The following is a 57,671-nucleotide window of genomic DNA, read 5'->3' as shown; positions in this document are numbered from 1 at the left end:
TGGACCAAAACGGTGTACGCATTTGGGATGATTGGCCTTTCGCAAAGTTCGAGAAGTCCGAGGAGTACAAAGGCGAATCCATCAAGGAGTTCGCTCAGCGCGTTGCCGAAGATGAGGCGTTTGCTGAAAAGTGGGGCGACCTTGGTCCCGTTTACGGCTACCAGTGGAGGTCATGGCCTGCGCCAAATGGCGAAACCATCGACCAATTGATGGGCGTAATCAACCAGATTAAGAACAATCCGGATAGTCGTCGCATCATCGTTTCAGCATGGAACCCAGGAATGATTCAAGACATGGCCCTCCCACCGTGCCACGCTTTCTTCCAATTCTATGTAGCTGATGGGAAACTAAGCTGCCAGCTGTACCAACGTAGTGCCGACATCTTCCTAGGTGTTCCGTTCAATATCGCAAGCTATGCGATGCTCACCCACATGATTGCGCAGGTGTGCAATCTAGAAGTAGGTGATTTTGTGCACACATTGGGTGATGCCCACATTTATACCAATCACATCGACCAGGTAAACGAGCAATTGAGCCGTGAGTTCAGAGCGCTTCCTAAACTGGTAGTGAATCCTGATGTAAAGGATATCCTCGACTTCAAGTTTGACGATTTTGCTATCGAAGGATACGATCCACATCCTCACATCAAAGCACAAGTGGCCGTATAATGTCTCGCATCGCTCTCATCGGTTTTTTGATTGCACTTTCCTGTTCGAGCTTCGGACAGGGTGGACACCGATTTACAACCGGATCTTCTCAAACTGTGTACTCCGGATATCCGATTATCAAGGGCTATTCAGATTCTGATACGATTACAGATTTCAGGTCTGCGCTGGATGAATACATTTACGACAGACTTCTCGAAGAAAACAAAGAGTCTGACGTAATCGTCAACGGCCAGTGCCGCTTCCTGATCACGTTTGACACGTCCATCGTGAAATCGGTAGAGATTATTGAATCTAATTCGGATGTCTTTTCGAGTCAGGTCGAAGGGATTCTCTACGCCTTGCCAATTGAGGAGTATACGCATGATATTCTGGCTGTATCCTATACGGTTGATCAGCCCTTGGGATGTTGTGTTCGAGGAAAGCTCAACGTTCGTCCACTGGAAGATTCTCACTCCGCTTCTAAAGCGTTGACGTCCTTCTTTCAAGAGCAGGCTCTCAATGTGCCTGACAGCCTGCGCTGGTTGATAAGAACGGATGAGAACGGCGAAATAAACTGCATCACCTTCTCGCCCAAGTCATACCGAGAGTGGAATGACTTACTTTTGAAGAATCTGGAAGTTATCGAAGCTGCATTGCCTGACGAATCAGGCCAATGGATTGTGAAGTACGACCCTCGCCTGCTTCAATACACACCGCTTCGCGCAGTTCTTCCAAAAGACGAATCGGAACAAAAGGTTCGAGCCAACAAATCAATGGATTGACGACATGATTCTAACCCTCATTGCAGCAATAGACGAACAGAATACGCTTGGAGCGGACAACGACCTCATCTGGAACCTTCCGGATGATATGAAACACTTCGTGCGCTCAACCAAGGGTCACGCTGTAATCATGGGGAGAAAGACCTTCGATTCCATCAACGCAAAACCGCTACCTAAGCGACATAACGTTGTTATTACTCGCAAGGAAGGCTATTCCGCAGAAGGAATTTCTGTTGTCCATTCCATGGAAGAAGCGATTGAGTTGGTCAAAGAAGACGACCAGCCATTCATCGTAGGAGGTGCTCAGATTTATAAGTTGGCGATGCCTTATGCATCCCGACTTGAAATCACGCACATTCACCACACGTTTGGTGGCGGCGATGCCTACTTCCCGGAAATCGATAGGAATGAATGGGAAGTTGTCAACGAGGAGTATCATGCGAAGGATGAGCGACATGCTCAAGACTTCACCATTACTCGATACGAGAGAAAGAAATAAGGGAAATTAGCTAGCTGCTTTGAGCTTTGCACCTCCGAGCTTTGCGTATTGCTTCTCGGCGTAAGCTCTATCCACAATCAACACCTGTCCACCTTCTTCGGTTTCACTTGGCAACTCGAACATTGCGTCGTTGAAGATGGTTTCGCAGATGCCTCTCAATCCACGTGCGCCGAGCTTAGATTCATTTGCCTTTTCCACGATGAAGTCGAGGGCAGAATCTTCAAGCTTCAGTTCAACATTATCAAGCTCAAACAACTTCTCATACTGTTTCATGAGAGCGTTCTTCGGCTCGGTGAGGATTTTGCGCATCGCGTCGGCGTCCAGCGGATTCAAATACGTAAGCACTGGCATACGACCAATAAGCTCTGGGATCAATCCAAAGGTCTTAAGGTCTTGAGGAATGATGTACTTGAGGTACTCATCTTCATTTACGTTCTTTCTATCGCTGCTTGCCTGGAAACCTACAGTAGAAGTGTTGAGGCGATTGGCGATGTGACGCTTGATTCCGTCAAATGCACCACCTGCGATAAATAGAATGTTCTTGGTATCGATCTCAATAAACTTCTGATCCGGGTGCTTGCGTCCACCTTGAGGCGGAACATTCACTTTAGAACCTTCAAGTAGTTTGAGAAGAGCTTGCTGAACCCCTTCACCGCTCACGTCGCGCGTGATAGAAGGATTGTCAGACTTACGAGCGATTTTATCTACTTCATCGATGAACACGATACCGCGCTCAGCAGCTTTCGTATCGTAATTCGCAGCTTGAAGTAGACGGGTAAGAATGCTTTCCACGTCTTCGCCAACGTAGCCCGCTTCGGTAAGAACGGTTGCGTCGACAATAGTAAATGGAACATTCAGCATTTTGGCGATGGTACGGGCAAGGAGAGTTTTCCCCGTGCCCGTTTCACCAACTAATACGATGTTAGATTTCTCGAGCTCTACGTCCTCCTTTTTGGCACCGTTTAGCAGGCGCTTGTAGTGGTTGTAGACAGCGACAGAAAGGACCTTTTTGGCGTCATCCTGTCCAATCACATAATCGTCGAGAAACTTCTTGATCTCTTTCGGCTTCACGAGCTTCAGACCTTCACCGAGATCTTCTGCTTCTTTCGTTTCGAGTTCTTCGGAAACTATGTTGTACGCTTGTAGGATACATTGATCACAGATATGACCATTGATACCAGCGATTAGGATGTTAGTATCCTTTTTATCGCGCCCACAAAACGAACAACTCAAGTTTTCTTTTTCCTTCATATACTCGATTTACGAATTTAGTGAAACCGTGGTATGACCAATTCGATATTATTTTGAAGCCTTCTTAGTAACGAGGACTTCATCAATCATTCCGTACTCTTTCGCCTCTTTGGCAGTCATCCAATAGTCGCGATCGCTATCGCGCTCAACTTCGTCCATTGGCTTACCTGAATGCTTGGAAATGATCTCGTAGAGCTCAGACTTGAGCTTGAGGATTTCCTTTAGGGTAATTTCCATATCGGAAGCTTGACCTTGTGCACCGCCCATAGGCTGGTGAATCATAACGCGAGAATGTGGAAGTGCAGTACGCTTTCCATCTGTTCCAGCGCAAAGGAGAACTGCGGCCATTGAGGCGGCCATACCTGTACAAATTGTAGCTACGTCTGGCGAAACAACCTGCATTGTGTCGTAGATACCAAGCCCAGCGTACACAGATCCACCTGGTGAATTCATGTAGATCTGAATGTCTTTCTTGGCATCAGCTGACTCCAAGAACAACAGCTGTGCTTGAACGATGTTGGCAATTTGGTCATTGATTCCCGTGCCTAGAAAGATGATGCGATCCATCATCAAGCGCGAGAAAACGTCCATTTGCGCAACGTTCAACTGACGTTCTTCAATGATATATGGGGTAAGCGACGCATCGACGTATTGGTCGACGTACATGCTTTGGATCCCCTGGTGCTTCGTAGCGTATTTCTTAAACTCTTTACCGAAATCCATGTGTTTGTTTTACTGATAACGAACGAGTGATTCTCACTTTTGTTCGTTCACCAATTTAACAAATTCATCATACGAAACGGCTTTCTCGTCAAGCTTCAAATTTTCTTTGAAGAAGGCGGTCATTTTTTGGTTGAGGATGCGGTCAGACATACCACGAGACTGCTCTTCATCTTGAATCAAGCTTTGAGCGATAGTTTTCACCTGCTCGTCTTCGATATTCTGCTGTCCGAATTGCGCCATTTGCTGACGCACGTATCCAGCTGCATAATCTTCAAGCTCCTCTTTGTGAACGTGTAGGTGGTTATCTTTCACCAACTTGTTCTCGATGAGCTGCCACTTGAGACCTTTAGAAGTGTTCTCCCATTGGTCTTCTACTTCTTGCTCAGAAAGCTCTTTCTCTCCCGCAGTACGCATCCACTTTTTAAGGAAGGCAACTGGAAGTTCGAAATCGACCTTATCCATAAGCATATCGCTCACAGAGTTGAGGAAGTAGTTGTCCGTTTCTTGAACGTACATCTTCGCCATCTCTTCGCTGAGTTTGGTACGAAGCTCTTCTTCTGAAGTCACAACACCTTCGCCGAACACCTTGTCGAACAACTCCTGGTTCATTTCAGCAGGCTCAATTCGGTAAATGTTTGAAAGGGTGAAACGCACACCATCCATTTTCTTAAGATCGTCAGCTGACACCTCAAGAATACCGGTTACGTTGAAGTCAGCTACGAAATCCTTTGATGGAACGATGTCCATAGAATCGCCGGCTGAAAGCTTCATGGCTTCACCTTGCTTCTTCTTAGTCTTGAGCTCTTTGAAAGCAAAACGTGCTTCTTTGTTGAAACCACCTTCTACGATGTTTCCATCAGCATCAACTTGAGCGAATGTACCGTAGGCGATGTCTTCGAGCTCAGCAGTTTCTGGCTCGCTCATCTTGCCGTAGCGACGAGTAAGTGCTTCAACTTCGTTGTCAACCGCCTTGTCGTCTACCTTAATAGCGTAGTACGGCACTTTTGACTTTTTGTTGATAGGAAGGTCGAACTGAGGAGTGATTCCCAATTCAAACTCAAATTCGATAGGCGCGTTAGCTTCCCAATCGATATCTGTTTTAGTTACAGGCAATGGATTGCCAAGGATGTCGAGTTCTTCTTTCTGAATGTACTCGAAGATGCTGTTCTGAAGAAGCTTGTTAACTTCGTCAATGGTCACAGCGCGACCGTACTGGCGCTTCACCATACCGGCAGGCACTTTACCTGGACGGAATCCTGGGATTTTAGCGTTGCGGCGGTAGTCCTCAAGGATCTGCTTCACTTTGTCCGCGTAATCTTCTGGAGCTACTTCAATAGTTACAACCGCATTTAGGTCGTCAATCTGTCGCTTCGTGATATTCATCTCTCTATTTCGCTTAGCAATTTGATTTTCAAGATAATTACCCTCCGAAAAGGTGCGCAAAGGTACAAATTATAGCCTGAAACTACATGCTCGATAAAAAATGAGCGAAAGGTCTGACATACAATTTCGTAGGACTTGACGCACAATTCCTTATTTTCGTTCGAAACGCACACCTATGAGGAAACAAATATTCGCTCTAATCATGCTGATGGGACTTGGAACTTCAGTAGCATGGGCGCAAAAAGGAGACTGGGCCGTCCACTCCTATATCTCCACCAATCTCATGTTTGGAGATACCGATTTCGACCACCCTACCAAGGGACTTAGTCCGGGTGTTGGCTTCGCGCTTCAATATGGATTGACTGACGATTTACGTCTCTATACGGATGCTTCGCTCGCCTCAATTAATGGGGGCGGCAACGAATACTACTTCGAGCATCAGAATTTAACCGGCATACTCGGGCTTCAGTACGACCTTCTCGGAGCATTCACCAATGAACCATCCAAATTTGCCGTCTTTATTGACGGTGCAATCGGTTGGAGCTACTTTCAATCCATTGCCTACAATACCAACACAAACGAAGTGATTGCGAAGGTGCCAGCTGATGGTGCCTATTCTGCCAGCCCTATGGGATCACTTGGTGGAAGCATAAGCTACGCTATCGCCAATCAAGTTGATGTCGTTCTGGGCTACAAGACCTTTATGATGATTGACAACGATTGGGGCGATGCCCAAAGCGGCGGCGCTGCTGAAAGCGATTACTTCGGTCAAATTTCAATTGGGGTTCGCTATTCCATCAATGGTCATGAGCCAATGGCCAAAGTGCCACAAGGTGACTATGACGATTTGGTGGCTGCGAAGAAAGCTGCAGAACAAGAAGCAGAAGAGGCGCGTCAGGAACTCGAAACAGCTCGTCGCAAGTACGACACCCAAATCGAGGATCTTTACAACATCCTATCGGTGATGAATAACAACATCGACAGTCTTGAGCAGAAGATTACAGTTCTTCGTTCTAAGCCTGAATCGAATAACGAGTACGTTGTTGAGTCACGCGGTGGTCAACCAGTTACCCCAGATGCAACCAACACTAAATGGCGCATTGTAATTGGTAGCTTCCCGAATGCTCAAATGGCTAATGAGTTTGCCGCACAGCGCGTTGTAGAAGGTGGTGAATACGAAGTTGTGTTTATTGCCGACTTGAACACTTACAGAGTTGTGTACAACAGCTACGGAACACTGAACGCTGCCAAGACCGACCTTGAGCGCGTGAAGAGTGTGATCACCAATGCTTGGATTATCCGATTCTAAAAGAGAAACAATTGCATAAAAAATCCCCCTCTTGCCCTGTGGCCTGAGGGGGATTTTTAGTTCGTGTCGATTCAGCTTAGAAAGGCAAATCGTCTTCTTGGTCGTCTGCAGGGAAATCAGCAGCTGTGTAGCTATCCATTGGCGGCTCCTCTTGCGAAGCACCACCACCTGGTTGATCAACATCAATCTTCCAGCCTTGTAGGCTCACGAAATACTTTATGTCTCCCTTAGGGCTTTGCCATTCGCGCCCACGGATGTTGATTGAAGCCGTTACACGCTGTCCTTCCTTGATTGGGTCAAGCAAGCTTGTATTGTCTTGCGTAAACTCAATCAAGATGGTTTGAGGGTAACGATCCTCTGTTGTGATGACCAACTCGCGCTTTTTGAAGCTCGCGCTAATTTGCTGCTCGTCGAATACCTTTTTGACTGTTCCTGTCAATTCCATTCTATGTCCTATTTAATTTGTCCACGAGAAGTGCTTTCCACGCCTTCTCAACTTTTCCTTCTTCCAAGAGCTCCTTTGCGTAATGATGGAGCAGTTCACGTCGCTCAAGTCCATCGGTTGTCTCAGACATGATAGACTGAATACGATGGTGTGTGGAGAACTCTTCAATCTCTGCATCGAGTGGAAGCCTCTCAACATTCCCAAGCTTTCCGAGATCATTCCCTGACAAGATGTAGCTGTCGCGAATTCTCTTAGGAATCTGATCCACACCAATACCCAATGTTGATAGCGGTTTCTCAACTTCGAAGAGTGCATCTCCTGAGGCTCGAACGTACCAATTCTTTCCAAGGCGACCAACCGTATCAATCTTATGTTGGTCAATCTTTCCATCCTCACCGAGAACGGCTTCGTTGATGTGCATTAAGAGCACCTCGCAGATCACCAAGTTTCCGGCTCCGCCATGGTCACCCAGGCTCACCACTTCGCGAACTTTGCACTCCAATTGCACTGGAGATTCAGCAACTCGCGGAGCACTAATCATCTCACTCGGCGCCTCGGTAAACCCAGCCTTAACGAACTCGTTTACTTCGGTTCCATACTCGGTTGACGACAGGCTGGTTTGCTGCACCATGTCGTAGCTCACGATATTGATAACCACTTCGCCCGTCTCCTTGACGTTGGCAAGGGTATCCTTTGTCGTATTGTCTCGCACCCTTCTTGCAGGCGAAAAAATCGCCACGGGAGGGTTTGCACTGAACACGTTGAAAAAGGAATACGGACTGAGATTTACGTTCCCATCTTTGTCAACCGTACTCGCAAGGGCAATTGGTCGAGGAGAAACTGCACTGAGCAAATGACCATGCAACACGCGGGTTTCCACCTCTTTAGGATCTATGCGAAGCATATTCTTGTGGTTTAAGACCCCAAAAATAACAAAGCTGTTGCTGGAAGTTTAAATTTTCATGCGCAAACAATAAGAAAGTATATATATTTGCACCCCCAACGCAATGCGGGCGTGGTGAAATTGGTAGACACGCTAGACTTAGGATCTAGTGCCGCAAGGTGTGAAGGTTCGAGTCCTTTCGCCCGCACAGAAGCCTCTAACAGAAATGTTGGAGGCTTTTTTTATTCCCTTTTTTGTAGCTCGATTCTTGGCTACCTTTCCGAAACGAAGCATCCCTCATGAAATCAGTCGCTGTCCTCTTCGCCTTACTGTTCTCCATACTCGTCCGTGCCGAGTACAATTCCACCATCTTCGAATTTGAACTGAACACAAAAGCTGGAGTGGTAAGCGCATATATCAACACAACAGCCGGAATACCGGAGGATAAGATGGATGAGCCGAGATGGTTGACTTATTACCTGGACCCACGCCCCAACCAGGAATACTTTCACTTTCACAAGGAGCTTGTCGAGTACACACACGTTCCCTGGATGGATACCCTCTATCTTCTCGTCGTTGAGGATTCCATACACATCGATTCAATACAGTCATTTTCAATAGCGAACACAATCGATTGGAGCTATCTGTGGGGCGATCAAATCTTATCGGAAGTGGATGCCGACGATTTGGATTGGTTGTATTCGCCCCCTACGCGAACTGCCACTCTATCTGCCGAACTCTGTGAATATTCCATTCAATCTCATGCAAGTAATGAGGGAATCGAGAATTTCTGGACTGAATTTGAAAAACTATCTGCTCTCTACGACTCCAAGTATGAGCGCTTACATCAAAAGATGGTTGAAGCCGATCATTCTCAAACCGATGCGATTAATCGAGAGATGCAGAGGTTGGAGGAACAGACTTCGGTTCACCTAGAGATCTTGTTGTCTGAATACATCGGACTCAAGATTGTGGTCATCACTTTCTGCTCTTGTTAAAAGAAAAAAGGCGCCTGACAGGGCGCCTTTTCCATCCCGCATAAGCGGGACTACAGAACGGTTGAAGACAATGCTACGAAGCTATGCGGAGGACGTAAGGGCAACGTTAACACAGTGTCAATAAAACCTGTATAATCGCTTCTCAATGTGAACTTTACAATTCGTCATTGTTAAGCGCCAGGAAGAGCACTAACCTCAACAGCCTGACTTTCGTTAACTTAGAGTCAACCTTCAACTCTAATCAACCTCAACATGAAAGTTCTAGTGCTTTTCATTTTTAGTTGTGCCGGAATTACACTCACGGCCCAGTCTGGCGGAATCTACATTAGTGACGCCGGCAACTTCAACAACCCTCCTTGGCAAATACTTCGGGTCGACGATGATGGTCAGAATCCCACCGTTTTTATCGACGAGTTTCTCAATTGGCCTCAGGACATCCTCTTTTTGGAAGACCGAAACCAAGTTCTCATTTCAAACTTAGGTAGCGGTTGCATAAATATTCACGATGCTTTGACGGGTGACTTCATTCAATCGTTTGCCTGCGGAATTAGCGGTCCGACAAGAACGAAGATTGGTCCAGATAGCCTACTCTATGTACTTCAATGGAGTGGTACAGGCAAGGTGAAACGCTACGACCTCAACGGGAATTTCGTCGACGACTTTACCCAAACTGGGGTGAACCAAAGTATTGGATTAGACTGGGATATACATGGAAACCTCTATGTGTCTTCCTACAATGGAGACAAGGTTGAGCAATTCGACACCGCCGGTGTGAGTCAGGGGAACTTCGTAAGCTCAAACCTCCAAGGTCCAACAAACATTTGGTTTGATACTAATGGAGACTTACTCGTGGTAGATTACGACGGCACGGCGGTGAAGCGATTTGATTCTACCGGTGCCTTTGTGGGAAATTTTATCACAGGAATTTTCCATGCAGAAGGGGTCGACTCGCTGCCTAATGGCAATATTCTGTTAGGAAATGGATCCACAAATGCGGTGAAGATGTACCAATCTGATGGCACCTTTATCAGCGACATAGTGCCTTCGGGAACGGCCAATCTCATCACGCCAAACGCAGTGGTGTTTAGGGATGAAACGAATATCTCATGGGCGGAGCCTGAAGTTAAATTCGGATTTGCGGTTGTTGTGCCACAGCCGGAGAGAAATCAAATTCGGCTACTCGGCGATATTCAACAGAAGGCTGACTCACTATCCATACATGACATGAACGGCCAAGTCATTCTAAAAATGGCGTATCCAGAGAGCACGAATATCGTTAAGTTCAATTCAGCTTCTAACGGAACCTACTTCATGACCTTCGAGCTTTCGAACGGAAACACGACAACCGAGTCCTTCACGTGGGTTGTTGAATAGTTGCGATTCAAAAAGGGTAATTCTACCTAGACAAATACGTAAAAATACCCTACCGCACTGTTTCACAGCTTCTTACATTACGGAATCTATTTGCCAACCTAAATTATTCCGTCATGATAGATAAGGTATTTCAATACTCGGTAGTCGCTCGAGATGAAGAGAATACTATCTCCGTCCTCATCCCTTGGCACTTTGGAGATATCAACGTCTTGTGGGGAGAAATATCACCCACTCCATTACCCCTCGATAACAAGACAGAATGGAAAGGCAACTTGGGAAGAGCTGAACACCTCAAGGGTAAGACACTAAAACTTCTTGTAGCCATCAAGGAGTTCGACAAAAAGGAAGCTAAGATCATCACAAAGTGGAATGATGAAGAAATCACTCCGGCACATCAGTCGAATAACTTCCCTATATCTGAGGCACAGACCATTACTGTAAAACTTGTAATTGACATCAAATGAAAAAGCTCTACCTAGTGCTTTTAATGACGATGTCAACCGTCATGGCACTCGCACAGTCAAATTCAAACGTCACACTACCTTCAAATCCAGGCATGTCGATTATTGGAGTGCAGACATCTGAATTCAGTGAACCAGGCAATTACGCTGGAATCTACGCAAACCTGATTTCACCCATCATTGCTAACAATGGAACAGTACCCTCCGATCTTGCTATTGAATTATCGCCCTACTACATTTCTAACCCTATCTATCAGATAGATGAAATTGACCACACGAACTTTTACCGCGATTTAAAAATATCAATAGCCTCAACACAAGTCACCAACGACAGTCTCGGAAACTTTTCAAGAATGGGTATTGGTTTTCAAACCTATTTATACGGAGGGTCTATTACGGAGAAATATCACAATGAGATTATTCCTGTAGGAGCTAAAAACAACCTAAAAGCGATGATTACAGATTTGGAGTCTATGCTAGACGCTGGAAAAGACAGCATCTCGAGTGAGTACCGCGCGATGGCCGAACAACAATACTATGGCAGTTTTCGCGAGGACATAAGAAGCGAGGTCCAAAAACTGATGGCCGGACCAACCTCTGACGCCTTAACTCGACTCAAAGAAATCCTTCCTGAAATTGAGGTTCCTACAACTCCAACCTCGCTGAACGCCGCACGAAGGAACGGCTCATTCCTTCAACTCGCAGGGGCGTTCAGTTTAGATTTCCCGGAGAATTCGTTTAGCTATTCAAACGTAGAGCGCTGGGGAATATGGCTAGATTATACGCATCAGTGGATTGACAAAAGTGAATCCAAATACGCTTTGTCCTTCATCACTAGGGTTTCGAATTACTCTTTTGACCCTACAGTGCTTCTCGCGAACAATCCATTGTTCTTTGACGCAGGCATTGGAATCTATTTTGATATTCCTTCACAGAGGCTTCTCATAAAAGGGGAATATGTGGGTAAGCTAGGGCTATCTGAAATTCAATTAAACGAAGACGGATCTGGCGGAACATTTTCGAGCTCGACTGAATCTAAATGGAGCTTCTCAATTGGATATAAGCTGCCCGACGATAACACGGTTCTTAGCTTTTCCCTTTCCGACGTGAACGCAAATGCCGATTACGTTCAGAATCAAGCTACCCAATTTCTACTCGGTCTTTCTACAGCTCTGGTCACCCAAAAACCTGAATAACCACACGAGCCCTTTCAAAATTTGGAAGGGCTCGTATTTTTATCATTAAGTTGCATCGGAATAGCTGATATTTCAAAGCCACACTTAATGTCCTCCTTCACCCAGAAGTTCGAACTCACTTTTCGCCGACTACTCCCCAGTCCGCTAGCCATAGCCTTTATACTTACCGCCGTGGCCTATGTGACTGCCTATTTTGTCACCAAACCAAGCGAAGCCACAACATTTACGTATTTGGGTGATCTAGCATTAATGTGGAAGGACGGCCTCTGGCAAAGCGGCCTTCTCGCCTTCACTATTCAAATGATGCTGATTTTGGTTCTAGGCCACATCCTCGCGCTTAGCCCAATCGCCACAAAGCTGATAAACTCCGTCGTTTCAAAAATTGCTAACGGTACTCAAGCCACTGTAGTTGTTGGAATTCTCACGATGATGGTTGGACTTTTCAACTGGGGTCTCGGACTCATCTTCGGCGCAATCCTAGCTCGGAAGGTCGCGGAATCTGCCCATCACAGAAAAATGCCTATCTCCTATCCTCTTATTGGGGCAGCGGGGTACGCAGGGATGATGGTGTGGCATGGTGGCATTTCTGGAAGTGCACCGCTTAAGGCCAATCAAGCTGGACATCTCGCCGAGCTGACCGGTCAATCGAATGTCCCCACGCAAGTACTCCTAGATCAAACAACCTTTAGCTCAATGAATGCCTTCGCATCTGTAGCCATTCTGCTTGCAGTGGGTATAACGCTTTGGGTATTGAGTAAATACGTCTCTAATTCGATCCCCCCATCATTTTCGCGAAATGTGACTATGGAGAATGAAGAACCTGAAACGATTGGTGCAGAGCATATTGACAAAAGCACTTGGGTGGGAACTGGCCTAGGAGTCCTTTTCCTTCTTCTTGCGATTTACAGCGCAGCAAGGTCCACAAACATCTTGGGCATTATCACTCCTGATTACATAAACTTCCTACTACTTGGATTAGCCTTTGCGGCGCATCGTTCGCTCAAAAGTTTCTCCAAAGCACTCGATGAAGCCATTAGCGGCTCTGCGGGAATCTTAATTCAATTTCCGCTCTATTTCGGGATATTGGGATTGGTGAGAGACTCTGGGCTAGTGAGCATCGTAGCGTCAAGTCTCATTAAGAATAGCACCGCCACAAGCTTCCCATTCACCACACTTTTGTCCTCTGGAATCATAAACATCTTTGTTCCAAGTGGAGGCGGACAATGGGCTATTCAAGGGCCGCTTTTGGTGGAGGCTTCACAGTCCTTAAATGTGCCCCTAGGAAAAAGCATCATGGCCATGGCATACGGCGATCAACTCACAAATATGCTTCAGCCTTTCTGGGCTCTACCTCTATTGGGAATCACAAAACTAAAAGCCAGAGACATTTTGCCATACACGCTCATTTTAATGGGTGTGGGCGTACTCGTTTACAGCGTAACACTAGCCGTTTTCTAATCTAGATTGAAAGAGACGTAGAATCCTGCTGGGGATACATTCATTGCCGCAACATTCTCTTCAAACCAGTCCGATCGATGATTGGCCTGAACGGCATAAAAGCTCACATCAAACACAAACAAGAAGGCACCTTGAAGAACAATAGAGCGACCAAAGCCCTTCCATCGTTCCGCATTCGCACTAGCAGTTTTTGATTTCTCAATCATCCAAGCGCCTCCCGCCATGTAGGCAACGTCGAGCCCAGCATTCAATAGGAGAATGGTTTCGATGGAATGCTGTTCATTAAGTGTCTCTACCAAGCTCAATCCAGCTGCATCGCCCAGCGCGCCGTAGTATCCCGCGCCGGCTATGCCGAGATTAACGATATTCCAATACACGTTCATCTGGTGGAAGTACTTGTCCTCCCCCGTTGTTCGGCCCGCAGCAATACCACTTACTGCCATGTTTCCAACTGCCCAAGATCCGAGAACAAGCATACCGTTTCGGGTCATTTGCATCCTGTCGGCATTAAACTCATCGAAATTGGCCGATTGCGCCAAGAGTTGTTGAGCGGTCAACATGAAAACCGCAAGCAGTAAGAGATGGATGTATTTGAACTTCATGATATTGCAACAAGTTACAACTCCTCTAGTTCTGTCCAATTTGGGATTTCCACATTCTGGGCCCTTTTCATTTGTAGGATGAACTCACTTCGAGAAATCAGCTCAGCACCAAAACGCTTCAAATGTTCGGTCTCCATTTGGCAGTCGATTAATTGAATGCCTTGAGTTTCCATCCAGTTCACACCCCTGATGAAAGCGTACTTCGAGGCGTTTGGCAGTTCAGCAAACATAGATTCTCCATAGAACATGGCTCCAATTCGGACCCCATAAAACCCACCCACAAGGCGTTCGCCTTTCCAAGCTTCGAAGCTGTGCACGAAGCCCAATTTGTGCCATGCTGTATACGCTTGCACAATCTCATCTATAATCCACGTGCCATCTTGATCTGGTCTTTCGACCTCAGCACACTTTCGGATGACCGCTTCAAAAACTGTATTCATGGAAACACGAAACTCCTTTTTATTCAATAAGGGGCGCATGCTTTTTTGAACTTTGAGCTTGGAGGGATACAACACCATTCGAGGGTCCGGACACCACCACATGACGGGCATGTCTTCGCTATACCACGGAAACACTCCCTTCGAATACGCCTCGTAAAGTCTAGAGGGGGTAAGCTCACCTCCTATGGCCAACATGCCTTCGTCATCTGCAGCTTCTACGGGAGGAAGTGGTTGCGATTCAGATTTAAGAATCACCCAATTCATGAGGCCCGAACGTCGAGTGCATCGCGTAGGGTGTTGCCCAAGGTCATAAAGCTGAGCACGAGTAGCATAATACAAAGGCCTGGCAAGAGCGAAAGATGCGCTTCTCCAGTGATGATATAGGCGTAGTGATCTCGGATAATCCCGCCCCACGACGGAATTGGAGGTTGTGCCCCAATACCTAGAAATGACAATCCGCTTTCCATGAGAATGGCCGAAGCAAAGTTTGCAGCACTGATAACAATCACAGGGGCGAGGGCATTTGGTAGAACGTGTTTAGCAATAATCCGGGTGGATGAATAACCCAAGACTTTCGCGGCTTCAACGTATTCCATTTGTCGGATTCCCATCACCTGCCCCCTTACCACACGTGCGACCTCCACCCACATGGTAAGTCCGACCGCAACAAACACTTGCCAAAAACCCTTGCCAAGAACAAAGGTGAGCGCAATTACCATGAGCAACGTGGGCACCGACCAAACGACATTTACGAGCCACATGACGGACTTGTCTATCCAGCCGCCATAATACCCAGCTAGTGCCCCGAGTGGAATGCCTATGAGGAGGGAAATTAAAACGGAAATAAAGCCTACCGCAATGGAAACACGTCCCCCAAGAATCAACCTTGAAAGTAAATCGCGACCATACTTGTCGGTTCCTAGCCAATATGTTCGATCGACAACCTCATACGTTTCGTTTTCTGCCAGCTGAATGGATTCCCAATCCTCTGAAATCACACCCACGCCAAGGTATTCTTTGTAGTCTATTTGCTTCTCTGATGGTCGAAGCTCCTCAATAAGATACTCTCTGGTTCTCGTAGGATCCCCGAAAAACCAGCGTTCGAAGAAGCCGGTGGAGACGTTCATGGTGGGATCGGTGATTCGCAGAACTTTCATCTCCGTCCCCATAGGAGCATTGGCTAAGGCCAGATGCATTGTGTTAGCGGAAGGGCTTGGGTCTGGAACGATGAGGTAGCCAAGGGTTGACACCAGCATGAACAAACCGATGAGCGCAATAGAAAAGCGCCCAAGGGGGTGTTTCCACACTCGGCTTAGGCGCTCATTTCTCATTGCATGTCGTGCATGACGTAGCTAGCTTCACGCAAATATAGATCGTGACTCAAACCACGGTACCATCTCTTGTATTCTTCTTCTTTGGCTGAATCGCTCTCAAACATCGTGAGATGACTCGGAAGAGGATAGATGTATAGGCTGTCTTCTACTCGGGTGAGTTTATCCCACTGTTTGGCCTCTTCATCTCTTCGCTCCTCATCAGCTTGATAGGTTTCCCAGTTCAAATTGAATACGGTTTCGTCTTGTTGGTCTTCAAGCCACTTGGCATACGCTTCAATTCGAGCAAACTTTGCGGATGTATCTACGCGCATTTTAGAATTCTCTCTTGCCGTATTCCATACCGATTCATCGTATTGCGGAACTCTTTCGTAACGGGTCGAAGCAATTTCATCTACTTCGAGTGCGGTAGGATACTCTTTCTCGCCCCAAGCGATGTATTTGTAAGCATACGGAAGAACCACATCAGGCTCCACGCCTTGAAGTTGAGTAGTATGTCCATTGATTCTATAGAACTTCTGAGTCGTAACCTTAATGGCACCTAGAGGCTTTTGATCAGCAAAACGACTTCCAACTACGCGATCGAGTTCGAATACATTCTGTACCGTTCCTTTTCCGTGGGTGCTTTGTGGTCCGATTACCACTCCCCTGCCGTAATCCTGAATCGCTGCAGCTACAATTTCACTGGCTGAAGCTGAACCTTCGTTCACCATCACAACGAGTGGACCGTCATATGTACTTCCACTGTTGTAATCCGAATAAGTTTGGGCTCCATCGCGGCGGTTCTTCACTTGAACGACTGGTCCGCGGTCGATGAACAAGCCAACGATATCTATGGCCGCTTGCAACGAGCCACCCCCGTTATTTCTGAGGTCGAAAATGATTCCATCGACATCCTGCGCCTTGAGTTTTTCGATTTCGGCTTTCACGTCATCAGCACAGTTGCGGTTCTCACTGTCATAGAAATTGACGTAGAACTTTGGCAAGCGGATATATCCGATTTTCTCTTCCTCGCCAATTACAACGCTTCTAGCGAAAGTCGCTTCGAGTTCAACGATATCTCGTTCGATGGCAATTTCCATTGTATTGCCGTCCTTCTTCTTCACGGTAAGAGTAACTACGGTCCCTTTCGGTCCGCGAACCATATCAACCACCTTATTGATACTCATCCCCACTACATCGATAGCTTCTTCGCCTTCTTGCGCAACTCTCATGATCTTGTCGCCCTCCTCAAGATCGCCTTGTCTCCATGAAGCACTACCTGTAACAATAGATTCTACGGTAACATACTCGCCACGCACACGCAATTGTGCGCCGATACCCTCAAGCTGACCAGTCATTTGAATTTCAAAATTCTCTTGCTGACGAGGGGGGTAGTACTCGGTGTGTGGGTCGAATTGAAGTGAAAATGCGTTCAAGTAGGCACCGAACCACTCCATGCGCTGCATGTCGTTTAGGTTGTTGAACCATTCGTTGTGCACCTCAAGCTCGCGTTCACGGGCCTTTGTCTCAGACGCGTCGAAATCAAACGGCTCTTCCTCTGTGGCATCCAGCTTATCGGTGTAAATCCTGCTGAGGATACGAAGCTTGAGCTGACGTCTCCAACGGTCTTTTAGTTCAGACTCATCAGCCGCCCAGTCATCTGCTTCGAAATCGGTGTCATATGTTTCATCAATTGTGAAATCGAAGGGACTAGCTAGGAGTTCCTTATAATACCCTTCAGCCTCCGCAAATCTCTTCTTCATAAGGGTATAAGCCTCGTCGAAGAAGGCCGAACTACCCGCTCTAAACTGATCGTCGAGTTCTGTTTTATGGGTAGCCAGTGATTCCACATCCGCTTCGATAAAAAAGCGTTTCCCAGCATCCACATTATCGAGGAATGAGATAAACACCTCTTCCGAAAGGTTGTCGTCGATATCTTTTGGTTCGAAATGCGAATTAACGAGCGCGTCGTTTACGATTTGCATCACGAGTTGGTCTTTCGTCTGACCCGAGCCCAACAGGCTAAAACCGAGGGCGGTAAGCAATACTGCTCCCCCTGCGATTGTAATACCCGTACGAATGGCTCCTTTCTTCATTGTTTCCAAATTCATAGTGCCGTGAAGGTAATATTTATATGCGCTACTACCGAAAAATAAAGGGTTCAGTGAGGTAAAAGCGCAATTTTTGGCAATTCGTAAAATAACGCAAGAACACAATCGTTTGTTGAGCGTTTATAGCCAATATCTGGTTAAAGTGATTGCTACTTACACTGACGCCGATTTATAACATTTTACTGCATCTTTGTGGTAAACAACAACCAACACAAAAATGAATCGACTAGCCAGCCTGTCGATTGCACTCTTTTCTAGCACATTAGCTTTTTCTCAAAGCGATGTTTCCGTCAGCGGAACCATTACCGATGCCACCACAGGTGAAAGCATCATCGGAGCCAGTGTGAGAGATCTCGACGGAGAAGGTGCAGCAGCTTCAAATCCCTATGGCTTTTATTCCCTCAAAATCGGCCCAGGTTCACACCGCATTGTGGTTTCATACCTCGGATTTAGAAATGACACGCTTCTAGTAAGAAGTGGTGATGTCGATATTCAACACAACTTCAGGCTGATTCCTTCAGCGAAGCAAATTGATGAAGTAGTGGTGACCGAAACGAGGGACAACGACAACATCACCAATACGGAGATGTCGGTAACCACCCTATCATCTAAGGAGATTCAGAAAATCCCTCAGCTACTTGGAGAAACTGATGTAATCCGTTCACTTACGCTTTTGCCGGGAGTTACAACGGTCGGCGAAGGTGCTAGCGGGTTTAACGTCCGCGGTGGTAACGTGGATCAAAACCTAATTCTCCTCGACGAGGCGCCTGTATTCAACAGCTCTCACCTCTTCGGATTCTTCAGTGTTTTCAACGCAGATGCCGTTAAAGATGTGAAGCTTTACAAAGGGGGCATACCATCGGTTTATGGTGGGCGGCTAAGCTCAGTTTTGGACGTTCGCCAGAAAGAAGGGAACAATCAAGAGTTCGCCGGAAACGGAGGCATTGGTCTTCTTTCAAGCCGGCTCACCCTCGAAGGTCCAATCATCAAGGATAAAATGTCCTTCATGGTAGCGGGACGAAGATCCTATCTGGACATCTTCCTTCCACTCTCGCCCAACGAAGACATCGCTAGCACGAAGCTGTACTTCTACGATCTAAACGCCAAGATCAACTACAAGATTAACGACCGCAACCGTGTTTTCCTTTCGGCCTATTACGGTCGCGATGTACTTGGCTTCAGCGAACTATTTGACTTTGGATGGGGTAATCTCACCACCACGGCGCGCTGGAATTATATCGTAAGCGACGACTTCTTCATGAATGTCACCGGTGTTTATTCGGATTACACGTACAACATCGGCACGCCAGAAGACCAGGCCACATCTTTTAACCTAGATAGCCGGATCCGAAACTACATCGGCAACATGAACTTTACATGGTATGCCAACAACAACCACACGGTTGACTTCGGCATCAACACCACCACGTATGTTTTCTACCCTGGTGAGATTACGGGAATCGTTGAAACGAGTCTCCAAAATGAACAAGCTTTTGAAGCAGCTGCCTTTATAGCCGATGAGTGGAAGATCAACGAATTTTTCACGATATCAGCCGGACTTCGATACTCGGGTATGGTTAACTACGGTCCGCGTACCGTACTCGACTATGAAGATGGCGCTCCCATCCTAAATGACAGCACGGTTGTAGGTTCTACTACGTACGACAACAATGAGGTTATCGCCTCATACTTTGACATTAACGGCTTTGAGCCGAGGTTAGCCGTGAATTACACGATTGATGAAACCCAATCGTTAAAGTTGAGCTACAACCGAACACGACAATACATCCATTTGATTTCGAATACCACCAGCCCTACTCCGGTAGATGTGTGGCGCCCTTCTGGAAAGTATATTGAGCCCGCTATGGCCGACCAGGTTGCGATTGGATACTTCAGAAACTTGATGGACAACAAAATCAAATTTAGCGTTGAGGCCTACTACAAGCAGTTCTACAACCTTGTAGATTATAAGGATGGCGCAGATTTGATCTTCCAAGACAACATTGAAAAGGAACTTCTATTTGGCGATGGCCGCGCATATGGTCTAGAGTTCATGATTGAAAAGAAGTCGGGTTGGTTAACCGGTTGGGTGAGTTACACCCTTGCGCGCACGGAGAGAAAGGTAGAAGGTGAGTTCCGCGCAACTAGAATTAATGGTGGCGACTGGTACCCGGCAAACTTTGATAAGCCGCACGACCTGTCCATCGTTCTGAATGCACAGCTATCCGACAAATGGGACATCGGTTTGAACTTCGCGTATCAAACAGGCCGACCAGTCACTTATCCAGATGCACTTAGCGAATACCAAGGAATATTCTATCCAGTATACAGCAACAGAAATGGCGCGCGTATTCCAGATTACCACCGTTTAGACTTGAGCGCCACCTACGTACTTGAAAGCACTAAGTATTGGGAACAGAGCCTTTCCTTCGGGATTTACAATGTGTACGGCAGAAACAACCCGTACAGTATCTTCTTTAGGCAAGATGTTGAAACGGCTCAACCGCAAGCCGTACAGCTCAGTATTTTTGCGGCCCCAATTCCATTCATCACTTACAACTTCAGCTTCTAATCATGAAAAAGGTACTCCTACTTATAGCAGTTGCATTCGGGCTGATTTCTTGTGAAGAAGTTATTCAGCTTGACATTCCAGATACTCCACCGAGGTTAATCGTAAACGGTCGAGTTACCGACACCCTCCCTGTAGAGGCCCAAGTTTTCGCAACGGCACCCTACTTCGCGGGTGAGGTTCCCGGGGTTTCTGACGTATCCATCATCTTGTTTGAGAATGGCACCCGTGTTGACTCTTTGATTGAATCTGACACCGCTGCCGGCTATTACTACGGAAGCCACGTGGGTAGCTTGGGAAGTGTGTACCATTTGAGCATAGAGGTATTCGACGGTAATGAATACTTTGACGCAGGCGAATGGGTTTCTCGAGATGAAGAGATCAAGCGATGTCCTCCGATAGACTCATTTTTCTCTGAATACCGAGAATCGGCGCCTTTCCAGGAAGAAGGATACTACGTAGCCGCTCACTTTACAGAACCGGCTGGTGTGGGTGATAACTACCGACTTCGCGCTTGGCGAAATGACTCGATTCAAAATACCCCATTCGATCTTCAATTTTTTGAGGATGAGTTTAGCGATGGACTTTCCTTCGGCACACCTCCGGTACCTGCTCTTACGGTAGATGGACCAAAACCGGTGGGCACCACTTACAAAATTGAGCTAGGAAGTATAACGAGAGATTACTTCGACTTCTTGGCAATTTTGCAGCAACAAACTGTGCAGGTAGGTAGTCCATTCGACCCTCCACCGGCAGCTGTGGTTGGAAACATTTTTAGAAAAGGTGACCCTGAAGACTTTGCGCTAGGCTTTTTCAATGCATCCACTTTACAATATGCGGAGGCGGTGATTGTCGAATAACCGTACATTTGTCGCATGGATTTAATGTGGTTACAAGAAGGCGATATTCTCGAGAAAATTGAGATCACGCATTGGGCCCACGAATGGCTTACAGGTCAGGGCTTAAACGATACGTGGGTACTTCTACTTACTCTACTGCTCGACCTTGCCGCTCTTGCGGTCATTAGTTTGATTGCGGACTACATAGCGCGTAGAATCCTACTTGCCATAGCGCATCGCATTGTAAAGAAAACCAAGGTTACTTGGGATGATTACCTGCTTGAAAATAAGGTTTTCCGGAACCTAGCACACATCATTCCGGGTGTTATCATTCTTCTGAGTATTCCGTACATCTTCCGCGACCTGGATTACATGATTGGTCCACTTGAAAGGATCGCTCAGATTTATGTAACCATCCTCTCGGCTGCAGCGCTCAACCGACTTTTCAAGGCGCTCATGCGCTACACGGAGGAGAATGAAACCTTCAAGGGTAAGCCGATCAAGACCATCCTTCAGGTCCTCCAAGTGATGAACATCTTCGTCGCTGTGATAGTGGCCTTCAGCATTATCATAGATGCTAAGGTTGGAAGCATTCTAGGCGCCTTCGCTGGTGCAACGGCGATCTTGATTCTCATCTTTCAGGACACCATCAATGGACTGCTGGCCAATTTCCAGATCACCATGTACGATCTTGTCGAAAAGGGAGATTGGATCACTTTTGAGAAGTTCGGTGTAGATGGAGACGTTGTAAGTATCGACCTCACTACCGTGAAGGTTCGCAACTGGGATAACACGATTAGTTCAATCCCCGCTAAGGCCTTTGTATCTGACTCCTTTGTGAATTGGAGAGGTATGAAGAACGCGAATATGCGCCGAATTAAGCGGAACATCCTCATCGACATCAACAGCATAGCCTTGTGTGATGAAGAAATGCTGAAACGCTATTCGAAAATCGCCTTTGTATCTGATTATGTTGAAAAGCGTCAGGGTGAGATTGACAAGTACAACGATGAGCATGGTTACGATAAGGGAGCGGCGAGCATCAATGGACGTCACCAAACGAACATTGGCGTGTATCGGGCGTACATCAAGAAATACCTTGAGAACCATCCGAAGATTGCCAAACGCGATGGAGCAATGGTCATGGTTCGTCAACTTCAACCCACAGCACAAGGAATTCCGCTAGAGGTTTATTGTTTCAGTGCTGATATCGTTTGGGAAAACTACGAGGGTATTCAGAGTGATATCTTCGACCATTTGTATGCGGCCACGGAATTCTTCGACTTGAGGTTGTTCCAATCTGTCACCGGAAGGGATATCGTCTACTCTTTGGCCGACCGAGATAAATAACGGCCTTTCCAAGAAAACTTGACGAACGGTGCAAGCACCGCAATGAGCGTGGTGTAGTACGGGTACAACAAAGCTTGAATGGAGATTGCCCAAAGGGGAATTTGTCGCTTATATCCACGGTTGTAGGTGGAAAGTAGAACAGTATCAATCGCGGCCTTACCCACCCATAAGATCAACCAACTCACGAGTGCATCAACCCAAAAAATAGTGAGAACACCCAGTATGGTTGTGATTAGTGAAAGTCCACCAATAAGCCATGTGACGAATATCGCATGCTTATCTGTGTAGCTTACTCCTTTCCCCGCCCAGCGAATTCTTTGCTGAAACAGCTTGTAAAAGCCTTTTTGAGGGAGCGTTTCTACTCCACCGTAGGCCAAATCTGAAGCTGGAACCACGCCACCGGGAAAAGCGTGCATCATTTCGTGCATTAGGAACACATCGTCACCACTCGGAATCTGTTTGTGCTTGGTATATCCTCCTACTCTTTCGAATGATGATTTACGAAAGGCGAGGTTTGCTCCATTACACATGACGGCCCAGCCTTGTGCAGTCAGGGCTCTGCCGCTGCCCACCAAACTCATGAAGTCGATGGCTTCCCAGAGTGTTGAGATGCTACTTTCAGTCTGCTTGATATGCACGTTTCCACAAACCATGTGGATATCTGGCTCTGTAAATGCTTGAAGCATTACCGCGGGCCAATGTGATTGGGGATAGACATCGGCATCAACGGTGAAAATAATGTCATTCTGGGCGGCGGCAATTCCAACTTCCAAAGCCGCCTTCTTTCCTTCTCCATCAGCTTGAAGAACGGTCACCCTTGCATCCTTCCCCGCCAATTCACGGGCCATAGTCAAACTCTCATCGGTGGATGAGTCGTCGACCATAACCAACTGATCGGTACTTCCCAGCGCATCTAAAATGGCCGAAGTACAGCTTGAAAGGACTTTCGCTTCATTTCGGAAAGGGAGAATGACTGAAATTGGAGAAAGAGGTGTTTCTGCGTCAACGGATATCTCCTTTCTAAACCCGTTTGCCAGAAATCGTGCGAATACCGCGTAACCTAATAGGGGGATGGCTGCTAAAAACACTCCGAAAAATAGGCAAAAAAGCCTAGGTTTGTTTCATGGCGAAGAGTGAGAAGATTATCCTTGGCATTGACCCTGGAACGACTGTGATGGGATACGGTGTCATCAAACAAGTTGGCAAGAACGCCGAATTACTCACCTTCGATGTGGTCAAGTTTAAAGTGAAGGACGACCATTACACGCGTTTGCGGCACATTTTTGAAAGCACGCAGAAGATTATCGAGGAGTACCTTCCAGATGAAATGGCGTTAGAAGCCCCCTTCTTTGGTAAGAACGTCCAATCTATGTTGAAACTTGGACGAGCGCAGGGTGTGGTAATGGCTGCAGGATTGGCAAGGCAAATTCCCGTTACAGAATACCCTCCCAAACGCGTAAAGCAAAGCATAACGGGCGATGGGAATGCCAGTAAGGAAAAGGTAGCGGGAATGTTGAAGAACATTTATGGCTTCAAGGAGATTCCAAAGTTGCTCGATGCGACCGATGGCTTGGCTGTGGCAACCTGCCATCATTACACCTCCTCATCACCTCTGGGCGGTGTTAAGTCTTATAGCGGATGGGAATCCTTCCTAAAAAACAATCCTGATCGGCAGCGCTAGCCTCTACAGCGCAGCCTTGATTTCATTGGCAATGCTCTCCCACTCTTCGTCCGTAAACTCTAGCCTTGGGTTTCCAAAGTTCAAATCCTTCTCGGAATCGATTGGGATGAGGTGCACATGAGCATGTGGAACTTCGAGGCCAAGAACTGCCACGCCGATGCGCTTACAATCGATAGCCTTTTCCATCGCCGCTCCTACTCTGTAAGCCAAGTCCATTACGCCATCGTAATCTGCCTTTGGAAGGTCGAAGAGCTTATCAACCTCTTCCTTGGGAACGACGAGGGTGTGTCCGCGTTTAAGGGGACGTATATCTAAAAAAGAAATGGCGAAATCCGTTTCTGCCACTTTGTGACAAGGAATTTCGCCATTTATAATCTTCGTAAAAATTGAAGCCATGTGGGTTTATCTTGAAATTTCGAGTACTTCGAATTTAAGATTTCCACTTGGAACTTGAATCTCTGCAACGTCACCTACGCTTTTGCCTAGGAGGCCTTTACCGATGGGTGAGGTAACTGAAATCTTTCCGGCTTTGAGGTCTGCTTCTTTCTCACTAACCAAGGTGTAGGTCATTTCCATTCCGTTGGTAGTATTCTTGATGCGGACTTTAGAAAGCACGAGTGCTTTAGATGTATCGAGTTGAGATTCGTCGATGATACGTGCATTGGAAAGTTCTTCCTCGAGCTTCGCGATTTTCATCTCGAGCAAGCCTTGAGCTTCCTTTGCCGCATCATACTCTGCGTTCTCCGACAAGTCACCTTTATCACGAGCTTCTGCGATTTGCTGAGAAATGCGCGGACGCTCAATCGACTTCATGTGATCGAGTTCTTCACGGAGCTTCTTAAGCCCCTCTGGAGTGTAATAAGATATCTGCGACATAGTGAGTGTATTCAAAAGAAAATGAGACCATTAATGGCCTCATTTCACTGCAAATATACAATTTCGGAATGTAACTGCGGAAAACTAAAACCGCAGTGGATTTTCTTAGTTCAAAGCGAACGTACCACCGATTGTATGAATACCACCGAAGTTTGTAGTCATACGGTAAGCGTAATCAAGCTTGAAGTTTGAAGAGCTTCCCAATGGAGCGTTTACGGTGAAGCCGAAAGCTGGACCTGTGATGGCAGATGAACGACGACCGTCTACACGGTTATCGTCGATTCTATACCCTGCACGAACTGCGAACCAGTTTCTCCATCCGTACTCGAGACCAAGAACGTAGTTGTCTTTCTCGAAGGAGTTAGAGATGAATGCGCCGTTAACTGTCAATCGGTGAACGTCTTCCACTAAGTGGATGTCGTAAGCAGCACCAATCGAAAGCTGGGTAGGCAATTCAAACTCGGCAGAACGAGACTGGAAGCTTTGCGTGTAACCACCTTGTGGAACAGGAAGAACGATATCTAGACCGTCACCGCTGTATCCGAAAGAAGGACCAACATTCTTCAAAGTAACACCAAACTTGTACTGGTCTTTGTCACCAGTTACGTACTGAACACCCGCGTCGATAGCAACACCTGTAGCGTTCAAGTTTGAGATGTTTGAGTTGAACACCTTGATGTTCACACCACCGTGGATTTCGGAGGTAAACATTTGAGCGTAACCCAATGCAAAAGTTAGTGCGGTCGGAGAAATTGTACCTGCGCCTCCGTCAGGAAGGTCTTCGGTCGTTACTTCCCACTCGCCATAATCAAATGATTGTACGGAGATACTCAATACACCAGTTTCGCTTACTCGCTGAGCAAGACCACCGCTGTTCACAGAGATATCTGAACCGATCAACCACTGCGTGTTGGCGAAACCAACTTCAGTACCCTCGGTAAATGCCAAGCCTGCGATGTTCATAAACGTCGCTTCAAGACCAGTGGCACTCGCGATGTTTGAGTTTGCAAAACCAGCGCTACCTGCCCATGGGTTGATAAGCAACTCATTGGCTCCAGCTGATCCTGCACGCTGAGGGTTGCCGGCAAAGGCCGCGGTGCTTGCCACCGCGACTGCCAACATTGTGCTATATACTGCTTTTCTCATAGTCTATTCTGAATACTTAGTACTTCCTTAGAATGCGTTCAAGTCAACCGGACGAAGTGCACCATACCATTTGATGATTGCCTCTCCGATATCACCCGCGTCAACGTGGATGATGTATACACCTGAAGCGATTGGCACACCGTAGTCATTCGTCAAGTCCCAAGCCAACCACGTAGATGAGTTGTTCTTGTTGATTTGGCGAATCATCGTGCCGTTTGTACTAAAGATGCTAATCGTACACTCTTGCGGAAGGTTTGTGAACTTCACTTGATTCTCTAGCTGAGAAGTCTCGTATGCACTTCTTGCGTAGTAAGGGTTAGGTACAACTCGAATGTTTTCAAGCTCTCTTGTTGCAATTGACCCTTGGTTCTTCGCAGTAGCAAAATCTGTAGTACTAAACTCATACAATGGGTTACCTGCGTTCTGCGGAGTAGTTCCAGCTGGCTGGTACTTCGCATACGGACGGTTCATTCTGATTCTAGTACGTACTTCACTTGGCATGTTCTCGTAGATATTCACGTCGTCGTAAACTGGGTTTACAAGTGGAATATTCACATACATACATCCCTAGAAGATTGCTCTCTTGTTAATCGCAGATCCAATGTTCTGGAACTCGTTGTACATCGGGTTTTGAGTTTCGTCACTGCCCTTGTACGAGATATCCGTTGGAGTAATACCGCGGATTACAGTTGGAGCCCAGACGTAGAGATAGTGCTGACCACCGAATCTGTATCCACCAGTAATGTTATCTCCAGGAGACACGACTACAGTAGAAGTTGGGTTCCAAAGCATGTCGTCACCACGATCAGCTGCCATCCATGAGTTCTCACCGAAGGCCATGTTCAGACGCTGACCTGTTTCAAGGTCAATCGCGTAACCTGGGAACCACGACCATCCTGGAGTAGATGGATCACGAACGAGTTCGCCGTTCACCAAGTCCCAACCATCGGCATTTCTCAAACTTAGCTTAGCCGCACCACCTTCAGTCAAGGCAGGGTCTTCACCCAATTCGAATACAGGTACGCGGGTCCACTTCGTGTGATCATCTGTGTACACGATGTCAACAGATCTGAGATTCTCTGGCTTGAGACGCGCTCCAATGTTACCTACAATAGAGTCAGATGGTCCCATACCAAATACTGGGCGACCTTGTGGTGAAGTACCACGGCCTAGGAAGCTTACGTAGTAGAAAGGACCCCAAGTTCCGTTAACCATGTCTTCGTAGAATCCTCTAGGGTCTCCACTGAAGTCAGGATAGAGTTCAGCTGGTTCTTCTGTCGGTACTGTATTCGTACCCGCCAAAATCCAGTTGAAAGGATTGTAGTTATCATCATCTGGCACACCAGACAACCAAGGGTTAGTCGGATCTGCGAAAACTTGCTCTGTTGTAATGATACCGTTGTTGAATACACCGTTTGTATCATTACCTGGCTTACGAACATTCTCAACAACAACTGAGATACCGAGCTCAGGAATGATTTGCTCATTCAAGAAGCCGATGTTACGACGAGACAAAATTGTGTCAGTGTCTGTGTAAAGCTCCCAGTTTGCATCGTTATTAGTACCGTCAAATCTCATGAGGAACTCACCTGCCGGTACGTTACGAGGATCTACAATCTTCACATCGATTGGACCACGACCTTGAGAGTAAGTAGCTCTAGGAGTCGAGAAGTTGCGAACGATTTCGTCTTCTGTTTCAGCTTTGAATGAAAGGTCGATACCTGAGTTACCCTCGCCTTCAATGCGAGTGATTTCGATACCGTCACCATAGTTCGCATTCAAGCCCATACCTCCATTTTCTGCTTCCGTTCTGTGCGGAATACCAGTGTAGGTAGAAATGTTGTTACGACCCGCCAAGAATGGCTTGCGCTGTCCATCAGGTGAGCTGAATGGATCGAACGGCTCGTATTCGTTGTATGCGTAAGCAATTACCGTAAAGTAATACTCTGTATGGTTCTTAAGTGTACGAGTAGTAGTCGCAAATGCATCTTCTTTAATGCTGAATGACATTTGGATACCCGCGTCACTAGTCTCAAGAGTCATATCCATTGGAACCAACTGGTTCATGTTCGGATCGAGCTCCCAGTTGATGAGCTGAGTAACTCCGTTTCTGATATCGCACTGAGCAACGAGACGGGCCTGAGCTGGATCGTAACGGTCAGCGATAGAAACGTTCTCATTCTCCAATTGGAATACCTGGAAACCTTCGAATACATAGTCGAAGTAGTTCGGGTTATCCGCCAATACTTCAGACTCAGTTTTACCCGGTGGAACTGGAATCAATGGATCGCGCTCGCGGTAATCTAGGTTCGCGTTATTCGCAGCAGAACCGTACTTAAGAGTCACAACCAATTCTTGATCCAACTCGATCAACTCTACATCTGGAGCATCTGGACCGTTCAACACCTGGAAGCAGTTGTCGAACAATTGCTGTGCTTTATCATCAGCAATAATTACCTCTTCTACCGAAGCAAATAGGTCCTGAGTTTGGAAGTTACGCTCCCAAACAACACCTGTTGTAATGAAGTTCAATGCACCTGGAGCCAAAGAGAATGGACCGGCATTGTGAAGACCACGCTTATCCTCCTGGTTTGAAGGAGACTCATACCAGTTTTGAGGCGCAGTCGGCGCGGTTACACCCGTAGTATCGAATGTGTTACCTGGGTAAGCGAACAATGTAGCTAGACCAGAACCGTCAGGCGTATAACCGTCACCGTTACCAGTGTTACCTGGACCGCTTGGGTTCTCTACTACAAGTGGGTTACCGTTTTTCCAACGTGAACGCATGTAGTTGTAGAATTCAGCAGCTGAATTCGGGTTACCTGAAGCAGGGTCACCTGTGTTGTTGTAGTACATGAAGCCAGACATGATGATACGCTCGTTGCGACCAACAGCTGGATCTTCAGCCACACAGTTTCCATCTTCGTCACGAACACCGTCCACACAACCGTCACGGTCGTTGTCGAGTCCGTCGAAGTAATCCGCAAATGGACCTTGGAAGAAGTCGAAACCTACAGCTGGTGGATATTCACCGTAACCGAAAGGACCTTCGTCTTCGAAGTCACTGTTGTAGCAGTAACCCAAACCACGTGGAATGTCACAACCAATGATATCATCCTGTGCAAATCCCAAATCTGGATCGAACCAAGTTGAGAAGTACGTATTCGTCAAGCGGAATGTCGACTTGTTGATGATACGATAGTTGTTAAATGTCATGTTGTTGATTTCGTCGTTCGTTGTGAACGCGAAAGCTTGAGCGCGGATTTCGAAACCGAGAGCACCTGCTTGTGTCTCAGAGTGAACGTTACCGCGGTCGTTGTATACCCACCAGATAGTCTGGTCACCATAAAGAAGGTCTACTTCCTTCAATTGGCAGTCGAATGCACGATCGATGTCGTACGCTGGGTAGTCAATAAATGGATCGTAGAGTTCGTCACCATCACGGTCGATAAACGGAGCCAAGCGATAAGGGAGCTCGTTATCGATACCATGTGCTGGCCAGTTGAGGATGATTTCAGGAATGTTTCCTTCGTATCCAGGGAACTCATCAGCAACGTCACAATCTGGATCGTCTTTACATTCCAACCAAGCTTTGTGGATGTCTACTTGCTCACGAAGGATAATCCAGTGACGGTCGTAACGGTCACACACTTCCTTCGTAACTGTAGCCAATCCATCGTCAGAAAGTGGGCCAGGCCAGTAGTCGTTACCACGCTGACGGTAGGTCATTGCGGCCAACTTTAGCTGGTTACCTTCATCAACACCACCGAGCCAAAGTGCGCCGGCGAACATTGAGTGACGGTTGGAACCTTTTGGAACTTCATATCGTGCTTGGTTCAAATCCCACCACATGTCACCACCACCTAGAATGGTAGCACGCACGTTGTTGATGTTAAGGTCGGACTGAGCCTGAGCCGGCTGGCAGAGTTCCTCTACCGATTTGTTCGACTCCATGTTCTTGCCGCTTCCTGACGGCAATCCAGGAATCTCGCGAGCCTCCACGGTAAATACCGCGAAGATGCTGAGAAGCCATGGTAAGATGCGGAGATCTCTTTTCATGATACTATCGCTTTTTAGTTCTTGCTGATTAGAAGTTATAACGTACACCTAGACGAATACGACGAGGTAACGTGTAGTTGAACGGTGAGTTCACAGCCACGTTGTAAAGGTCGGCGTAAGACTGAGCGTCCGCACGGAACGCGATAGAAGTCTGGCCCTGAGGAGAAGCCAACCAACCGTCGTCATCCGGAGCACCGGTGTATGCATACACATTCAATACGTTTCTTGTATCGAAGAGGTTGAGGACAGCAACGTAAAGTTCGAATGTTTGTCCACCACGAACACCCGGCTCGAGCTGCCATACTTTGTTTACTGTCATGTCTACAGAGAAGATCCACGGTTGACGTGAACCGTTGATTTGTCCTGTCAATGGAACACCGCTAGCTCCGTCAGTCAATTCGAATGCACGAACACGAGCAGTGTATGGAGTACCTGATGAACCACGTGCTAGGATATTGATACCTGCACCCTGGAATACGTTAGATCCCCACCATACTGGTCCGTTGTAAGAAGCACCAAATCCGTAACGGTAGTCAATCGACGCTGTAATCTGGTGACGAGTATCGAAGTCCAACGGAAGGATGTAACGCAAGTTAGGCTGACCTGAACGTGCGAGGTTCGCACCAGAGTTAGGACCTGAACCAGAACCATCAGCAAACTGAAGGGTATAGTTCGCGTTCATCAAGATGTTGTTGGTACGACGAAGTTCGTAGCCAATCACGAAACCTTTTACAGTTGAGAAGTCACGGTTACCGTATGTCACGTAAGTGATCGGGTAAGCTTCGTTGATGCTCACAGTCTGAATCAAATCACGCTGCTCCTTATAGAATGCAGAGAGACGAAGAAGTGAGCGCTCGTTCAACACCTGCTCAAAACCAATTTCGTAGTCAGTCGTACGCTGTGGCTTCAAGTTAGGGTTAGCCAAGAATCCTGCGTTGTTCAAGATGTCCAACTGCAAGTAATCGAATGGATTGAATCGAGCCAAACCTGGGCTTGGACGCTGAACGAGGATGTCGTAGTGAGCGAAGAATGATGCCTTATCCGTAATAGGGAACTGGAATGAAACACGTGGAGAGAATGTCACCTGTGGAGTGTAATCCTCAAATCCGTCAGGGCTAAGCTCCGGACGACCGTTTGCAGTTGCACCAATTACATATGGTTGAGCCTGACCACCAGAGATATCCGCGATATCTTTCGGGTTAGCCAATGGATCACCTTGTGCATCGTACCACTGGTCACCATCGCGGTAACCTGTAATTGAAGTTGGGTTAGATACGTCGTTTACATAAACTACGTAGTCGTCACCAATTGAATTTGGAATCTCACCACCGAGAGACATATTGCGAACCTCACCTGCAGTTCTCACTGGGTAAAGTGAATATGGATCCTTCAATACTGGCTGGTTCGCGTCGAAGCGGTCAACACGTAGACCAACGTTGAAGTTCAAGTTGCGGAAAGAGAAACGGTCCTGAATGTAACCAGCAATGTATAGTGGCTGGAACGCCGGAACCGGTCTTGTGAAGTTTCCGTTCTCGTCCGTTTGAGTGAAGAAGTCATTCAATGTAGGGTTACCAGATTGAATGTTACCCAAGTAATCATAACCGAAGTATGATACGTATTGGTTACCACCTACGTTCACAAGTTCGTCAGCCGAGAACATATCCAAGCTGTAGAAATCTGGATCGTATGCATCGATGTCGATGTAATCTGTACCGTTAGGATCGAAACCTAGCTCTTTACGAACGTTGCGGTCGAATGTACGAGGCACGCTAGGGTCAAATGCACGGTTGTAGTTGATTGTATCCTGGAATACGCCGTTCTCATCATAAACAAGAATTGGGTTATCCAAGTCCAACTGAAGAATTGCTTGGTTCTGAAGTAGACGCATTTGAGTCCACAATCCGTTTGCTGCCAAACCGTAAGAGCGGTCGATACGCTGCTCGAACTCGAAACCAGCGATCAAGTCGTGGTTGCCAATTTCGAATGTAGTTTGTGCTGTAACACGGAACTGAGAGTTACGTCCGAGGTTGTAACCCGCTTGGTTTGTACCAACTGCTTGGAACAATCCATAGATAGATTCAGGGTTGTCACCGTTAATCAAACCACCACCTTGACGAATGTTGTTAAGGTTGAATGTGTTGTTGATGATACGACCTTCGTCTACGAAACGATAGTAAGCAGAAGTGTAGTTACTTCTCACTTCGTTGTAGCTACTTGGAGCGAAGGTCACTGCTGTATCTTGATAGAGCTGCTGTACCCATGCGGTGATACCAGTTTGCTCATCTGTTGTATACGTGTAGAAACGACGCTGATACGTTTGGAAGTTACCAATGTGTCCGTAACGGAATACGTTGTCTTGGTGAACCGGATCCCAAGTCTTACGATTGTTACGCGTGTAGTCTACCTGGATACTATAGTACAAGTTTTTCAAGGTAGAGTTCTCACCTGTTTCAAAACGCTGAGTAAAGCGTGCAAAACCAGAGTAGTCAGTTGCGATTGACTCAGAGTTGTTCTGCCAGTTCATAAGTGAGCTAGCGAATCCACCGTTCATTCCGCGAGTGTAGTTGAAACGACCACCGATTACCACGTTGGTTGTTGCACTTGTGCGGATGTTGAAGTTACCGTTTACACGGATCTGAGTGTTATCAACATTCAAACGAGCAGGAATCTCTTCTAGGTCAGAATCTCTGAGGAAGTTTCCTTCGTTCAACACCCCTTGACCTACGTTAGAAGGACGGATTGGAGTTTCCTCCATGGATGCCAACTTACCTTCGCTCACTCGCATCACTGGAGTTGCAAAAGGACGTGGCTCATATTGGTACTGGAATTCGGTTGAAAGCAAGAAACCGATTACGGTTTGCTCTCCACCACCTTCTGTTTTGCGCTTCCAAATTGGACCACCGAGTGTCAAACCTGCGAGGTTGTAGTGCGATGGATCATCGAAGAAGAACGGAGTAGATGATACGAGCTCCACACCACCGAAGTAATTTGGCTGTGGACCACGAGTTGTAATGTTTGTAATACCACCGAGGGCGTCACCGTACTGTGCTGGTGTACCACCGGTAATTACTTCGACGTTGTCAATTGCCTCACGCGGTACGTTCGATCCACCACGAACTTTTACACCATCGATGAATACCTGGTTCGCGTCAGAACGTGTACCACGCACGGAGATGGCCTGACCTTCATCCGCCTGGAATACACCGGCAGATACGGTAAGGACCGCACCCAAGTCACGAGAACCGAGGTTTTGAATTGTTTCGCGGTCAACAACCTGGCGAGAAGAGGTCTTGCCTTCTTCTACAAGAGGTCGCTCCCAGATAACTTCAACATCACCGAGAACAGTTCCTTTCGCAGGAAGCTCGGCTCCTTGTGTGGTTACTGAACCACCAAGAATCTGAATGTCGCGAACAATAACGTCTTCGTAGTTAAATCCACCTCTGAAGATGATAGTATACCTTCCGGGATTAATTGGTGCGATGCTGTAGTTTCCATCGAAATCGGAAAGCACCTTTTGGATGGTCTCGCCACCAACTTGGAGCTCAACCGCCATTTGGGGTATGGTCTCGCCCGTTACTTTGTCTTTGATTACGCCCTTGAGAGACCCCGGTTGAGTCTGTGCCCAAAGTCCTGCAGAACATACCACAAGAAATAGCGTGAGTAATCGTTTCATCATATAGCCAAGTAGTTAAATCAACGTACCCTAGTCGTTAGAAAGGGGTAAATATAACAAGAAATTCACCTGCCACACCAAACGCTAAGTCCCCGAATTCTGAGGAGTTTAGCTAATTTGGCTCTGAGAGCACTCGGTAAAATGACGCACCAAGCCGCTAACAGGTTGGCTCTGTGTGAACAAAATGTTAAATGCAATACGCCGTATCTTTGTTCCATGCTTCGAAAACTTTTTTTTCTAGCCCCACTTTTTTTGCTTGCGTGTGAAGACTCCGTCCCGCAGCAAATCCCCAATGTTTTCGTGGATGAATACGTCTACCTGAACAACCCTTCCTCCCAGCCCATCAACTTTATCGGAGGCTGGATCTACAATCCCGGAGGGTATAAGGGACTCGTCATTTACCGCCGATACAACAACAACGACGGAAATGATTGGGTTGCCTACGAAAGAGCTTGTCCCGAACATTATGACCGTGGATGCGGACAAATGGACGTGGTAGAGGACACGTATTTAGAGTGTTCTTGTGACGATACACGGTTCCTATTATTCGACGGAACCGTCGTTGAAGGATCCTCAACTTATCCCGTTTTAACCTACCGAGTGGATTATTTGGGAGACCGACTTCACATCACGAACCGATAATGTGACATATATATATGGTATAAAGGTGGGCGTCGTATTTTTCCATCTTTTACCAAAAAGCACAAAAAAAGCCACGCGATATGCGTGGCTTTCTTTTTTGAGAGATACTCGACTTAGTATCTGTAGTATTCTGGCTTGTATGGACCTTCTACTGTCACGCCAATGTATTCGGCTTGATCTGGAGAAAGTGTTTCCAATTCCACTCCAATTGCTTCCAAGTGGAAGGCCGCTACCTTCTCATCAAGGTGCTTCGGAAGTGTGTAAACCTCATTCTTGTACTCTCCACCGTTCTTGTATAGCTCAATTTGAGCCAATACCTGATTGGTGAATGAGTTTGACATCACGAAGCTCGGGTGACCCGTTGCACAACCAAGGTTCACAAGACGTCCCTCTGCGAGAAGGATGATGTCTTTTCCGTTAATCGTGTACTTATCAACCTGTGGTTTAATCTCAACATGTGAGCTTCCGTGGTTTTGCTTCAACCAAGCAACATCAATTTCATTGTCGAAGTGGCCGATGTTACAAACGATTGTCTTATCGTTCATCATCTCGAAGTGCTCACCGCGAACGATGTCTTTATTACCTGTAGCTGTAACCACGATGTCGGCACGTGGAATGGCATTCTCCATGCGCTTCACCTCGTATCCGTCCATTGCCGCTTGAAGCGCACAAATTGGATCGATTTCGGTAACGATAACACGGGCACCGTTTCCACGAAGCGATGCTGCCGTTCCCTTACCTACGTCACCATAACCAGCCACAACCGCTACTTTACCAGCGATCATCACGTCAGTTGCACGGCGAATAGCGTCAACCGCAGATTCGCGACAACCGTACTTGTTATCAAACTTCGACTTGGTTACAGAATCGTTCACGTTGATAGCCGGCATTGGAAGAGTTCCCTTCTTCATGCGCTCGTACAAACGGTGAACACCCGTAGTAGTTTCTTCAGAAATGCCTCCTACTCCGTCAATCAACTGCGGGTAGCGATCCAATACCATATTAGTAAGGTCACCACCATCGTCAAGAATCATATTTAGTGGAGCTTGATCTTCACCAAAGAAAAGCGTCTGCTCGATACACCAATCAAACTCCTCTTCGGTCATGCCTTTCCATGCATAAACAGGGATTCCAGCGGCAGCAATAGCAGCAGCGGCGTGATCTTGAGTTGAGTAAATGTTACATGAAGACCAAGTAACGTCAGCACCAAGCTCAACGAGTGTTTCGATGAGTACTGCCGTTTGGATGGTCATGTGAAGACATCCCGCGATACGAGCACCTTTAAGTGGCTTGCTCTCACCATACTCCTTGCGGAGTGACATCAACCCTGGCATTTCTGCCTCTGCCAATTCAATTTCTTTACGTCCCCAATCGGCCAAGGAAATATCCTTTACCTTGTATGGAATGTATTTAGTTGCTGTTTCGCTCATTCTATCTATTATTGTGTGAATTTCGGCTAGCAAAGATACAACTCTAACATCGAAATCACTCCCAAGTTCAAAGTGGAATCCCCTGAACATCATCTCTATTATCCTGAGGATCACGTATCCATCAATTTAATCGCTACTGATCAGGTGACGGAAGCCGATTCTGTAAACCTTCATCCGAACGACATCCGTCGGCTTGATGAAAGGATTCACCACGAACATAAGCGCAAAGAGTTCATTGCTTCACGTACCGCACTACGCCTATTGCGACCCCAATACATGCTGCATTACGAAGGGAGATGTCCTATTCTCGATGGCCCAGGTTATATTTCGCTAGCGCACAGTCAAGAATACGGAGCAGCCATCCACCACCCTAATCGCCGGGTTGGAATAGACGTTGAACCCGAGCGTCCCAAGTTATCTCGCTTAGCCACGAAGTTTTTGAACATGGCCGAACTTGATGACGTGGCCAGAGGCGATTCGCAATTCAAGCTTCAAATTCTGTGGGGAGCGAAAGAGGCACTTTTCAAACTTCACAGAATGGGTGGAATAGAATTCAAGAAACATTTATTCATTGACCCAATCACTGTTTCTGAATCTGGAACGGTTGACGCTGCGATAGTTACGGATGATGAAAATATCCCGTGCAAAATCGGTTGGTTTTTTCATGCAAACCAATATGTAGTTTACGCCGTAAGTGAAATACCGCTTTCACCGTGATTTCGTAGGTTTGCAAAAACCATCCAATGGGCCACTCGATGAATACATATTTGAAAGAGTTGCGTCGGCAAAACAAGAAGGCGCTGGCCGTGCTTATCGACCCCGATAAGTCAGGTACAGACTACCTTTCCCGTATTGCCGATGTAATCAATCGAAGTGGAATTGAGTTGATTTTCTTCGGAGGCAGCTTATTGACCAAGTATGAACTCGACGAACATATAAAGACGCTTAAGTCATTAACTGAAGCGAAAATTATCCTGTTCCCAGGCAGTTCACTACAAGTTACTCCCGAAGCCGATGCGCTTCTATTCCTCTCTCTCATCTCTGGAAGAAACCCGGAACTCCTTATCGGTCAGCACGTAATTGCTGCACCACTTATCCGTCAGTTCAATCTCGAAACCATCTCAACAGGCTATATGTTGGTTGACGGTGGAAGACCAACTACCGCTTCGTACATATCGGGGTCGTTACCTCTTCCAGCCGACAAGCCAGACATTGCCGCATGTACGGCCATGGCTGGAGAAATGTTGGGATTGAATCACATATACTTAGATGCGGGCAGCGGTGCGATGAATCCTGTTTCAGCAGATATGGTTGGCGCAGTTCGCAACGCAGTTGATGTTCCTCTCATCGTTGGTGGAGGCATACGCAGTGTAGAAGAAGCTCTTCGCTCGGCCCGCGCAGGAGCGGACGTTGTCGTGGTAGGTAATGCAGCTGAAAAGGACCCTCAACTTCTAGAAGACATCGCGCTTCAGTTACATGCACTTTCCGCTAAAACACAAGCATGATTTTTACGGTAGAAATTTCCTGTTATCCGCTTTCCTCGGATTACCTCCGCATTGTCGATTCTTTCATTGTTAAAATGAACGAATACGATGGAATTAAAGCGATTACCTCTTACTCAAGCACGCTCATAATCGGAGAAAGCGATGTCGTATTTCCTGCACTTCAACGCGAAATCGAGCGAACCTTCACGGAAGAAGGCAAGGCCTCGTTTGTGATGAAGGTTTTGGGCGGAGACCTATCTGAGTCGGTTGACATAACCCCGTATGCCTAAAACGGTTGTCATAACCGGACCCGAATCAACGGGTAAGTCTACCATCGCAAAGGCCATGGCTTCAGAGCTCGAGGCGGCGTATGTGGACGAAATGGCAAGAGAATATCTAGAAAATTTAGGCCGGTCATACGATGAGTCCGACATGCACAAGATGTCCGCTCTTCAGCTTGACTCACAGCTTACGGCGCTTAGATCGGACGCAGGAATTCTTGTGTGCGATACCGATCTGCTCACCTTCATCATTTGGTGGGAGGTCAAATATGGCTTATGTCCACAAAAGTGGGTAGACCTATGGAAGTCGAATCAGCCGGATGTTTACCTCCTGATGGACATAGACCTCGAATGGGAAGAGGACCCCTTGCGTGAGCATCCCACTCGCAGAGAAGAGCTCATGGAACGGTATGTTGAAAAGCTTAAAACTGTCGACACCCCCTATCACATCGTTTCTGGCCAAGGAAAAGATCGGCTTGCCAATGCAAAACGGGCATTAAAAGCACTTCTGTAAGAGGCTGATTGTCGCCCGCTTCGCCCATTTAGCGCACTATTCCACGCGGAACCTTGTCGTTTTCAAAATATCCTCAATACCTTCGCGCCAGATCTCACAGGGGTGTCCGCTTACCAGCGGACTGAGATTATACCCTTTGAACCTGGGCAGGTAATGCTGCCAAGGGAATTATTAACTACAAACGAAATCCAAGCGAGTAATTGCCCCTGTTTCTCGTGATAAGCATCTTATCATGAAGCAATTTTCTATGCTTGGCATTTTCCTTCTATTGTCTGTCGGCGCACTCGCGCAGAGGACTGTATCCGGGAAAGTGCTTAATCAATCCAACGGCGAACCTGTCGACTATGCCGTTGTTTTCACTCAATCCGAACGCGTTTCAACCTTGCCAGATGGTTCGTTTACCATAGAGGCACAGAGCGGAGAAGAGGTCAAGGTCAGAGCCATCGGTTTTGAAACTTTCGAAATCGGAGCCGAAGTTTCTGGTTTCATCACAGTGAACCTCGTCCCGAATGAACAGGTCCTGACTTCAGTAGAAGTTTCGGCCATTCGCGCGACTGACGATGACCCTGTGGCCAGAACCGATTACAGCGAAGAGGAAATCGAACAGAATGATGTAGCACGTGACATGCCGTACATTCTGGAAAACACTCCATCGGTTGTGACTACTTCTGACGCCGGCGCAGGCATCGGATATACGGGTCTTCGTATCCGCGGTAGCGACCAAACACGAATCAATGTCACCATCAATGGTGTACCGGTAAACGACCAAGAATCGCAAGGCGTATTCTGGGTAAACACACCCGATCTTGCTTCCAGCCTGAGCAGCATGCAGATTCAGCGCGGTGTAGGAACCTCTACGAATGGTGCTGGTGCATTTGGTGCGAGTATTAACATGCAAACGAAGAGCTTCACGAAGGATGCTTATGCTGATGTACACATCGGTGGTGGCTCCTTCAACACGCAGCGCTACACCTTGAACTTTGGTACTGGGTTGATTGACGGCCACTGGACACTAGACGGTAGAGCTTCTAGAATCACGAGTGATGGCTGGATTGATCGTGCGAGCAGCGACCTCAGAAGTTACTATTTGGCACTCGGTTATCAGGCTGAAAACACTACTATCCAAGCTGTAGTTTTCGGCGGTAGAGAGCGTACGTATCAGGCTTGGTACGGCACCGATTCAGCAACCTACGAGGCCGACCCTACTTTCAACCCAGCTGGTTTGTACACTGACGAAAATGGAAATGTGAAGTTCTACGATGATCAGGTTGACAACTATGGTCAGGATTACTACCAACTCCACATCAACCACAACTTAGAATCGGGTTGGAAACTCGGATTATCCGGTTTCTACACTAGAGGCGCAGGTTACTATGAAGAGTTTAGAGAAGATGAAAATCACGTGGATTACGGTCTAACACCCGTTGTTATTGACACCACGACCATTGCCACAACCGATTTGGCGCGCAGACTTTGGCTCGACAACCACTTCTACGGTGTTGTAGCGAATGCCACTGGTAATATTGGAAATGTAAACGTGATTGTCGGCGGTGGTTGGAATCAGTATGACGGTGACCATTATGGCAACGTAATTTGGGCGAGATGGATTAATGATGCCGACCCGAATCACGAATTTTACTTCAACAACAGCGTCAAAACGAACATCAACGCATATGTAAAAGCTGATTACGCCATAAGTGATGCGCTTTCTATTTATGCAGATATGCAAGTTAGAACGGTGAACTACAGTGGTGGCGGAACGGAAGAGGAAAATGTGGTATTCGACTTTGAAGATGACCTTCAGTTCTTCAACCCAAAGGCTGGATTGGTTTACCGCATGGCAAACAGTCGACTTTATGCGAGTTACGCCTTAGCGAATCGCGAGCCTAATCGTGTAGACTACTTCAACTCGGCGATTACGGGCGAGGCCATGCCTGAAGCGGAGCGTTTGCAGGATGTAGAGGTTGGTTACGAAGGACGATCAACCAACTTCAGTTGGAGTGTGAATGGGTACTTCATGTACTACACAAACCAACTTGCACTGACTGGCGAACTCAATTCTGTAGGTGCGCCAATACGTGAAAATGTAGGGGAGTCGTACCGTGCAGGGATTGAGATTTCATCTACTTGGAAGCCTATTCCGCAGTTTACGATCAGCGAAAACATCACCTTCAGTGACAACCGCAACCTTGATTATGTGGAAGAAGTAATTGGACAAGGCCTCGTGTCTAGAGGTAACACGCCAATCTCCTACTCACCTTCTATTATTGCGAACCTAACGGCAACGGCGCACTTGCCGAAGAACTTAGATCTTTCCATTACACCGAGGTACGTAGGTAAGCAATACTTGAGCAACACCGGACTAGAAGGATTGGTACTTCCAGAGTACTTCGTGACCGACTTGCGATTATCGGGACAATGGGCATTGGAAGATGTGAAGCGTATACGTGCGTATGTATCAGCTTTGAATGTATTCAGCGCCAGCTATGCACCAAATGGATACTCATACTCCTATGCTTTTGGTGGCCAACAGTACTACGGCATGGGATTCTATCCTCAGGCACCTATCAACTATATGTTAGGGGTAGAGTTTAGTTTCTAAGACCTCTGCTCTCAATTTGCATTGGCGTCGCGTGAGGAAACTTGCGCGGCGCTTTTTTTTGTCGTGTGGTTTTTGCGTGGTTCTTGCGTGGTTCTCGCAAAAACGCCAAAAGCAAAAACGCAAAAAAAGGCTTGAAGCTAAAGGCCAAAGGCTAAAGGCTAAAGGCTAAAGGCTAAGAAAGCCACTTTTGACTCACCAAACTCCACTTCATCAAAAACTTACCCATTACTTCTCACCTAGATTTTCCAGCCCGGAAAACCAGCATCCCACGCTACAACCATGCTCAACCGGCCTCAAGCCTCACGCCTCAGGCCTCTCGCCTGCTTCCTCGCGCCTTTCAATCCTGGCAATCACATCCTGAAGTCAGTTGCACGTTAGCTTTAGTAAAGTCTTTGGGAAACTGTTCGTCGAATGCCTGCTGCGAGAAAAAGGTTTGACGGAGGTCTAGACGTTCCAGTTTTGTCAAATTTCCGATTGTGGCCGGAATACCTTCTATATTGGAATGCCACAAATCGAGGATTCGAAGGTTTGTCAGCTCGTCGATATTCTCTGGAATGGCTTCTACTGGGCAGTCGGATAAATAAATTTCTTCCAGCGAATCGATTGCGAGGAGCGCTATGGGAAATACCGAGAAATCGTTCTTCTCCAGAATGATTACTCGAAGGTTCTTCAGCTCAGCGATGGAATCTGGCAGGGTGGTAAGGTCGTTCTTTCCAAGGTCGAGGACCTCCAAATTTGGGAAGAGCCAAACCTCGGCCGGAATCTCTGTGTAGTGTTCCTTTCTCAGCTCGAGGTGGCGTACTTCTAGCGGATTCTCGAGTGCCTCGTCTAGGTCGTCGTACTCCACCAACTCTTGAGCGAATGACGAAAAAGACAGCACACTAAGCGTCCAACAAACGGCGAGCTTCCACTTCATCTTTGTGTAATTGAGTTTTGAGCGCTTCCACTCCTTCAAACTTCTGTTCTGCCCGAATCCGATGGTAGAATCGTACGACAAGTTTCTCGCCGTAGAGATCTCCACTATAGTCGAAGAGGTTTACTTCGATGCGGCGTTCTCTTCCGTGAACGGTTGGTCGATGTCCGATGTTGCACATTCCACTTTTAACGGAACCGTCGGATAGTTTCACGCGAACGGCATATACTCCATCGGTTGGAATCAGCTTGTTCACATCGTTAATCTCCACATTAGCGGTAGGAAACCCGATGGTATGACCAATTTGATCGCCTTTCACTACCCATCCTGAAACGTGAAAAGGATAGGTGAGATACTTGTGTGCGGTTTCTACGTCTCCCTCGGTTAAAGCATTTCGAATTTTGGTGCTGCTCACGTTTACATCGTCGATATCTTGGGCGGGTATTTCCTCTACGTCAAAGCCATAAACGGGACCAAATTCCACGAGGTGGTCGAAGCTTCCCTCGCGATTTCTACCAAAGTGGTGATCGTATCCAATAACCAGGTGCTTCGCGCCAATCTTGTTCACGATTAGATTCCTCACAAACTCGAGTGAGCTCGTACGCGAGAACTCTCTTGTGAACGGATGGATAATAAGATGATCGAGTCCAGCATCTTCGAGAAGCGCAATTTTCTCATCCAGGTTGGTGAGGAGTTTGAGTTCCATGTCTGGCTGCAAAACAACACGAGGATGGGGGTGAAAAGTCAGGAGCACGGACTCCCCATTGTTCTTGGCGGCGACTTCGTTCAATCGCTGAATAATCTTCCGGTGGCCAACATGCACACCATCAAAAGTTCCTGTAGTAACGACCGCATTCGATATCGTTTCGAAGGAATCGATGGAGTGATAGACTTTCATGTACGCGAGTAATTTGAAACCAAAGGTAAAAATCCAGTAGCTTTAGGCATCTCTAACAACTAATCAATTATGAATAACAAGGTATCCTTTGGGACGAACTTCAGTCTCGGTTTTAAAATTTTCGGAAAGTCAATCGGCTGGCATCTGCTTTTTAGTCTTGTAGTATTCGCGGCCTTCTTTGTAGTAGCAATGATAGCCGGAGCGGTAGGCTCGTCATCATTGCAAGCGGGCCAGTTTGGCATTTTCATCTCAGTAATGACTTTGCTATTCCTTCTCATCTCGCCACTCCTATATGGTTATGGTTACATCGCTGATAGCGCCTATTTTGGGAAGGTATCCTTTTCAGACGCCTTCAAGGGATTCAAAAAAGCAGTTCCAATTATTGGGATATCCTTGGTGCTAACGGTGATTAATTTCTTGGTGATGATACTCTTTGGATACCTCACCTTGGGCGATCTTGCTGGTCAAATTTTCCAGGTTTACATGGATATGATGTCACAGGGTATGAGTATGAGTGACCCATATGCGCAGTCAGAGTCTCAGATGGCTTTGATTGAAATCATGCAGACCGCCGCAGGAAGAATCTTCTTGTTCTACTTGTTGGTCTACTTGGCACAAACGATTACCATTTTCCCAGCGTACTATTTGGCTTATGGCAATCACTCATTTGGAGACGCACTTCAGCATGGCTTCACGAGTGGCTTCAAAAATGTCTTGGTGAATTTCGGAACCTTCTTTGTGTTGGGCATCATGTTGGTCGTAATCGTCATGATCTTCGGGTTGATCTCCTTGGCATTTGCAAACATCGAAGTTGTGTATGCTATACTGATGTTCCTATTGTACGGAGCGATAATAAGTCTGGTTTTCAGCATTATCCAAGCAATGTATCGTCAGATGGACCCACAGGAAGTGAGTGCAGGAGGAGATGATTTGCAGGACATTCTAGATGTAGAGTAGACTTCCAGAGAATACTCCAAATTTTTCCGAACAACAGGGTGACAATGAACGAATAAAACGTATTTTTGCGCCCGAAATGAGAGGCTCGTATGAACGGGCTTGAAATAACTGTTTAATTCAATAGAATAATGGTAGTAGGTAAAATCGCCCAGGTTATCGGACCGGTCGTCGACGTTTACTTCGAGGACGCCGAGAACTTGCCGAAGATCTACGATGCACTTGTTATCAAGCGCGAGAACGGTCAGGAAGTTGTTTTGGAAACTCAACAGCACATTGGAGAAGACACAGTACGTGCGATCTCGATGGACTCGACTGACGGTTTCACACGCGGACAAGAAGTTATAGCACAAGGTGCTGCGATCACGATGCCAACAGGCGATCAGATTCGCGGTCGTGTATTCAACGTAGTAGGTGAAGATATCGACGGTATCGGCAACATTCAGGAAAGTGCTGGATTGCCTATTCACCGTGAAGCTCCTAAGTTCGAGGACCTCTCAACTGCTTCTGAAATCCTTTTCACTGGTATTAAGGTTATCGACTTGATCGAGCCATATGCAAAAGGTGGTAAGATTGGATTGTTCGGTGGTGCCGGTGTAGGTAAAACCGTATTGATTCAGGAGTTGATTAACAACATCGCCAAAGGCCACGGTGGTCTTTCAGTATTCGCAGGTGTAGGTGAGCGTACTCGTGAGGGTAACGACCTTCTTCGCGAAATGCTCGAGTCAGGCATTATCAAGTACGGCGACGATTTCATGCACAGCATGGAAAACGGCGGTTGGGACTTGACTAAGGTTGACAACGAGGCGTTGAAAGAATCTAAAGCAACATTCGTATTCGGTCAGATGAACGAGCCTCCAGGTGCACGTGCACGTGTAGCCCTTTCAGGTTTGACTCTCGCTGAGTACTACCGTGACGGAGAAGGAAGCGGCCAAGGTCGTGACATCCTCTTCTTCGTTGATAACATCTTCCGTTTCACCCAGGCGGGTTCAGAGGTGTCTGCACTTCTCGGACGTATGCCATCTGCGGTAGGTTACCAGCCTACGCTCGCAACTGAAATGGGTGCGATGCAAGAGCGCATTACTTCTACTAAGAACGGTTCAATTACTTCTGTACAGGCGGTTTACGTACCTGCGGATGACCTTACTGACCCGGCTCCTGCGACAACGTTCGCCCACTTGGATGCCACCACAGTATTGTCTCGTAAGTTGGCAGCCCTTGGTATCTACCCTGCAGTAGATCCATTGGATTCAACTTCGCGTATCCTAACTCCAGAAGTAGTTGGCAAAGAGCACTACGACTGTGCTCAGCGTGTGAAGAACATTCTTCAGCGTTACAAAGAACTTCAGGATATCATCGCCATCCTCGGTATGGAAGAACTCTCTGAAGAAGACAAGCAAGTTGTACACCGCGCACGTCGTGTTCAGCGTTTCTTGTCTCAGCCATTCCACGTGGCAGAGCAGTTTACAGGTATCCCTGGGGTATTCGTAGACATCAAGGAGACCATCAAAGGCTTCACCATGATTATGGACGGAGAACTAGACAAGTATCCGGAAGCAGCCTTCAACTTGAAGGGATCCATTGAAGAGGCTATCGAAGCTGGTGAGAAAATGCTCGCCGAAGCCGAAGCAGCAGCCTAATAAAAGAACAGTTTGGAGAAGGGCTAACCCCCTTCTCCATCTTTCAAACGTATACGCATGTTTCTCGAGATCATCACACCGGAAAAGCACATCTTTCAAGGAGAAGTTGACGCAGTTCAACTCCCGGGAACAGATGGCCTATTCCAAATCTTGAACAATCACGCCCCTATTATCGCTACACTTGCTAGCGGAAGCGTGAAAGTAAACCTCGCTGATAATCACAAAACGCTAGACAACCTATCCGGTGAAATCATCCCAGATACGTCTAACGACAAAGTGATTCGCGTAGAAATCAAAGGCGGCGTAGTAGAAATGATGAACAACAACATCATTCTTCTCGCGAATTAAGCGAACTTCGCCCCGTGCAAAACCAAGACACTCGTTAACAGCGAGTGTTTTTTTTTGAGCTAAACTTTTTTCAAAAACTCAACCCATGAGAAAACTGTTAACCTCCGGCCTTCTGGTCGCGTCGGTGCTTACCCATGCCCAATCCGACGAAAACTTGATTCAGCAAGTAGATGTTTTTGGTGAAAAAGCCCCGAGCAACCTGTTCGAAGGCCAACACATCGAAATCCTAACCGCTGAACAAATCGAGGCTTCTGCCGTAAAATCAATCAACGAACTACTCGAGTATGCCAGCGCAGTGGATGTGCGCCAACGCGGTCCATACGATGTACAAGCCGATGTAAGTGTCCGCGGCGGTACATTCGATCAAACCCTAATCCTCCTCAACGGAGTACCGATGAACGATCCCCAAACGGGTCACCACAACATGAACCTTCCTATCAGCATCGATGAAATCGAGCGAATCGAAGTACTTCATGGCGGCGCTTCTCACCGCTACGGTCCATATGCCTTTAGTGGAGCCATCAATATCATCACCAAAAGCCCTAACACCGATCAAGTGTATGTTGAAGCAGAAGGCGGCGAATACGCTTACTTCGGCGGTAGCTTTGGCGCTTCTCACCGCTTTAGCGAGTCACTATCTGCCCGCGTTGGTGCGAACTACGCAGAGTCTGACGGATACCTCAACAATACCGACTTTGCCCGTAGAAACGTAAACGCAGAGCTTCGTTACTCGAAAGAAGATCTCGTTCTAAACCTTCAAGGCGGATACAACAACAAAGGATTTGGCGCCCAGAACTTCTACACAAGCGCGTTCCCAAATCAATACGAGGCCACCTCTACCCTGTTCGGGTCGTTGAACGGCACGTACACCACTGGAGAATTCCTCTTCAACTTCAACGCGTACGTCCGCAATCACACAGACAGATTCGAGCTATATCGCGAGACAGGCGATGGATGGTACGAATACGATGAATCTGCAAGTCTCTACATTCGCGGAAACGATACTGCCGCAAGCTGGTATGCAGGTCCAAACTTCCACCGCTCAAGCGTAAAAGGGGGTGAACTGAACGCGGTTCATCAGAGTATTCTTGGTAAAACCCTCGTTGGATTTGATCTTCGAAACGAAGACATCATTTCTAACAACCTCGGAATGGATATGGAAACGCCTATCGAAGTTCCAGGAACGCGTTTCAACTATACGAAGAGTGACAACCGAACTAATTCTGGCATCTTCCTTCACCATCGTATTGATGTTGAGAACTGGACTGTTTCAGGTAGTGTTCGCTACAATATGAACACCGCATTCGGAAACACTTGGTTGCCTGGATTTGAAGTAGCCTTCAGAATTCCGAATTCCGGAAAGGTTTACGCCTCCTACAACCGTTCATTCCGCCTTCCTACATTCACCGATCTGTACTACAGTCTAGGTGGAGCACAAGGTTCAATCGACCTTCAACCTGAGTATTCGCACAACTACGAAATTGGATACAAGGGTCGGGCTAAATACGTTTCTGCTCAAGCCAGCTTGTTCTTGCGCGATGGAACAAATATGATTGACTGGGTAGTTCTGCCTTCAGACTCCACAGGTACGCTACGCGCTCAAAACATCACTGAGCTAACCATTTACGGTGTCGATGGTGACATCAACTTCCATGTTGGAGAATTCACCAAGAATTACCTCAAGAACATTCGCTTAAGCGCGGCCTTCCTCAATTCACCTACGGGCGAATTTGACTTCCAGTCGCTTTACGTTCTTGACTTCCTTGCGGCCAAAGTTTCACTCGGAGTTACGCATGAATTCGGCTATGGATTTGGCCTCTCTTGGCAGGTAACTGGTCAGGATCGCCTTGGTTCATACAACGATTTTGGCACCGGTCAGGTTACGCCATATGCTCCAGTTGTGCTTGTTGACGCTCGACTAAGCTGGACGAGCGATCAGTGGATGGTATTTGTCGATGGAAACAACCTACTTGATAGAGTATACCAAGATAGAGGCAACGTACTTCAACCCGGAAGATGGGTTCGAGGTGGGGTTCGCTACTCGTTCCAATACTGATTGTTAAGAAACTATCAACTTGAAAACCTCGGCAATTGTCGGGGTTTTCTCGTTTACTAACCCAGGTGCACCTTTGTGAGCTAAATCACTAACTGCCATGTGTGGGCACTTATCTTTGTATGAACCGCTCAAAAGAGATGCGAAAACTGATTGCATACATATTGCTAGTTATTCTCATGGCCCCAAGCCTGTTGAATCTTTCGGTACTAGCCGATTATGCGGTTCGGTATGACTACTATGTGAACGTTCTTTGTGAAAACAAGGAAGAACCGAACTCGATGTGTCACGGTAAATGCCAACTCGCCATGGTAGAGCAGGCTAATACCGAAGAAGAGCCAGCCATTCCTACCTTGAGAGAAGTTGAAATTGAAGTATTCTTCTACTCAGAATCGGAACAGGGAAACACCTTTCCAGAAGAACAAACAAACCACCGTTCATCAAACATTGAAAACGGGCTTTTAGACGCATACCTCCTTCCTGACCTCAAGCCGCCGCGTGTTTAGTGATTCAACCCAATGATTCACATTTTTTTATCGCTAAACACTTTTACAATGAAACGTTTTATCCTTTCAATTGGAGTAGTTGCGGCTGCTCTATCCTTTTCTTCTTGTTCAACTGAAGAAGAACCAACTCCATCGCCTTCTGGCACAGGAACACTTTCCCTGAACTTCGACTATGTGTGGGCCATGAGCTCTATGCCATTCGAAATGGAGACTGTGCTCTATCACCCGATGACTGGTGATTCACTAACCTATACGACCTTCAAGCATTACGTGAGTAACGTCAAACTTATCGCTGACGACAATTCGACTTACGACGTTCCAGAGTCCTACCACCTCATCGACTTGATGGATGAGAGTTCGACCTCCATTACCATCAACAACATTCCAGCAGACACATACAAAGGGATTATGATAACCTTTGGTGTGGACAGTGCGCGCAATGTGAGTGGTTCACAAACTGGAGCCTTAGATCCTGCAAATGAGATGTTTTGGAGCTGGAACAATGGCTACATCATGCTCAAGGCGGAAGGCACATCCCCTCAATCTGGAACGGGCAATTTCGTGTATCACCTTGGTGGATTTGCTGGTCAAATTAACACAGTAAGCGAAAGATCTTTCGATTTTCCGAATGGCAGCATGATCACCATTGACAACAATGATCAGTTAAATGTGACCATGCAAGCAAACCCTGCGAGACTATTTCACACATATGGAAGCGTGTCCAACGGGGCGATGGTCCATATGCCTGGTCCTGCCGCGGTAATGATGACCGCAGATTTTAACAGTTGGGTTCGTCTAACGGACGCTCAATAATGAATCGGCTACTCGACAGCATTAAGCTCCTCGCATTAGCGGGGGGCTTTCACTTCTTCAGCTCATGTTCCTATGAGCCGGAGGAGCCAGCGTTTGGATTCTATCCATCTCGCAATTTTCCGCCTGTGGAGTATTCTAGCCCTCGGAATCCGATTACCAGAGAAGGGTTTGAACTTGGAAGAGATCTGTTCTACGAGAATGGACTTTCGCTCGACAGCTCTATAAACTGTTCTAGTTGTCACGCTCAAACGCACGCCTTTGCTGATCACAACGTACCATTGAGTGCGGGTGTTGGGGGAAAACTTGGAAAGAGAAATTCACCCGCATTGATCAACCTTGCCTGGATGCCTCAGTTTATGGCTGACGGTGGAATCGTTCACCTTGATGTTATGCCTTTAGCGCCAATAACAGATACGCTTGAGATGGCGCTTCCTATGCAGATGGCCATCGATCGATTGAAGTGTGACTCCGAATACCGTTCAAAGTTTGAAAAGGCATTTGGGACCGATACAATTACCTCCCAGCGCATATTCTTCGCCATGAGTCAATTCATGCTTCTGATGGTTTCGGACGATTCTCGGTTTGACAAATATTTGGAAGGCGAGGCTCTGCTCAGCGATAGCGAACGGCGAGGATACTCGCTCTTCAATACACACTGCGCTAACTGTCACACCGAGCCCCTGTTCACAGACTATTCTTATGAACGAAATGGTATAGATTCCGAATTCGACGATTTAGGAAGAGGAAGGATAACGCTTGATCCAGCAGACGACGGGAAATTCAAGGTGCCTACGTTGAGGAATGTAGAATTGACTTATCCCTACATGCATGATGGAAGGTTCTTCACTCTCGAAGAAGTGCTCGATCACTACAGCGATGAAGTGGAACCAAATATGTCACATCGCCTTCCCCAACCACTAAATCTCACTTCAGCCGAGAAGGAAGACATCATCCAATTCCTCAAAACACTTACGGATTATAGTTTCATCTCAGACCCAAAGCTCGCCGAACCGAGACGCTAGAGAACAACGAACTTAACCACATGGCCTTCATTGCTCCGCAGAACATACGTTCCTGGCGCAAGGTCAATTGATTTCCAATCTGCCCCCATCCATTTAAGCGAATCGACCTCAGCTCCATTCATATCGTAGATTGAAACATCTACAGCCGCGTCCTCAGTCCAAAATATGGCATCTTCGAAGTAGATAAACCGGCCATCTGGCGCATTCTCCTCGAGAGCAATGCGTGAGCTATTCCAATGCAGGAAAATCTTTCCACCGTTTTGCCACACTGAAAGTGGCACTCCATCAAGAGGAAAAACTGCCGTATCGACTTCCCAGTAAAACGTTTTGGTTTCGGCGTTTTCAATGTCCACAATCACACTGTCTAGCCCACTGGAGCCAGGGGCAACATTTAGCGCTATTACACCACTATCCGACGGTACTCTAGCAATCGCACAAGGCTCATTTAACTCTCCCCAAAACAGCTCGGCACGAGAAGGATCGCCTCCATCGCGAAGCGGGATATCCTCCCAAATATCAAACTCCAACTTGGCACCTCTTTCGAGAAGTAGCACGACATCCTCTACCCGGCCGTCGCTCATGTACCACGAAACTCTGAGCTGTGGGGTTATGCTCTTTGTCAGCTCCTGATCAATCGACACACTGACCGCCGCTGAATCCATGAGCAACGTACCGGCGGACCCTGATGGACAATACACCCAGAAACCCTGACCTGAAGGAATGTACCTTCTGCCACCAAGCGTGAAATTTGTGCCATCTGAAGTTGCGAAATCAGATTCGGCTTGATTCCAAATGTAGAATGAGCCAGTAGTTTGAGAAACATCCAAGCCTTGCCAATCTATAGAGGCCAAGTAAGGATGGCCTATAAAGTTCCACCCTTTGTGGTCATCGGAAGAACTCACATCATCATCCACTTCTAAACTCAGCGTGATATGACGTTCAACGGGCCGTCCCCTCGTGGTTTTCGTAAACGGAAGTATGGTGAATTGAGAATGAGAATTTGACCCCATGTAAAGCGAAACTGCTCCGATCTTATTCATCGAATCAGACTGACTCAAGGCGTTCCATTGAACGTTGGAGGCGTCCCACGAATAAACGGAAGGAGTGGTTGTACCAGACCAGCGAACATGGCTAAGCTCCTCGGCCCATTCACCTACTGTGGTTTTCAACGGAGATGATAAACTTCGCCAATCGGCACTGCCCGAGATGTAGGATTGACGACAAATCAGTCCTGTTATTGGACCTGCAATTTGAGCTGTTCCTGTCGAGTTTGATTTTAAGAGCGCCTCACCCGAAATCGTTACCGAATTTGCCTCATTGATTTGTAGGTCTGTTGCCGGTTCCATTTCTAAAAATGAAATTGTGACATCGTCTGATATCCTCGCAACATTTGACACATCCGTAATCCGCACAAAAACATCAGAACCCCATGATGAAGGTGCAGTATTCCAACTCCCAGCTGAAAAGGTGATTCCACCAGCATCGCTTATCAAAAGTGAAAATTCCTGCGTCTTACTCAAGCTCCCGTCATGCGAGAGTCGGATAGTATACCAACCCGCCGATATTGATGCGGAGGGATAATCAATGCGTTCCACATTATCTACATTATTATCGCCACGCCAAGCACTGTTTCCGGGATTTGCCGCGCTTAGCTTCCACGGTTGTGCTAGCATGGATGGCCCACTCTCTTGCCAAAATTCAATGTCGAGATCATGCACAAGTATGGCCACGCTATCATCTAAATCACTCGAATTGAAATCCAATGCGGGCGATGTTCCTACGGGATCGGTCCAAACAAGCGTAGCCCTAAAATCAGAACTGCCATCAAGATAAAATCGAAACGTCTTTGTTGCCCCATTTTCAAGTTCACCCTCAATCATCCGTTGGTTTCCATCGGCATTAAGCACATGATTGGCGGCAGATACGGCATTGGGGATGCCCCAACCCATGGTTGGCAAGGGCGAACCATCGCTTGTCCCTGCATCCGCCGTATGTATTAAGAGTGCCTTTGCTGTAGACGATTTCATCCATCTGCCATTCTCGGATCTGTAGAGCTCTTGCATCAGCGCAGCCAAACCCGATACAACGGGTGTTGCATAGGAGGTATACGCCGTGCCAGCGGTCAATTGACCGGGAGCGACTAGGTCTGGCTTTACACGAGCATCATCGGTGGGGCCATATGCAGAAGAGCTGTTCAAAAAACTGATATCTGAAATTAAACTGAACCCACCTGAGATGTTGTTTACAGCTCCAATGCACAGCGCATTTTTTGGAGTTGCATCTCTTGAAAGACCGTCGTACCCATCCGCACCACCGTCTTGCTCAGGCACAGGTGACGACCTGGATACGATGTTGTAGCTCGAACTTGAATAGACGGTGAAAGGCGTCCCACCATTGGATTGTCCGCGCTCATTAGCAACGGCCTTCACGGCCAAATGGTAGGGATAAACCTCCATGATGGAATCCAGCATCCGCGATTCGTTGCCGTAGTAACCGAACTTGTAGTCTTCGGTTTCCGACATATCGATCACTCCCGACCAAAACGTATCGTTTACCCAGCCGTTACCTTCAGCATAACTATGGTTGGAAATGAGCAGGTTATACTCTTCAATTGCGCTTCCGATCTCCGCTCCCAAGGTTGTGTGTGGATAGTCGTACGTATATGCGAAAACTTGAGCACTTGGAGCCACGCCTTGTTCACTAGGCACGGCATTTCCCTGAGATGCGAGAATCTTGGCCACGGTGGTAGCGTGACTGCTGGTTCCGGTGCCTTGTTGGGCACTGACAGCCGACAAATCCGAGAGTGAAGTATCAGGCAGATATGCACTGCCAAGCGCCGCTTCCCACATGCCAATGCGCACACCACTACCTTTCAGGTCAACTCCCACAGATCCTCCAGAACGCAACTGGTTCACCTGAACGGTTTCCAGCTGGCTGGTCGTCTGCTTTTGCTGTCCAAAAAGAAAGGGGCTGCAAAGCCCCCAAAGTAGTAGTAGGTTGTAGCGCAATTGCATTACGCTAAAAGTAAAAAATCACAAGCGTATTACTTCAACTTCTGATTGTTTTGATGCCTGTCATGATCCCGCTCTGTCTTGATTTTCATCTTCTTATCAAAGGCTGATTGCAAGTCGGTATCCGTTTGATTCGCAAGACAAAGCAGAACGAAGAGCACATCAGACAACTCCTCGCCCAAATCCTTGGCCTTGTCGCTTTCCTTTTCGCTTTGTTCACCGTATCGGCGGGCAATAATTCGCGCGACCTCACCCACCTCTTCTGTGAGTTGAGCCATGTTTGTAAGCTCGTTGAAATAGCGAACTCCGTGCTTCGCAATCCATTCGTCTACCGTTGCTTGGAGGGATTCTAGAGGTAACATCACTCTTTATTTTTACTGTCCATTAGAATTGTAACTGGACCGTCGTTTATCAATTTTACTCGCATATCTGCTCCGAAACTACCCGACTTCACGGGGCGGTCTGAAACATGCCAGAGTTTATCGAGGAAATACTCGTAAAGCGATTGGGCATGGTCTGGCTTTGCCGACTTGATGTAGCTAGGCCGGTTGCCCTTCTTATAGCTTGCGAACAGCGTGAATTGGCTCACTACTAAGAAGTCACCTTGGACATCTTGAATGGATCGATTCATCACGCCTTCATCATCTGGAAAAATGCGAAGCTTCGTGAGCTTTTGGCAAAGCCAATCGGCATCTTCCTCGGTGTCTTCGTGCTCTACCCCCAAGAGAACTAGCATGCCTGTGCCAATTTGAGAATGAACGCTCCCATTCACTTCAACAAAGGCCTCAGTAGTTCTTTGAAGGAAAGCCCGCATTACTCGCCCATGGTTTCAAGGATGCGGTCAACTGCTCCGCGCTTAGCTTCCATTTCTGCAGTAGGCTCATCGCGAACGTAGAAACGCGTCCACTCACCGTACATCGGATTAGGGAATAGAATGAAATTGCGCTGTAGGTCGGCCTCCATTTGTTGGACGTAATCCTTTCCGAAATCGCGATCTCTAGCTGAAAAATCCTCCTTATAATCTCGAAGATTATCCCCGCAATAGAGCAAGATTTGATATGCCCCAGCCACACGCATTCGGCGATCTGTTTTGTCTGATTCCGGACCGTCCATTAGGAGAATATGGTCCTCATCGGTAAAAGGAAATCCTTCTTTGGCCAAGTTGTTAAGTGTGGATTTCAGAAACTCATTTGAACGGTTCGAAATGTAAAAGACTTCGATTCCCCTAGATTCACAAAAGAGTGTAAAACCAAGCGCTCCTGGAAGTGCTTTTGCTTGTTCTGCCCTCACCCACTCGGTCCATGAGCCGTTCGAGAATGTCGCTCCATCCTTTAACAGTTGCACTTGGTATGGACTGTTATCGAGAACGGTCTCGTCGATATCCAAAACTACCGCATAGGGATGTCCTGGTTCAGCACTTTCCAAGTTTTCCTCAAGCTTCATTTGAGCTAAGGCATAGGTCTGTCGGTAAATGTAATTAGCCTCGGCTGAGGTGTTGAACCAAAGAACAGCATCCATCGACTGGTTGGCGAGAACCTGGGTAGGGCTGAGCTCAACTGAATTCGTAGGCATATCGCCAGAACTTTGTGTTCCAGCTTCGCCTCCGCAGGCGATCAATACCGATGAGGCCAAAATAATTGATGCGAATCTCAAGTGCTTAAGCATAGTTGTCTTGTCTGTATGGATTATCATCTTCATTTCCAGTTACCATCCAAAAGTAACTCTGATATCTTGTAGGAGCCAGTTTATTGTCGTCCAATGCGGCTTTAACTGCGCATCCGGGCTCCTCAAGGTGCAAACAATTGTGAAATTTACAATCGCTTTTCAACTCAAATATTTCTGGGAAGTAATCCCCTATCTCTTCACGTTCCATGTCTATCAACCCAAATCCGCGAATTCCCGGTGTATCGATGATTGCCCCGCCTTCCGAAAGCTGAAACATCTCTGCAAAGGTTGTAGTATGCTGACCTTGACCATGGGCGTCTGAAATGCGTTGGGTTCTCAAGTCCAAATCTGGTTCAACTGCATTGATGAGGGTGCTCTTTCCCACACCGGAATGTCCCGCTACTAGGGAAGTTTTCCCTTTGATAAGGTCGTGAAACGCATCCAAGTTCACCCCTTCGGTAGCACTTGTTTCGATGTACTGATAGCCCGCTCTTCCGTAGGCCGCCTTCATGTATTCTAGCTCCGCAAGCTCTTCCTCTCCGTATATGTCCATTTTATTGAACACCATGATTGCCGGAACGTCGTATGCTTCGCAGGTAGCGAGAAATCGATCTATGAAGCCGTAAAGTGTTTTGGGTTGAGCGACTGTGGTGACTAGGATTGCCTGATCCAGATTAGCGGCCAGGATGTGTGTCTTTTTGGAGAGATTCACTGACTTACGAACGATGTAATTCTTTCGGTCGTGAATTTTGGTGATCACACCGCGCTCCTCTTCTGGGTCGAAATCGACCACATCGCCAACGGCTACGGGGTTTGTGCTTCGAATGCCCTGAATTCTAAACTTGCCCTTAATGCGACAGTCGATGGTAGTTCCATCCTCCATTCGGACAACATACCAACTTCCAGTGCTTCGAATTACCGTTCCCGTCATGCCAACAAAGGTAGAAGATTAGACGTTAGCCTACTATCCATAAATCGTGCTGCATTCGCATGAATATCTATCTTTGAGCAAAACTCAAACACATGTCAATACACGTTTCGAACGTAACCAAACTATATGGCGAGCAAAAGGCGCTCAACGAAGTGAGTTTTAAGGTGAATTCTGGTGAGGTCATCGGATTTCTCGGTCCAAACGGCGCCGGCAAATCTACCATGATGAAGATTATCACTGGATACATCCCTCAGAGCTCAGGCACGGTAGAAGTTTGTGGTATTGATGTGCGCGAGGACTCCCTAGCCGTTCGCAAAAAGGTAGGATACCTGCCTGAGCACAATCCGCTTTACACCGACATGTACGTTCGCGAATACCTCGCTTTCGTGGCTGGCGTTCATGGTGCTTCGAAATCGAAGGTGGACGAGATGATTGAAAAGACGGGGCTCACGCCTGAATCGCACAAGCGAATTGGGGAGCTCTCCAAGGGATATCGCCAGCGTGTGGGCTTGGCTCAAGCTATGATTCACGACCCAGAGGTTTTGATTCTCGATGAACCTACGACCGGACTGGACCCAAACCAATTGGTGGATATTCGGAAGCTCATCCGCGAAATCGGGAAAGAAAAAACGGTGATGCTTAGCACGCACATTATGCAGGAAGTTGAGGCCGTGTGTGACCGTGTCATCATCATCAACAAAGGTGAAATTGCGACCGATAAGAAAACCACTGAGATGCAAGGTTCGGAAGGAACCGTGATTCTCAATGTAGAGTTTGACGAACCGGTAAGCGCGAGCGCCTTGAAAAAAATCGCTGGCGTGAAACGCGTTCAGCACGTAGAGGGCGGACATTATTTGATTGAAGCCTCAGAAGCGCGAGACGTTCGATCTGACGTGTTTAAGTTTGCGGTAGACCATGGTCGTTTCATTCTTCAATCACACCAAGAGAAAGCGAAATTGGAGGACATTTTCCGTTCGATTACCGGGCAGAAATAGCCTATTCTTCTAAACACTTCTAACTCTTGTAATTACCCCTCACACTTGAGATGGGTATTCGTACCTTTGCGCCCAAGATTCTAGAAGCATGCCGAATATCGTAGCCATTGTTGGCCGTCCCAATGTTGGGAAATCTACACTTTTCAATCGCCTTGTACAGAAACGAGATGCGATTACGGATAGCGTTGCAGGGGTAACCCGCGACCGTCACTATGGTCGTGTAGACTGGACTGGTCGTGAGTTTTCCATCATCGACACTGGCGGTTATGTGGAAGGATCGGACGACGTTTTTGAAGGAGAGATTCGCAAGCAGGTTAACCTGGCTATTGAAGAATGCAACCTCATTTTGTTTGTGGTTGATGTGGAAATGGGGTTGACAGAATTCGACAAGGAGATTGCTGATTTGCTTCGCAAGACGAAGAAACCGGTGGTGCTGATTGCGAATAAAGTGGACAACCCTGCACGATTGGCTGAGGCCGCGGACTTCTACCAGATTGGTATGGGCGAGCCATTCCCAATTAGTTCGATCAACGGATCTGGAACAGGAGAACTTCTCGATGAAGTTGTCAAGCAGTTGCCGAAGGAACAAGACTCGGAGGACGAAGAAGAAGGTCTTCCTAAGTTGGCGATTGTGGGTCGTCCGAATGTTGGGAAATCGAGCCTGGTGAACGCCATGTTCCAAGAAGAGCGAAACATCGTAACGGATGTGGCTGGAACAACCAGAGATACTGTAAACACACGCTTCACCAAGTTCGGAATGGACTTCGTGTTGCTAGACACGGCAGGATTGAGAAAGAAAACGAAGGTGCATGAAGACCTCGAATTCTACTCAGTTATGCGTTCGGTTAGAACCATTGAACACGCTGATGTTTGCCTCTTGGTGATCGATGCTACGCTTGGA

Annotated in this window: 52 protein-coding genes and 1 tRNA gene (2 of these 53 running past the window's edge); 29 read left to right on the top strand and 24 right to left on the bottom strand. The window is 47.1% G+C overall.

What is annotated here, in order from left to right:
- The 3 genes in view from thyA to F8C67_RS05345 are tightly spaced (at most 4 nt apart) and all read left to right on the top strand, a layout consistent with a single transcriptional unit that may run on beyond the window.
- Positions 1 to 668: the 3' portion of a thymidylate synthase gene (thyA, locus tag F8C67_RS05355; protein ID WP_151666777.1), read on the top strand. It extends 214 nt beyond the left edge of the window; the window shows 668 of its 882 coding nt (coding positions 215-882); its start codon lies off the left edge, out of view; it ends in the stop codon at positions 666 to 668.
- The gene (locus F8C67_RS05350; RefSeq protein ID WP_151666776.1) at positions 668 to 1,429 is read left to right on the top strand and encodes a hypothetical protein; all 762 of its coding nucleotides are present in this window, start codon (positions 668 to 670) and stop codon (positions 1,427 to 1,429) included. Before thyA ends, F8C67_RS05350 begins: the two co-directional genes overlap by 1 nt.
- A 4-nt stretch (positions 1,430 to 1,433) precedes the next feature.
- Positions 1,434 to 1,928, top strand: coding sequence for a dihydrofolate reductase (locus F8C67_RS05345; protein ID WP_407675833.1), 495 nt, complete (start codon positions 1,434 to 1,436; stop codon positions 1,926 to 1,928).
- Positions 1,929 to 1,934: 6 nt separating this feature from the next.
- On the opposite strand, the gene clpX is transcribed toward F8C67_RS05345, so the two are convergent.
- The 3 genes from clpX to tig are packed head-to-tail and all read right to left on the bottom strand — an operon-like array spanning position 1,935 to position 5,285.
- Positions 1,935 to 3,179 (bottom strand): ATP-dependent Clp protease ATP-binding subunit ClpX, encoded by a 1,245-nt coding sequence (clpX, locus tag F8C67_RS05340; protein ID WP_151666775.1) that lies wholly within the window; start codon positions 3,177 to 3,179, stop codon positions 1,935 to 1,937.
- 48 nt (positions 3,180 to 3,227) lie between these two features.
- Positions 3,228 to 3,902, bottom strand: coding sequence for an ATP-dependent Clp endopeptidase proteolytic subunit ClpP (clpP, locus tag F8C67_RS05335; RefSeq protein ID WP_151666774.1), 675 nt, complete (start codon positions 3,900 to 3,902; stop codon positions 3,228 to 3,230).
- A 33-nt stretch (positions 3,903 to 3,935) separates the two neighbouring features.
- Positions 3,936 to 5,285 (bottom strand): trigger factor, encoded by a 1,350-nt coding sequence (gene tig / locus F8C67_RS05330; protein WP_151666773.1) that lies wholly within the window; start codon positions 5,283 to 5,285, stop codon positions 3,936 to 3,938.
- A 175-nt stretch (positions 5,286 to 5,460) separates the two neighbouring features.
- On the opposite strand from tig, the gene F8C67_RS05325 reads away from it, so the two are divergent.
- On the top strand, positions 5,461 to 6,594 hold the full coding sequence (locus tag F8C67_RS05325) for an SPOR domain-containing protein (RefSeq protein WP_151666772.1): 1,134 nt from the start codon (positions 5,461 to 5,463) through the stop codon (positions 6,592 to 6,594).
- A gap of 76 nt (positions 6,595 to 6,670) precedes the next feature.
- On the opposite strand, the gene F8C67_RS05320 is transcribed toward F8C67_RS05325, so the two are convergent.
- Positions 6,671 to 7,039, bottom strand: a complete 369-nt coding sequence (locus F8C67_RS05320; protein ID WP_151666771.1) for a DUF3127 domain-containing protein — start codon at positions 7,037 to 7,039, stop codon at positions 6,671 to 6,673.
- Between the two features lies 1 nt (position 7,040).
- A complete protein-coding gene (locus F8C67_RS05315) occupies positions 7,041 to 7,943 on the bottom strand; it encodes a flavin reductase family protein (protein WP_151666770.1) in 903 nt (300 codons plus the stop codon).
- 105 nt (positions 7,944 to 8,048) lie between these two features.
- On the opposite strand from F8C67_RS05315, the gene F8C67_RS05310 reads away from it, so the two are divergent.
- The 6 genes from F8C67_RS05310 (at position 8,049) to F8C67_RS05285 (ending at position 13,409) form a co-directional block, all read left to right on the top strand.
- Positions 8,049 to 8,130 (top strand) — tRNA-Leu (locus F8C67_RS05310).
- Between the two features lie 91 nt (positions 8,131 to 8,221).
- Positions 8,222 to 8,920, top strand: coding sequence for a hypothetical protein (locus F8C67_RS05305; RefSeq protein WP_151666769.1), 699 nt, complete (start codon positions 8,222 to 8,224; stop codon positions 8,918 to 8,920).
- A gap of 252 nt (positions 8,921 to 9,172) precedes the next feature.
- On the top strand, positions 9,173 to 10,294 hold the full coding sequence (locus tag F8C67_RS05300) for a T9SS type A sorting domain-containing protein (protein WP_151666768.1): 1,122 nt from the start codon (positions 9,173 to 9,175) through the stop codon (positions 10,292 to 10,294).
- Between the two features lie 113 nt (positions 10,295 to 10,407).
- The gene (locus F8C67_RS05295; protein ID WP_151666767.1) at positions 10,408 to 10,758 is read left to right on the top strand and encodes a hypothetical protein; all 351 of its coding nucleotides are present in this window, start codon (positions 10,408 to 10,410) and stop codon (positions 10,756 to 10,758) included.
- Positions 10,755 to 11,951 carry a hypothetical protein gene (locus F8C67_RS05290; RefSeq protein ID WP_151666766.1) on the top strand — a complete coding sequence of 399 codons (1,197 nt, stop codon included), beginning with the start codon at positions 10,755 to 10,757 and terminating at the stop codon, positions 11,949 to 11,951. The genes F8C67_RS05295 and F8C67_RS05290 overlap by 4 nt, the downstream gene beginning before the upstream one ends.
- A gap of 87 nt (positions 11,952 to 12,038) precedes the next feature.
- Entirely contained in the window at positions 12,039 to 13,409 is a 1,371-nt protein-coding gene (locus tag F8C67_RS05285; protein WP_151666765.1) for a TIGR00366 family protein, read from the top strand.
- Here the strand turns inward: F8C67_RS05285 and F8C67_RS05280 are convergent.
- The 4 genes from F8C67_RS05280 to F8C67_RS05265 all read right to left on the bottom strand — a co-directional run bounded on the left by F8C67_RS05280 (position 13,406) and on the right by F8C67_RS05265 (position 17,875).
- Complete coding sequence (locus tag F8C67_RS05280) at positions 13,406 to 14,011, bottom strand: DUF6992 family protein (RefSeq protein WP_151666764.1); 606 nt, start codon at positions 14,009 to 14,011, stop codon at positions 13,406 to 13,408. The two genes, F8C67_RS05285 and F8C67_RS05280, sit on opposite strands and share 4 nt — an antisense overlap.
- Before the next feature lie 14 nt (positions 14,012 to 14,025).
- Positions 14,026 to 14,715 (bottom strand): leucyl/phenylalanyl-tRNA--protein transferase, encoded by a 690-nt coding sequence (gene aat / locus F8C67_RS05275; protein ID WP_151666763.1) that lies wholly within the window; start codon positions 14,713 to 14,715, stop codon positions 14,026 to 14,028.
- Positions 14,712 to 15,707: an ABC transporter permease gene (locus F8C67_RS05270; protein ID WP_223277517.1), complete on the bottom strand. Its 996-nt coding sequence runs from the start codon at positions 15,705 to 15,707 to the stop codon at positions 14,712 to 14,714. Before F8C67_RS05270 ends, aat begins: the two co-directional genes overlap by 4 nt.
- Positions 15,708 to 15,778: 71 nt before the next feature.
- The gene (locus F8C67_RS05265) at positions 15,779 to 17,875 is read right to left on the bottom strand and encodes a carboxy terminal-processing peptidase (protein ID WP_151666761.1); all 2,097 of its coding nucleotides are present in this window, start codon (positions 17,873 to 17,875) and stop codon (positions 15,779 to 15,781) included.
- A gap of 217 nt (positions 17,876 to 18,092) precedes the next feature.
- Here F8C67_RS05265 and F8C67_RS05260 point away from each other — a divergent pair, with 217 nt between their 5' ends.
- Genes F8C67_RS05260 through F8C67_RS05250 form a run of 3 tightly spaced genes read left to right on the top strand, consistent with a single transcriptional unit; the run spans position 18,093 to position 22,633 of the window.
- On the top strand, positions 18,093 to 20,447 hold the full coding sequence (locus F8C67_RS05260; protein WP_151666760.1) for a TonB-dependent receptor: 2,355 nt from the start codon (positions 18,093 to 18,095) through the stop codon (positions 20,445 to 20,447).
- 2 nt (positions 20,448 to 20,449) lie between these two features.
- A complete protein-coding gene (locus F8C67_RS05255) occupies positions 20,450 to 21,304 on the top strand; it encodes a DUF4249 domain-containing protein (RefSeq protein WP_151666759.1) in 855 nt (284 codons plus the stop codon).
- A 15-nt stretch (positions 21,305 to 21,319) separates the two neighbouring features.
- Positions 21,320 to 22,633 carry a mechanosensitive ion channel family protein gene (locus F8C67_RS05250; protein ID WP_151666758.1) on the top strand — a complete coding sequence of 438 codons (1,314 nt, stop codon included), beginning with the start codon at positions 21,320 to 21,322 and terminating at the stop codon, positions 22,631 to 22,633.
- Here the strand turns inward: F8C67_RS05250 and F8C67_RS05245 are convergent.
- The gene (locus F8C67_RS05245) at positions 22,606 to 23,721 is read right to left on the bottom strand and encodes a glycosyltransferase (protein ID WP_151666757.1); all 1,116 of its coding nucleotides are present in this window, start codon (positions 23,719 to 23,721) and stop codon (positions 22,606 to 22,608) included. The genes F8C67_RS05250 and F8C67_RS05245 overlap by 28 nt on opposite strands.
- A 35-nt stretch (positions 23,722 to 23,756) precedes the next feature.
- Here F8C67_RS05245 and ruvC point away from each other — a divergent pair, with 35 nt between their 5' ends.
- On the top strand, positions 23,757 to 24,314 hold the full coding sequence (gene ruvC / locus F8C67_RS05240) for a crossover junction endodeoxyribonuclease RuvC (protein ID WP_151666756.1): 558 nt from the start codon (positions 23,757 to 23,759) through the stop codon (positions 24,312 to 24,314).
- Between the two features lie 3 nt (positions 24,315 to 24,317).
- Here the strand turns inward: ruvC and F8C67_RS05235 are convergent, their stop codons facing one another.
- From F8C67_RS05235 to F8C67_RS05210, 6 genes are all read right to left on the bottom strand, one after another.
- Positions 24,318 to 24,710: an HIT family protein gene (locus F8C67_RS05235; protein ID WP_151666755.1), complete on the bottom strand. Its 393-nt coding sequence runs from the start codon at positions 24,708 to 24,710 to the stop codon at positions 24,318 to 24,320.
- 6 nt (positions 24,711 to 24,716) lie between these two features.
- On the bottom strand, positions 24,717 to 25,190 hold the full coding sequence (gene greA / locus F8C67_RS05230; RefSeq protein ID WP_151666754.1) for a transcription elongation factor GreA: 474 nt from the start codon (positions 25,188 to 25,190) through the stop codon (positions 24,717 to 24,719).
- 105 nt (positions 25,191 to 25,295) lie between these two features.
- Positions 25,296 to 26,336 carry a PorV/PorQ family protein gene (locus F8C67_RS05225; protein WP_151666753.1) on the bottom strand — a complete coding sequence of 347 codons (1,041 nt, stop codon included), beginning with the start codon at positions 26,334 to 26,336 and terminating at the stop codon, positions 25,296 to 25,298.
- Positions 26,337 to 26,363: 27 nt separating this feature from the next.
- Positions 26,364 to 26,897 carry a T9SS type A sorting domain-containing protein gene (locus F8C67_RS05220; protein ID WP_151666752.1) on the bottom strand — a complete coding sequence of 178 codons (534 nt, stop codon included), beginning with the start codon at positions 26,895 to 26,897 and terminating at the stop codon, positions 26,364 to 26,366.
- A 6-nt stretch (positions 26,898 to 26,903) separates the two neighbouring features.
- Positions 26,904 to 30,395, bottom strand: a complete 3,492-nt coding sequence (locus tag F8C67_RS05215; protein ID WP_151666751.1) for a hypothetical protein — start codon at positions 30,393 to 30,395, stop codon at positions 26,904 to 26,906.
- A 28-nt stretch (positions 30,396 to 30,423) separates the two neighbouring features.
- The gene (locus F8C67_RS05210) at positions 30,424 to 34,068 is read right to left on the bottom strand and encodes a TonB-dependent receptor (protein ID WP_170266373.1); all 3,645 of its coding nucleotides are present in this window, start codon (positions 34,066 to 34,068) and stop codon (positions 30,424 to 30,426) included.
- Between the two features lie 216 nt (positions 34,069 to 34,284).
- Here F8C67_RS05210 and F8C67_RS05205 point away from each other — a divergent pair, with 216 nt between their 5' ends.
- A complete protein-coding gene (locus tag F8C67_RS05205) occupies positions 34,285 to 34,710 on the top strand; it encodes a Rieske (2Fe-2S) protein (protein ID WP_151666749.1) in 426 nt (141 codons plus the stop codon).
- Positions 34,711 to 34,823: 113 nt separating this feature from the next.
- On the opposite strand, the gene ahcY is transcribed toward F8C67_RS05205, so the two are convergent.
- The gene (gene ahcY, locus F8C67_RS05200; protein WP_151666748.1) at positions 34,824 to 36,140 is read right to left on the bottom strand and encodes an adenosylhomocysteinase; all 1,317 of its coding nucleotides are present in this window, start codon (positions 36,138 to 36,140) and stop codon (positions 34,824 to 34,826) included.
- A gap of 72 nt (positions 36,141 to 36,212) precedes the next feature.
- On the opposite strand from ahcY, the gene F8C67_RS05195 reads away from it, so the two are divergent.
- The 5 genes from F8C67_RS05195 to F8C67_RS05175 all read left to right on the top strand — a co-directional run bounded on the left by F8C67_RS05195 (position 36,213) and on the right by F8C67_RS05175 (position 41,021).
- Positions 36,213 to 36,857 (top strand): 4'-phosphopantetheinyl transferase family protein, encoded by a 645-nt coding sequence (locus F8C67_RS05195; protein WP_151666747.1) that lies wholly within the window; start codon positions 36,213 to 36,215, stop codon positions 36,855 to 36,857.
- Between the two features lie 26 nt (positions 36,858 to 36,883).
- On the top strand, positions 36,884 to 37,645 hold the full coding sequence (locus F8C67_RS05190; RefSeq protein ID WP_151666746.1) for a phosphoglycerol geranylgeranyltransferase: 762 nt from the start codon (positions 36,884 to 36,886) through the stop codon (positions 37,643 to 37,645).
- Positions 37,642 to 37,914, top strand: coding sequence for a YkoF family thiamine/hydroxymethylpyrimidine-binding protein (locus tag F8C67_RS05185; RefSeq protein ID WP_151666745.1), 273 nt, complete (start codon positions 37,642 to 37,644; stop codon positions 37,912 to 37,914). The genes F8C67_RS05190 and F8C67_RS05185 overlap by 4 nt, the downstream gene beginning before the upstream one ends.
- Entirely contained in the window at positions 37,907 to 38,419 is a 513-nt protein-coding gene (locus tag F8C67_RS05180; RefSeq protein WP_151666744.1) for an AAA family ATPase, read from the top strand. The genes F8C67_RS05185 and F8C67_RS05180 overlap by 8 nt, the downstream gene beginning before the upstream one ends.
- A 232-nt stretch (positions 38,420 to 38,651) precedes the next feature.
- Positions 38,652 to 41,021 (top strand): TonB-dependent receptor, encoded by a 2,370-nt coding sequence (locus F8C67_RS05175; protein ID WP_151666743.1) that lies wholly within the window; start codon positions 38,652 to 38,654, stop codon positions 41,019 to 41,021.
- A gap of 337 nt (positions 41,022 to 41,358) precedes the next feature.
- Here F8C67_RS05175 and F8C67_RS05170 read toward each other — a convergent pair whose 3' ends face one another.
- Together F8C67_RS05170 and F8C67_RS05165 are read right to left on the bottom strand one after the other, a co-directional pair.
- Complete coding sequence (locus F8C67_RS05170; RefSeq protein ID WP_151666742.1) at positions 41,359 to 41,937, bottom strand: leucine-rich repeat domain-containing protein; 579 nt, start codon at positions 41,935 to 41,937, stop codon at positions 41,359 to 41,361.
- Positions 41,903 to 42,832 (bottom strand): bifunctional riboflavin kinase/FAD synthetase, encoded by a 930-nt coding sequence (locus F8C67_RS05165; RefSeq protein WP_151666741.1) that lies wholly within the window; start codon positions 42,830 to 42,832, stop codon positions 41,903 to 41,905. Before F8C67_RS05165 ends, F8C67_RS05170 begins: the two co-directional genes overlap by 35 nt.
- Before the next feature lie 69 nt (positions 42,833 to 42,901).
- On the opposite strand from F8C67_RS05165, the gene F8C67_RS05160 reads away from it, so the two are divergent.
- The 7 genes from F8C67_RS05160 (at position 42,902) to F8C67_RS05130 (ending at position 50,168) form a co-directional block, all read left to right on the top strand.
- Complete coding sequence (locus F8C67_RS05160; RefSeq protein ID WP_151666740.1) at positions 42,902 to 43,789, top strand: hypothetical protein; 888 nt, start codon at positions 42,902 to 42,904, stop codon at positions 43,787 to 43,789.
- A gap of 128 nt (positions 43,790 to 43,917) precedes the next feature.
- A complete protein-coding gene (gene atpD / locus F8C67_RS05155; RefSeq protein WP_151666739.1) occupies positions 43,918 to 45,426 on the top strand; it encodes a F0F1 ATP synthase subunit beta in 1,509 nt (502 codons plus the stop codon).
- A 57-nt stretch (positions 45,427 to 45,483) separates the two neighbouring features.
- The gene (locus F8C67_RS05150; RefSeq protein WP_151666738.1) at positions 45,484 to 45,774 is read left to right on the top strand and encodes a FoF1 ATP synthase subunit delta/epsilon; all 291 of its coding nucleotides are present in this window, start codon (positions 45,484 to 45,486) and stop codon (positions 45,772 to 45,774) included.
- 85 nt (positions 45,775 to 45,859) lie between these two features.
- Positions 45,860 to 47,830, top strand: coding sequence for a TonB-dependent receptor (locus F8C67_RS05145; RefSeq protein WP_151666737.1), 1,971 nt, complete (start codon positions 45,860 to 45,862; stop codon positions 47,828 to 47,830).
- Positions 47,831 to 47,967: 137 nt separating this feature from the next.
- A complete protein-coding gene (locus tag F8C67_RS05140; protein ID WP_151666736.1) occupies positions 47,968 to 48,333 on the top strand; it encodes a hypothetical protein in 366 nt (121 codons plus the stop codon).
- A gap of 48 nt (positions 48,334 to 48,381) precedes the next feature.
- A complete protein-coding gene (locus tag F8C67_RS05135) occupies positions 48,382 to 49,146 on the top strand; it encodes an MbnP family protein (RefSeq protein WP_151666735.1) in 765 nt (254 codons plus the stop codon).
- Positions 49,146 to 50,168 carry a cytochrome-c peroxidase gene (locus F8C67_RS05130; protein WP_151666734.1) on the top strand — a complete coding sequence of 341 codons (1,023 nt, stop codon included), beginning with the start codon at positions 49,146 to 49,148 and terminating at the stop codon, positions 50,166 to 50,168. The genes F8C67_RS05135 and F8C67_RS05130 overlap by 1 nt, the downstream gene beginning before the upstream one ends.
- Here F8C67_RS05130 and F8C67_RS05125 read toward each other — a convergent pair.
- The 5 genes from F8C67_RS05125 to rsgA are packed head-to-tail and all read right to left on the bottom strand — an operon-like array spanning position 50,165 to position 55,775.
- Positions 50,165 to 53,182: a S8 family serine peptidase gene (locus tag F8C67_RS05125; protein ID WP_151666733.1), complete on the bottom strand. Its 3,018-nt coding sequence runs from the start codon at positions 53,180 to 53,182 to the stop codon at positions 50,165 to 50,167. The two genes, F8C67_RS05130 and F8C67_RS05125, sit on opposite strands and share 4 nt — an antisense overlap.
- Positions 53,183 to 53,211: 29 nt before the next feature.
- Positions 53,212 to 53,541 (bottom strand): nucleotide pyrophosphohydrolase, encoded by a 330-nt coding sequence (locus F8C67_RS05120; protein WP_151666732.1) that lies wholly within the window; start codon positions 53,539 to 53,541, stop codon positions 53,212 to 53,214.
- Positions 53,541 to 53,993 carry a D-aminoacyl-tRNA deacylase gene (gene dtd / locus F8C67_RS05115; RefSeq protein ID WP_151666731.1) on the bottom strand — a complete coding sequence of 151 codons (453 nt, stop codon included), beginning with the start codon at positions 53,991 to 53,993 and terminating at the stop codon, positions 53,541 to 53,543. The genes F8C67_RS05120 and dtd overlap by 1 nt, the downstream gene beginning before the upstream one ends.
- Complete coding sequence (locus F8C67_RS05110; RefSeq protein ID WP_170266372.1) at positions 53,993 to 54,871, bottom strand: 5'-nucleotidase, lipoprotein e(P4) family; 879 nt, start codon at positions 54,869 to 54,871, stop codon at positions 53,993 to 53,995. The genes dtd and F8C67_RS05110 overlap by 1 nt, the downstream gene beginning before the upstream one ends.
- A complete protein-coding gene (gene rsgA / locus F8C67_RS05105) occupies positions 54,837 to 55,775 on the bottom strand; it encodes a ribosome small subunit-dependent GTPase A (protein WP_151666729.1) in 939 nt (312 codons plus the stop codon). The genes F8C67_RS05110 and rsgA overlap by 35 nt, the downstream gene beginning before the upstream one ends.
- 92 nt (positions 55,776 to 55,867) lie before the next feature.
- On the opposite strand from rsgA, the gene gldA reads away from it, so the two are divergent.
- Together gldA and der are read left to right on the top strand one after the other, a co-directional pair.
- On the top strand, positions 55,868 to 56,770 hold the full coding sequence (gldA, locus tag F8C67_RS05100) for a gliding motility-associated ABC transporter ATP-binding subunit GldA (protein WP_151666728.1): 903 nt from the start codon (positions 55,868 to 55,870) through the stop codon (positions 56,768 to 56,770).
- 88 nt (positions 56,771 to 56,858) lie between these two features.
- Positions 56,859 to 57,671, top strand: partial view of a ribosome biogenesis GTPase Der gene (gene der, locus F8C67_RS05095; protein WP_151666727.1) — the 5' portion only. Its footprint extends 498 nt past the window's final position; 813 of the gene's 1,311 nt are visible here — the first part of the coding sequence; the start codon lies at positions 56,859 to 56,861; the stop codon falls past the right edge of the window.

The organism is Phaeocystidibacter luteus (assembly GCF_008933115.1).
Taxonomy (GTDB): Bacteria; Bacteroidota; Bacteroidia; order Flavobacteriales; family Schleiferiaceae; genus Phaeocystidibacter; species Phaeocystidibacter luteus.
The sequence above is the reverse complement of the archived record's forward strand: the minus strand, read 5'-3'. Positions and strand labels throughout refer to the sequence as shown.

Coding starts and splice junctions, on each gene's coding strand:
- F8C67_RS05225 (WP_151666753.1), bottom strand. CDS start 26,336: ATGAGAAAAGCAGTATATAGCACAATGTTGGCAGTCGCGGTGGCAAGC.
- atpD (WP_151666739.1), top strand. CDS start 43,918: ATGGTAGTAGGTAAAATCGCCCAGGTTATCGGACCGGTCGTCGACGTT.
- F8C67_RS05305 (WP_151666769.1), top strand. CDS start 8,222: ATGAAATCAGTCGCTGTCCTCTTCGCCTTACTGTTCTCCATACTCGTC.
- F8C67_RS05190 (WP_151666746.1), top strand. CDS start 36,884: ATGGGCCACTCGATGAATACATATTTGAAAGAGTTGCGTCGGCAAAAC.
- F8C67_RS05205 (WP_151666749.1), top strand. CDS start 34,285: ATGCTTCGAAAACTTTTTTTTCTAGCCCCACTTTTTTTGCTTGCGTGT.
- F8C67_RS05350 (WP_151666776.1), top strand. CDS start 668: ATGTCTCGCATCGCTCTCATCGGTTTTTTGATTGCACTTTCCTGTTCG.
- F8C67_RS05325 (WP_151666772.1), top strand. CDS start 5,461: ATGAGGAAACAAATATTCGCTCTAATCATGCTGATGGGACTTGGAACT.
- F8C67_RS05320 (WP_151666771.1), bottom strand. CDS start 7,039: ATGGAATTGACAGGAACAGTCAAAAAGGTATTCGACGAGCAGCAAATT.
- F8C67_RS05120 (WP_151666732.1), bottom strand. CDS start 53,541: ATGTTACCTCTAGAATCCCTCCAAGCAACGGTAGACGAATGGATTGCG.
- F8C67_RS05165 (WP_151666741.1), bottom strand. CDS start 42,832: ATGAAAGTCTATCACTCCATCGATTCCTTCGAAACGATATCGAATGCG.
- F8C67_RS05215 (WP_151666751.1), bottom strand. CDS start 30,395: ATGAAAAGAGATCTCCGCATCTTACCATGGCTTCTCAGCATCTTCGCG.
- F8C67_RS05175 (WP_151666743.1), top strand. CDS start 38,652: ATGAAGCAATTTTCTATGCTTGGCATTTTCCTTCTATTGTCTGTCGGC.
- F8C67_RS05345 (WP_407675833.1), top strand. CDS start 1,434: ATGATTCTAACCCTCATTGCAGCAATAGACGAACAGAATACGCTTGGA.
- rsgA (WP_151666729.1), bottom strand. CDS start 55,775: ATGACGGGAACGGTAATTCGAAGCACTGGAAGTTGGTATGTTGTCCGA.
- F8C67_RS05150 (WP_151666738.1), top strand. CDS start 45,484: ATGTTTCTCGAGATCATCACACCGGAAAAGCACATCTTTCAAGGAGAA.
- greA (WP_151666754.1), bottom strand. CDS start 25,190: ATGTCGCAGATATCTTATTACACTCCAGAGGGGCTTAAGAAGCTCCGT.
- F8C67_RS05255 (WP_151666759.1), top strand. CDS start 20,450: ATGAAAAAGGTACTCCTACTTATAGCAGTTGCATTCGGGCTGATTTCT.
- F8C67_RS05125 (WP_151666733.1), bottom strand. CDS start 53,182: ATGCAATTGCGCTACAACCTACTACTACTTTGGGGGCTTTGCAGCCCC.
- F8C67_RS05185 (WP_151666745.1), top strand. CDS start 37,642: ATGATTTTTACGGTAGAAATTTCCTGTTATCCGCTTTCCTCGGATTAC.
- F8C67_RS05295 (WP_151666767.1), top strand. CDS start 10,408: ATGATAGATAAGGTATTTCAATACTCGGTAGTCGCTCGAGATGAAGAG.
- F8C67_RS05220 (WP_151666752.1), bottom strand. CDS start 26,897: ATGTATGTGAATATTCCACTTGTAAACCCAGTTTACGACGACGTGAAT.
- aat (WP_151666763.1), bottom strand. CDS start 14,715: ATGAATTGGGTGATTCTTAAATCTGAATCGCAACCACTTCCTCCCGTA.
- F8C67_RS05290 (WP_151666766.1), top strand. CDS start 10,755: ATGAAAAAGCTCTACCTAGTGCTTTTAATGACGATGTCAACCGTCATG.
- F8C67_RS05135 (WP_151666735.1), top strand. CDS start 48,382: ATGAAACGTTTTATCCTTTCAATTGGAGTAGTTGCGGCTGCTCTATCC.
- F8C67_RS05260 (WP_151666760.1), top strand. CDS start 18,093: ATGAATCGACTAGCCAGCCTGTCGATTGCACTCTTTTCTAGCACATTA.
- dtd (WP_151666731.1), bottom strand. CDS start 53,993: ATGCGGGCTTTCCTTCAAAGAACTACTGAGGCCTTTGTTGAAGTGAAT.
- clpX (WP_151666775.1), bottom strand. CDS start 3,179: ATGAAGGAAAAAGAAAACTTGAGTTGTTCGTTTTGTGGGCGCGATAAA.
- tig (WP_151666773.1), bottom strand. CDS start 5,285: ATGAATATCACGAAGCGACAGATTGACGACCTAAATGCGGTTGTAACT.
- F8C67_RS05315 (WP_151666770.1), bottom strand. CDS start 7,943: ATGCTTCGCATAGATCCTAAAGAGGTGGAAACCCGCGTGTTGCATGGT.
- ruvC (WP_151666756.1), top strand. CDS start 23,757: ATGGCGAAGAGTGAGAAGATTATCCTTGGCATTGACCCTGGAACGACT.
- F8C67_RS05180 (WP_151666744.1), top strand. CDS start 37,907: ATGCCTAAAACGGTTGTCATAACCGGACCCGAATCAACGGGTAAGTCT.
- F8C67_RS05250 (WP_151666758.1), top strand. CDS start 21,320: ATGGATTTAATGTGGTTACAAGAAGGCGATATTCTCGAGAAAATTGAG.
- F8C67_RS05170 (WP_151666742.1), bottom strand. CDS start 41,937: ATGAAGTGGAAGCTCGCCGTTTGTTGGACGCTTAGTGTGCTGTCTTTT.
- F8C67_RS05280 (WP_151666764.1), bottom strand. CDS start 14,011: ATGAAGTTCAAATACATCCATCTCTTACTGCTTGCGGTTTTCATGTTG.
- F8C67_RS05110 (WP_170266372.1), bottom strand. CDS start 54,871: ATGATAATCCATACAGACAAGACAACTATGCTTAAGCACTTGAGATTC.
- clpP (WP_151666774.1), bottom strand. CDS start 3,902: ATGGATTTCGGTAAAGAGTTTAAGAAATACGCTACGAAGCACCAGGGG.
- F8C67_RS05235 (WP_151666755.1), bottom strand. CDS start 24,710: ATGGCTTCAATTTTTACGAAGATTATAAATGGCGAAATTCCTTGTCAC.
- F8C67_RS05300 (WP_151666768.1), top strand. CDS start 9,173: ATGAAAGTTCTAGTGCTTTTCATTTTTAGTTGTGCCGGAATTACACTC.
- gldA (WP_151666728.1), top strand. CDS start 55,868: ATGTCAATACACGTTTCGAACGTAACCAAACTATATGGCGAGCAAAAG.
- F8C67_RS05270 (WP_223277517.1), bottom strand. CDS start 15,707: ATGCTGGTGTCAACCCTTGGCTACCTCATCGTTCCAGACCCAAGCCCT.
- F8C67_RS05265 (WP_151666761.1), bottom strand. CDS start 17,875: ATGAATTTGGAAACAATGAAGAAAGGAGCCATTCGTACGGGTATTACA.
- ahcY (WP_151666748.1), bottom strand. CDS start 36,140: ATGAGCGAAACAGCAACTAAATACATTCCATACAAGGTAAAGGATATT.
- F8C67_RS05210 (WP_170266373.1), bottom strand. CDS start 34,068: ATGAAACGATTACTCACGCTATTTCTTGTGGTATGTTCTGCAGGACTT.
- F8C67_RS05285 (WP_151666765.1), top strand. CDS start 12,039: ATGTCCTCCTTCACCCAGAAGTTCGAACTCACTTTTCGCCGACTACTC.
- F8C67_RS05160 (WP_151666740.1), top strand. CDS start 42,902: ATGAATAACAAGGTATCCTTTGGGACGAACTTCAGTCTCGGTTTTAAA.
- F8C67_RS05130 (WP_151666734.1), top strand. CDS start 49,146: ATGAATCGGCTACTCGACAGCATTAAGCTCCTCGCATTAGCGGGGGGC.
- F8C67_RS05140 (WP_151666736.1), top strand. CDS start 47,968: ATGCGAAAACTGATTGCATACATATTGCTAGTTATTCTCATGGCCCCA.
- F8C67_RS05145 (WP_151666737.1), top strand. CDS start 45,860: ATGAGAAAACTGTTAACCTCCGGCCTTCTGGTCGCGTCGGTGCTTACC.